Genomic DNA, 57,671 nt, shown 5'->3' with positions numbered 1-57,671 from the left:
GCCATTTTACCCTGTATAGCTTCCTGGAAAGAAGTTACTTTGCTTTTGGAGATTTCGTCGGCTTTAATGCTGGAAACAGAACCGGTCAGGTCTTTTTTATTTACAGTCCCATAGCCAATTACCACGATGTCATCTAGTGACTTTACTTCCTCCATTAGGGTCACATCTATCACTTTCTCATTGCCAACTAATAGTTCTTTTACATTATAGCCAATAGATGTAAATACCAAAATGCTTGTCGGCTCGGGTACGTCGATGGTGTATTTACCATCCATATCAGTGGAAGTTCCTTTGTTGCTACCCTTAATCCGGATACTTACTCCAGGGATGGGCGTTCCTTTTGAATCGACCACTTTTCCGGTAACCCTGGTTATCATAACAAGGTCTGGTGTATTTGGCTTCTTACGAACTACAATGGTGTTCATCGAAATGACATAGTCCAGATCAAGATCTCTCAAACATCTATTGAGCAGTGTCTCAATAGATACATCTTTTACTGTCAGGCTAAACGGTTTTGTAGCTTTTATAATTTTGGAATCATAAACGACCGTAAAACTTGTTTGCTTTTCGATCAATTGAAACACCTCTTTTAGAGAAGTACTCTGTTTATTGATGGAGATGTTTTGAGCCCTGGTACTGGCCCCGACTTGTAAAAATACGGCTGTTAGTAAAACAAACGTGAGTTTCATAGTTAAAATGAATTTGGACGGAATAGAGAAGTTCCTCCTGCACTTTAATGCAGCATAAATTTTATACATTTGGTTAGTGGTTAATTAATACTCGGTTTTTAGAAGAATTGTCGTTTTTTAACCCATAGCTTTTGAGAAAAAGCTTCGGTCGGGGGCGTGTGAGAAACGCTCCTGACTTTTTTATTGGCTCGTTGGAAGAGTAGAACTATTGTGTCACAATGATCCTCCTTCCCTCGAGCTTAAAGTGGACTGATCCTGTAAGTTCCAGTGGTTTCAGGACATCCAAAATATTTTTATAACGCGAAATTTTTCCCCCAAACTCTCCTCCGGGGATAGATTCTTTGTAAACAACTTCAACATCATACCATCGTGCTATCTTACGCATAACACTTTCAATTCCTTCATCCTGGAAAAGGAAATAACCATTTTTCCAAGCCAAATCCTCATCCGGTTTGGATTCATTAATGTCAATCGTACTTTGGTTCTTGTAAGTAACCGCTTGCTGGCCCGGTTTAATCACCTTTGTCGTCGTATGCGTATTAACCTGAACCGATCCCTCAAATAAAGTGGTTTTTAACAAAGGTTCGTCCTCATAGGCCATCACATTGAAATGTGTACCCAGTACTTTAATTTCAGTCCCGTTTGCGCTTACTTTAAACGGTTTCTTTTTGTTTTTTGCAATTTCGAAATAGGCTTCTCCTTTAAGTACTACATCTCTTTGAGTGGCTGAGAAGGCTGTTGGGAATGTGAGTGATGAGTTGGCATTTAAAAATACTTTACTACCGTCTGCCAAAATAATTTCGTACTGCCCACCTTTTGGTGTTGTAAATACATTATAAGTTGATGCCAATTTGGTATCAGTACTGTCTGCGATGACCTGGTAGATAATTTGTCCATTGCTATTCTTTTTGATCTGGATATTTCCATAATTTGTTAAGCTAGGTTCAGCAGAATTGTTCAGGTTTATAATAGAACCATTTGCGAGCCTTAAAGTAGCTTTGTTGGTTCCAGGTGTGATCTGATATTTTACAGGCTTGGCTAATGCGATAAGCTGGTTTAGAACTTGGCTACCATTGAAACTGTAAAATGCAATACCCAACAATATAACTGCAATCACTGCTGCGGCCAAGGGGCGCCAAAGCCAGTTTTTTTTCAATATAGGGGAATCTTGCGAAGCCATGATTTTCGCATAAATCTTTTCCTGATCAATAGGGGGAACTTCGTCCTGATCGTTGAGCCCGTTCCAGATATTCCGTAAACTCAGTTCAAGATCTTCGGTCGACTCATAGTGGCCAATTAAACTCATTAATTCCAGAAGTTCTTTTTTGGAACATTGGTTTAACGCATACTGGTTCAATAAGTATTCTAAGCGGGAAAAATTCATTTGGTTAGCTTGCTTATCTACATGACGAAGCAAAGTTGAAATCGTACTGCCAGTTTTTTTATTTTTTTTAATCAAGCAGGTTGATCAGCATAACCAATAATAGAAAACTTCTGCCTGATTTTGGATCTACCTGCTTTTTTAGATGTTTAAGCGTTTCGGAAAGGTGGTTTTTTATGGTGCTTTTTGAAAGCTGCATTTCCTCGGCTATCTCGTCGTAGCTGTAGCCCTCTTCTTTGCTCATTTTGAAAATCTTTCTTTTTTGATCGGAAAGTTGAGCCAGAGATTGTTCAATCAAATTTTTGAGGGCTGTCGCATCGAGTCTTTCTTCAATCTCATTATGAGATTCCTGGATTTGAGCAGTTAGTTCTGTAATCAGGTTGGTGTCTTTAGCTAGTTTTCGTAAATAATCAATGGCCTTATTTCTCGCCATTGTGAAAAGGTAGGCTTCAAAGGATTCAATATGGTTTAAGGAGGATTTGTTTTTCCAGATTTTCAGGAATACATCATTAACCATTTCTTCCGTAGCATCATTCGACTTACACAATTTGTATAGGTAAGCAGATAGCTTTTTGAAGTAAGCATCGTAAATGGTTTTGAAAGCAATTTCATTTCCATTGGCGATTGCCTCCAAAAGCTCCTTTTCATTTGGTTTTTTATTGATATGCAACTGATCCCTGATTTGATAGCTAAAGCTAACGAAAATTGATTAAAACAATCTTTTATTTATCAGCTTTTGCTTTAATATTGTACATATCCTTGATATTTCAATTTTCTTTTATTAGTTAAAATTAGATGTTTATTTCTATAATGAAACCTTCGAAAGATCAGAAGTTGGATTTACCGGTTAAAAATAGACGTTTACCGGTGTTTTGTCTAAAATTTTTGTTTGCATTGCAAACTATATTTAAATTTGAATATCAAAAGATTGAATTTATGGAAACGATTGAAAACGAAATGAATCCTTTACAAAGTCTGAAATTAATTTCAGATGTTATTTTACGGACTAAAGATCAGCTAAGAAGCTATAGTACTCTTTACCTAATATGGGGTTGGGTCATAGCCTTGGCGAGTATGTCATTCTTTGCATTGCATGCTTTTACCTCCTCTAGTCTTTTCTTCCTACCTTTTCCAGTTCTTGTATTGACAGGGATAGTTCTCACTTTTCGCTATTACCGTTCGGAAAGGGAAACTTCAGAAACTTATCTCGCCAGTTACTTGAAAAAATTATGGTTTGTATTGGGTATCTGCTTTGTACTGACAGTATTTATTAGTCTTTCCCAAAAAATGCAACCATTTACTTATACCTTGCTGATAGGGGGGATAGGTACACTCGTTTCCGGTTTGAACCTAAATTTTAAGCCTTTGATAGCCGGAGGGATATTATTTTTTATTTTTGCCCTGACTAGTATTTTAATTCCAGAACAATATCGTTCTCTGCTGCATGGTATTGCTGTGATAACGGGATATCTTATTCCGGGATACTTACTTAAATACACTAAAGTATAATTGATTTAAATGTATAACGATCTTGACCCTGTTTTAAATACTCCTGTAAGATTAGCGATTGTTTCTGTATTGATAAAAATGAAACAGGCAGGCTTTGCTTATTTAATGGAAATGACCAAGACTACGCAGGGAAACTTGAGTCACCAGATAAAGAAATTGCATGAGGCAGAGTACATTGAAGTTGTAAAAACTTTTAAGGGCAATTACCCACATACTATATGTAAACTAACTGAAAAAGGCAAAAGTGCGTTTGAAAAATATGTAAAGGACATCAAAAAATATTTACACATATGATCGGAAATTTCATGTCTAATCCTGGTCCTGATTCACTTAGGACACCTTTTTTTCGCGAAAAAGATGCTGAGGCTTTTTTTTGCTTATTTTGGTTTGTAATGCAAACTACATTAATAAGAAGAATTATAAATAGAATGCTGGTAATGATCATGATCTGCACGTCAATGAACTCTTATTGTCAAACGATTATCAAAGGGCGTATTACAGATGAACACCGCAAGCCTATCCCTTATACAAATGTTTCGGTGAGCGCTACAATGGACGGTACAAGCGCTGATAGTTTAGGCTATTTCAAGCTGTCGACAACTACTAAAGGAAAACAGCTACTGCAAGCCTCAGCATTAGGTTTCGAAACCTTACAATATCCACTAAATATGGATACGCTTTCTGGCGTCATTCATTTAAAACTAAAACAAAGCCCTGGGCATCTTTTGGCTCAAATAGAAATAACAGCCGGCAATATGGATGCTAACAATGATAGGATACTCAGCCATATCAAACCAGTTGACCTTTTATCGAATGCAAGCTCGCAGGGTGATATTATAGCTGCTATACAAAACCTACCAGGTGTACAACGAAATGGAGGAGATCAAACTGGATTGTTTGTGAGAGGGGGAGATGCCAGTGAAACCATAGTTTTAATAGATGGCATCATTGTTCAGAATCCATTTTTTAGCAATGTACCCGGAGTCGGTCAACGCAGTAGGTTTAATCCCTTCCAATTAAAAGGGACCTCATTCAGTACTGGAGGGTATTCTGCAAGATATGGGCAGGCGCTTTCATCAATATTAGATTTACAAACAACAGACTTGCCTGAAAAGACAATGCTTTCTGCTGGGATCAATCTTAGTGGTTTTATGTTAAGCGGATCCAAAAGGATGGGAGACAATGCGCTTGAGGTTTATGGTAATTATACCAATTATGGCCCATACTATTGCTTATCGAATACCAATTATGATTTTTATTCTGCGCCCGAATCCACCGGAATTTCCTCCAGATGGATATCAAGAACTGATAGAGGATTATTTAAAATCAGCCTTGGTTATAATAACAGTAACAGTGGAACAACCATTTCAAATCCAAACGATGTTAGTTCATTGTTGAGATTCGATCTACGTAATAAAAATACCATCATCAATGGATCTTACAATTATTGGTTTAGCAATCAGGTAAAGCTATTTATAGCAGCTGCGGTTAGTAACAATAATGATCATATAAAATGGGCTGATACCACTTTTACCAGAGCTGATGTTCGTGGTCAGGTGCGCGCAGAATTGAGTTGGGAAGCTGCAAGTAAGTTTAAGATTACAACAGGGACAGAATTAGCGTATTATAATTATGAACAACAATTCTATATACATCAAGGAAAATTTAGCGAAACTCAGGTGTCGGGTTACCTGGAGGCTGAATACAAACCCTTTGGATGGTTTGCCATCAAACCTGGAATAAGAACTGAATACAGCAGGCTGTCTGGAAATGAAAATGTCGCCCCTCGACTTTCTTTAGCCGGCAAAATAACTTCTCATAGTCAGTTAGGATTAGCAGGAGGGATATTTTATCAATCAGCACCAAATTTGTACCTGCTACAAGGTTACCGGCCTTCACAACAAAAGGCGGTTCATTATATTGTGAATTATGAATGGATAGCCGGTAACCGGTCCTTTCGCATAGAAGCCTTTTATAAAGATTATAGCAAATTGGTTAGGGAGAGTGGAACCATGTATCGTCCTAATCCATACCGTTATGATCTTGGAATAGTGGATAATTCAGGATACGGACATGCCAAGGGGATTGATATTTTTTGGCGTGATAAATCCTCAGTAAAGGACTTCGATTATTGGATCACCTACAGCTTTATTGATACAAAAAGGTATTACCAAAACTACCCTTCATTAACTACTCCTGATTTTGTCTCCAAACATAACCTCAACCTCATAGCCAGATATTATCCAGAAAGACTGCATACAGTCTTCTCTATAGGCTACAATTATGCCAATGGAAGAGCCTATTATAATCCATTGGCTACCTCGTTTCTGCAACAAAAATCTCCGGCATATCAAAACCTGTCTTTTAAAGTAAGCTATCTGACCAATATCAGAAAGATGTTTGCTGCCTGGTATGTCAACATCGATAATCTCACAAATTATAAAAATGTATTGGGCTACCGCTATTCAGCAGATGGGCACTTCAAAAGCCCAATACTTCCTCCGCAATACAGGTCTATTTTCTTTGGTGTATACCTGTCTATCTCTGAATTCAAAAAAGATGAACTATAAATAAACAACAGAAAATGAAAAAAAACATCAGAACTGCTCTGGGAGTTATGCTTTTCTCCCTTTCAGCATCATCATTAAAAGCACAAAACATGGAAACCTCTCTGAATATGGCTTATAAGGAGCTACAATCAGCTACAAAGGTTTCAACTATGGTCGAGGCAAGCAATAAGTTCAGCATGATTGCATTTAAATGGCCAAAAGAATGGGCCACCAACTACTATGCAGCTTATGCAAATGCTTACACAGCGATAAAAGAACCAGATATTAAACGGAAAGATCAGTTTTTGGACCAGGCAGAAAACTACCTTAATATATTGAATAGCCTTGGTTCCCCAAATGACGAAAGCCTGGTGTTGACAGCGTATGTTGGTTTCTCCAGATTCTTAGTTGACCCGGCAAATCGCTGGAAAAAGTATCTGGATGTCATGAATGCAAATCTTGAAAAAGCCAAGAAAATAAATCCTGATAATCCCAGAATTTATTACCTACAGGGCATTCCCCTATTCAACAGGCCTGTATTATATGGCGGTGGGAAGAAAAAAGCGAAACCCTATTTCGAAAAGGCCCAATTGCTTTTTGCTAAAAAGCAAAATTCGACATCCATACTCAGCCCATACTGGGGAGAGAAAGACAATCAGGACTATCTGTTAAAGTGTGACAACTAAAATGATGTTAAAATGAATGCTACAACACGTCAAACCGTTCACTGGGGTCAAAAATACCGTGGCCCTAATCCGGGCATCACTGCCCTTATATATGCCATTTTGTTTATGGCAAGCCTTATAGTTTTTCCTTTACTTTCCAATGGATCGGGATTTCCCTCGCCATTTGCCGATATCGGAAAAATCCAGCAACTACTGCGTGACTTCCCCGGGGCGCTAAAAACCAATGCTTTCCTGCAATTTGGTGCCGCAATCCCCCTGGGCTTATTTACCGCGGCAGTGGTTACCAAAATAAAAACCATGGGCGTAAATGCAGCTGGACTAAACATCGCATTATTTGGTGGAATAACAGCGTCTTTGTGGGTGAGTATTTCTAGTCTTTTCAGTTGGGTTTTATGCCAACAGGGGATTGCAGATGAGCCAGGTATTATAAATGTGCTGCGGCTACTCGGTTTTGCAACGGGGGGAATAGCACACCTATTGCCTTTAGGCTTATTAATGGCCGGAATTTCTGTTCCTTGTCTATTGTTAAAATACTGCCCGGCATGGATCGCCTGGTTGGGCTTGGTGCTTGCAGTATTGGCAGAGCTCTCCATTTTCGGATTGATATTTCAACAGGCGTTCATATTACTGCCGATTGTTCGATTCGGTTCTTATATCTGGATGATTGCGATAGGATTTGCACTCATGAAAACTAATGCCGAAAAATCATAAAAACTTCATTTTAAAATTCGTACAAATATGAAAGACAAAGTAATTATTGTTACAGGGGCGACTTCCGGATTAGGAGCCGCTGCCGCCAAAGCCTTTGCAGCTAAAGGAGCTAAGGTCATTTTCTGCGGGAGACGTGCAGAACAGGGAATTCAGGTTGAAAACGATATACGAAATAAGGGGGGCGAGGCTACCTTTATTCAGGCTGATGTGACTGTTGAAGCGCAGGTCTCACATATGGTGAAGGAAACCCTTCGTTTGTATGGGAGGCTAGACGTGGCGTTTAACAATGCCGGCGGAAATTTAGGCATATCCGCCATTGAAAACACTTCGGCCGAACAATTCTTAAATACGATTAGGTTGAACTTGACGGGTACTTTTTATGCTTTAAAGCACGAAATACAAGCAATGAAAGGATCCGGGGGAAGTATTATCAATACGGCAAGTACAGCAGGGCTAAAGGGAGTTGGGCAACATCTGGCTGCTTATGTAGCCGCTAAACATGGAGTTATTGGACTAACCAAAGCTGCTGCCTTAGAGAATGCACGTAATCAAGTCCGCGTTAATGCCATTGCACCAGGCGTTATACAAACGGAGAAATGGCTAGAGGAAGTACAAAAGACACCAGGCCAACTCGAGAAAATTGCCGCGATGATGCCTAATGGAAAGTTGGCTAATGAATCCGATATAATACCATTTGTCCTATTCCTGGCGTCAGATGATGCTAAATTCATAACAGGCACTACGTTGGCAATAGATGGAGGCCTTCTGGCGGGTTAAAATGATCGGATGATACTAACAAAAGCCGTCTTTCATTATGAAAGGCGGCTTTTGTTTTTTAAGTATGGAATTAAATATTACAAATAAGCTGATCATCTCAGAAAACGATAAGTTCCTTCAGTTCCTGTGAAATATAAGGCCCCATCATCGCTCCGGGCAGAAAGCGCAGGTTGAAATACCTTTCCGTCTTTCAACACCTGCCAGGTGCCAGCTAAAAGGTCGGTGATCACAAATTTGAATGTTCCCTTTCCAACAACAGAAAAGTTAAATGGGCGGTCGATAGTCTCGGAAGTTTTACTGAAAGTAACTATCCGATCTGCAAGCTGCACACCAACTACTTTGTCGCCGTCAATACGCTTAACATCATGTAACTTTTGTTGTGTGTTGTCGGCAATTTGCATCACATTCAGATAGTAATCTTCAGCTGCAGCCTTTTTAGGTGTGATTTCTACACGCCATGCACCACGCTCTAACGCCTCGTCGGTGCCCGGTTTAGGATCATTGGCGTAATTGGTACCAAATACCCAGAAATCCTTACCCTTGCCACCCACAGACTTGATATCTGAATTAGCTAGATCAGGTAGTAATGCCGTGTTAACCAACATTCCGCTGTCACCATTTTTTGTACGTTTTATAGTAATCTGATTGCCCTTAATTTCGGGTTGCTCGATACTATGCAACAGCCAGAATTTTTTAAAATCAGGGTTAGAAGAAACCACCTTGTCAAAAACAATCATCGCTGCCGGAACTTTAGCATCTTTAAGATTCAAGAATAGAAATGAACGTTTTACTTGTTTTACCTTAGTTGAGTAAGCTGCGGTAATGTCACCTTTCAGGTAAGTGTAATCTGGAGCCTGAATCTCAGGTCCAAAGCCTTGAGCAAGAATTTGGCCCGTTTTGAAATCGCCTGCCAACATTTCTTTAAGATCGCGTGGCGCAGTCCAACCTTTTCCAGGCAAACGCTGACCACCATCATTGGCGGCAAATTCTGAATGGTCACGCCCACCATATCCCGCTGAATTGAAAATCTCTTTGGGATCATAAATCAACAAGCTGTTGTGTGCGATAGTTCGTTTAAAAAAGTTTTTATTGTGTGGACTGTTGTAGCCTCCCGAAGAGCCAGTATACGAGCCTGCATCAATTGCAAGCGGACCTTTATAGTAAATCTGGAATGCACCTGCGTCCTGATGCTGATGGTTCAGGAAGGAATATTCGTTGATCTTCATCTCCGCAATCACACTTTCCGGACCCCATCCCGTACGGGCAATCATCCATCCGAAAGGAGAGCCAGAATATCTTGAAAGCGGCAAATCATCTGGTTTACGGCTACCTAGTTTAGTGTCGCGCCATAAAAATTCGAATAATTTGCAATGGGGTTCAACCCTGGGGTCTTTCAGGAATTCATAATTCAGGTATTCATCTTTATAATAACTACCTGCAAGGAATGTCGGTAGTGAATAATATTTGGGCTTTTTTCTAGAGTAATCTACATCACCACTTGCCATAATCTGTCCATCCGGGCGGCGTTTATAAATCATGTCATAAAGAACAAACTGCTGTCCCGGATTGAATACATTGCCAGCACCCATTCTATCTAATATCCAAAGGGCAAAAAGATCATTGGTGAACCTTACATTCAGGTATGACATGCCTTGATGATAGGCATGCGAAGGATAAAACCAGTTGCGGGCAACCAGATGCTCGCTGAAAAAACGGCCAGCAGCCAGGTTATACATTTCAGGAAACTCATCATAAATAGCAATCCCTACCGAGAGTAGGTCACGCATAATCATCCACTCTGAAGCATGTCCTACAATAGACTTGTCCTTTACCGGCGGATAACCACATTCGAGCATTTTGGCCAACCTAACAAAGGCTTTAACAAAACGCGTTTTCTCTTCAGGTTTCAATTGGTCGTAGCACCAATCATACACAATGGCCCCTGTTACCATAAACAAGCCAATCCCTCTCGAAATATCACCAGCCTCTTTAAAGGTTGCCGTTTCCAGGGTATCGATAATCATAGTAATGGCTTCTCGGCCTGCTTTTGGATTTTTGGTCATCAAGTAGTTCAAAGCCTTTAATTCCGCTCTTACAGTAAGACCTTTCTGGTTGAAAAAGAAACGAAAATCTTTGACTTCCGGAATCTCCTCTGGTTTCCAGTCTTCCTGCATTTTGATCATGTCGTTCCAAACTTTTTTCAGTTCAGGATCGTTTAATCTGTTTTTTAGGTCAGGAACTTGTTGTTCACGAATATACAAGCGGGGATGAACCTTAGGAGGCACTGGCATCGACACGCCATCCACATCTTTCCAAATCACATCCGCCTGGATTTGGGAATAGCCTTTTGTTGTAAACATGCATAGTTCAACAACAAATAAAATCACACACAGGTAAAGTTGCTTTTTCATATTATGGTTAATTGTCTGGTCGATCAATTTATCCGACCTTGATGGATTCAAGGTATAAATATTTTTGCTCAGCAATAAGACCGATTGCCCTTTTTAAACAGAATTGAAATGAATTTAATTGTTTTTAAAAGTGTTGCACTTGTGATATCGAGATAAGTGAATCAAATTAAGGGCTTAAATTTGAGTTCCATTGTATATAGTGTGTAAATATACATCAATCATTATTCCTTTTTAGCGTCATTCTTATTTTAGGAATTATTCTAACCTGGTGGCCCGGTAGAAGGCAATGTTCCAGAGAGTGGTTGAGTTTATTTTTTTAAATTATTTATAATAAGTCTAAATAATTATCTTTGTGACAAATCAAACATTATGCTGAATACTAATGGTGCAAATTTAGATGCCTGCACTTTTATTGATGAGCGGATACTTAATGAACTATTTCAAAAATATTGGAATAGTGTGTATCATATTTGTTTGAAGTATACGGGTTCTGAAATCGATTCGGAGGAATTGGCTCAGGATATTTTCTTTTCTATTTGGAAACGCAGAGAAACCATAAATGTACAGGACATTTCTAAGTACCTGCATGGTGCCGCCAAGTTAAAGGCTTTCAATTTCATGCGCAATAAAAGCAGAGCCAAGTTGGAAATCACAGATCTGTCTACAGAGCCAGTGAACAACGAGCATCCGGCTATACAAATGGAATTTAAAGAACTTAATGCTTATTTTTCTAAATTTTGCAACACCCTACCCGAACCACGTAGAGAGATATTTTTACTGAGTCGAAATCACGCCATGAGCCACAAGGAAATCTCTGAAAAAATGAACATCTCTTTGGGTATGGTTGAATATCACATTGGAACTGCGTTAAGGAGCATCAGAAAAAAGCTCCATACTTTTTTATAATTCCTTTCTTTTTTTTTTTTTTTTTTGTCTGATTTACAGTTGTTTAAAGTAATAATTCTAGGAACTTATTTTTTTGTTTAGTGCTGCGTTCCATTTTGGTAACTATAGTGGTATGAATCATGACCTACTGGAAAAGTACTTTAATGGAACCTGTACCGAGCGGGAACGAACTGCTGTTGAGCAGTGGCTGGAGCAGTCCGAAGACCTCCCAATTACACCTCCAACCCAAGCAGACAGGATCATCAAGGAAAGGGCATCAGCCGCGCTCAACGAAAAAGTTGAATCGCACAAGAAAATGCAAGCCAATCGGAAATGGCAGTTAGGTATAGCTGCCTCTGTGCTAATTGCTTGTGTCTTTACTTTGTTTTTTAAGTATTACCAACCCAAGGTTAATTCTGAGGTTGAAAGTCATATCATATGGAAAACAACCGCTACCGCTATGGGACAAAAAGCAAAATTGATACTTCCGGATGGCAGTACAATTGAACTCAATGGAGGATCCGTAGTTAGTTATCCGGAGCACTTTACCTCCGAAAGAACCATAAAACTGCTGCAAGGAGATGCTTTTTTTATGGTTACAAAAGACGCTAAACATCCTTTTGTGGTAAAAACAGGAAATAACAGCCAAATAAAAGTCCTTGGTACGCATTTCAACGTTAAACAAAACCGACATAAATCTAGAATAGAAATTACCTTAAATAGTGGAAAGATTTCTTTTGAGCGTAAAGGGAAACTAATGCAATTGCTTTTGCCCGGTCAGCAGCTATGCTATTTCCCTGCATCAGATGCCATCAGCCAGCCGGTGGATATTGATACAACAGAAACTGACGCATGGAGAAAGAATATTCTCCTGTTTAAAGAAACACCTGTAGCACAGGTATTGAATGAGCTTGAGCAATTTTATGGAGTTACATTCAAGAACAGAGCGAATGATACACAGCAGCTCATCACTGCACAATTTGAAAATGAACCGCTTTCCAGGGTATTAACGCTCCTAAAAAAAGCTGGGAAACTGACTTTTACTCAAAAAGGAAAAACAATTTACATCAATAAATAACTCAAACAAAAAAGGAGAAATGAACACTACTTAAATAAAAACCGGGCCTGCGCTAACAGAACCCGGTGTTTAAAACAGATTTAATTAATTATTCGACGATCAATCAATCCAATTTTAAAACAATCAAAAATATGAAATTTAGTTTCCTTTCAGCCAAAGGATATTTAACATTACTCGTAACGTTATTATGTGCCATTGGACAGCTTTATGCCCAGAATAGTGATTCAGAAATAACGCTCTCATCAAAAACCATTACGCTTGCTGCTATTGTTGAGCAGGTGCAGGCACAAACCCCATTTCGTTTTGTTTACAGTAAAAAATTTGTAGCAGCCGAACAACAGGTAAGCTTGCAGTCGCCGCGAATGAAAATAGACCAGCTTCTTTTTGCCCTAAATGCCAAAACGGGTTTACGGTTTGAACGTTCCGGGAATCAGATTGTGATCACTCAGTCTGATCGTGGCAGTATCCGCGGCACTGTCCGCACATCTGATAACCAGCCGGCATCCAATGTAACAGTAGCTGTAAAGGGACTAAGAACAGCCCATACCGATGAAGACGGAACTTTCATCATCAAAAATATCCCCGCAGGAAATTACATGGTTGGCGTAAGTTATGTGGGTTACGCTACTGGAAGCCAGAAAGTTCAAGTCAAGATTAATGAACAGGCTATAGTGGATTTCGTGATTTCCAGTAGTTCCAAAGAGCTGAGCGAAGTTATTGTAAGTAGCAACAAAAAGAACAAATTCGCTTCAAAAGAGTCCGAGTACGTTGCACGTATGCAGCTTAAAAACCTGGAAAACCCGCAGGTGTATAACGTGGTGACCTCTGATTTGATGAAAGAACAGGTGGTTGTTACTCCCGTTGAAGCCATACGCAATGCAACTGGTGCAGTGCCGGTAATCTATCCTTCAGGAGGTTTCGGGGTTAGATTCAGAGGATTCTCCATAGGTGCCAATGCCCGCAATGGTATGGAAACCACTACGGAGAGATCAGGTATTGATGTTGCCAATATCGAACGCATAGAAGTGTTAAAAGGTCCATCCGGCACATTGTTCGGTGCTTCAGCATCTTCTTTTGGTGGTGTGGTTAACGTCGTCACTAAAAAGCCATTTGAAACAGGCAAATCTGAACTTTCCTATACTGTCGGAAGCTTCGGCCTGAATAGAATCACTGTGGATGTAAATACACCACTTAATTCCGAAAAAACTGTTTTATTCAGGGTTAATGCCGCAGTAAATAGAGAAAAAAGTTTTTTAGACTATGGGTTTAATAATACAACCCTGGTTGCTCCCAGTCTGAGCTATCGTGCAAATGAGCGCTTAACTTTCAACTTTGATGCTGAGTTGTTAAAATTCAACAATACACAGCCATTGAATCATATTGTATACCCTGCAGCAAATTTTAAAAGTGCTGCAGATGTTCCTTTGGCTTACCGCTCTACTTTGTACCATGATGATGCCGATGCTAAAGGTTATACAACCAAGTTTTTCGCAGTAGCCGATTACCAGTTAGCTGATAAATGGACGTCGAAAACCTTATTCTCCTTCACCGGCGAAAATGTGGACTATAGCTATCAGCGCCCCGTTCTGTGGAGGTCGCCAACGGTAGCGACAAGAGCCTTTTCTGTATACGGTCCGCTCTATAACAATTACACTAACATTCAGGAAAACGTAACCGGTGAATTGGCCACAGGTACCATTAAGCATAAGATATTGATCGGACTAAACTATCGGTACTATAAAGGTAAATTCCTTACCTCTAATGTAGATGTTATCGACCAGGTAGATGTTACCGGTAAATTTGCACCTGTAACCAAAGGAACCATCGACAAGTTAACGAAAATGGAGACTTATCCGACTGCGGACCAGCAAACGGCGAGCGCCTATGTAAGTGACGTGGTGAATTTTACCAGTAAATTTTCGGCCTTACTGAGCCTGAGGGTGGATCATTTTGACCGAAAAGCTATTGATGACACTGATAAAGGGTATAAACAAACTTCAGTGGCGCCAAAACTCGGCTTAGTATATCAGCTGATCGATGATAAAGTGTCGGTATTCTCGAATTATATGAGTGGTTTCCAGAATTCGGCTCCGGTAAACCAGCCAGATGGTTCACTAAAGGTTCTGGATCCTATTTTCGCCAGACAATTTGAAGGAGGGATCAAAACAGAACTGTTCGACAAAAAACTGAGCGCTACATTAAGCTATTATAATATAGAGATTAATAATGCAACCAGGACTACCGCAGAATTATTGACAGTACAGGATGGAAAACAGCGTAGCAAAGGTGCTGATTTTGAATTGATAGCCAATCCGGTTGAAGGATTGAATATAGCTTTAGGATACGCCTATAATAACAACCGCATTTTGAAAACTGATGATCCAGCCTTGGATGGTAATAAAGCGGAGAATTCGCCGAACAACGTGGCGAATTTCTGGGTGTCGTATCTTTTTCAGAATCAGTTAAAGGGATTTGGACTTGGATTTGGTGGTAATTACGTAGATCGTTCTTTCCGCTTAGCAGATAACTTGGCTTATACTCCAGAGTATACCTTGCTTAACTCGACTGTATTTTATGACCACGAGCAATGGAGAATTGGTGCAAAATTTAATAATATGACCAATGAAAAATATTGGGACTCACAATGGAATGCACAGAGACCTTCCAATTTTGCTGTTAACCTGACCGTTAGGTTCTAAATAAAGACATAAAGCTGTATCATAAACCTTTTGAAATTTATGATACAGCTTATACTGATTTCCCCCTGATGCTAAAAAAACAGATTAGAAAACTTCATTTATGGCTTGGCTTACTATCCGGAGTCATCGTATTTATTTTGGGCGTAACTGGTTGTATCTATGCATTTGCCGATGAATTGAAGCCGATTGTTTATCGCCAAAAACTAAGTGTAAAAGAAAACGGAACTACACTAAAACCACTGAGTGAATTATGGGCAAAAGCTCAACTATCCCTGGGAAAGGATAAAACAATCGGACGTTTCAGTACCGGGTCTAAGCCGGGTGATACTTATCAGTTCAGGGCATATAAGGATAAAACGGGCGGTATATGGGAATGGGATAATATTGTCTATCATCAGACTGCTTATCTTAATCCTTACACTGCTGAAGTGATTGCGGTAGAAGATAACACTTTTGAGTTTTTTAATGTAGTACTGATGCTCCACTGTAATTTACTGCTTGCTGGTGGCGTAGGAAAAATGATTACCGGAATTGCCACTATGGTATTTGTGGTCCTGTTGATTACTGGCATTGTCCTTTGGTGGCCTAAAAATAAAAACGTAGCCAAGAAAAGATATTGGTTCCGCTGGAAAAATTCTACAAAATGGAAGCGGAAAAATTATGATCTGCATAGTATCAGCGGCTTTTACGCCACGATTTTGGCTTTATTAATTGCGCTTACAGGTTTAGCCATGGCCTTTGAATGGTTCGACCGAAGCCTACAGTGGGTAGCCAATGGGGGGGTAACCTATGAAAGCCCAAAACAGGTGTTATCTGATACCACACTTGTGACAGATCAGCCTCCGCTGGACAAAATATTTAATCAAGTGAGAAAAAACCAGCCTAATGCCAGAGCTTATTACATCTATCCCCCTGGCGGTAATCCTCAGGGAGTATTAAATGTTTATATCGACAATGGGCGGAGTTATCGTTCATTAATTCGGCAATACGACAGACACACTGGCCGGATTCTTAAAACTGCTACGTTTGATGAGCAGCACAACGGAGAGAAACTAAGTCTGCTAAACTATGATATTCATACTGGCAATGCATTGGGGCTAACCGGGAAATTCCTGGCATTTTTTGCCAGCCTGATTTCTGCAAGTTTGCCTGTTACGGGGTTTTTCATCTGGCTGGGAAGGAGGAAACTTAAACCTTGATTTTTCACCGAATTAGGTAACGTGGAAATGGCCTGTCGAAGTTATTTTTATGTGGTGTTTTGCTGGGAAAACGATTTAATATTAACTTTAATGCATCTACATGACTGAATACAAATGAAAAACACTGTTACTTTAAGCGCTCTGCTGTTAATATTCGGGCTAGCAAAAGCGCAATCTAATAGGGAAGATATAGATCTCCGCTGGCCGAAAGCTGAGGGCTGGGAACTTGACAGGAAATTATCAGTCCAAACTGATTTTTCTCGTCGTCATCAAAAGTGGGATCTTAAAGATGATAAGAAAGAAAGCTGGCGAAAAATGGTGATGATATTAAATGATGACATCACCGAAAATACTAAGCCACTGGACAGCATTAATATATCCCATGACTTATCAAAAGACAAAGGCATTCGTTTTACGCTCCTGGCAGAAAATAAAAGCAAGCCCCTTCCTTATAGACTGATCAGTCTGGAAAACCGAACGCTTAAATCAGAGGAAATACCCATTTCTACCCTTATTTACATTATAGATGGCAAAACCTGCAGGCATACTGTTCTTGTTTCAATGAAAACAACAAAATTTCCAGCTGATTTTTTGAAACAATGGTCTGAAATTTTGTTAAACAGCCGGATTATTCCATCAAAAGATGGAGATTTTGAACTCACGGATGATGCCTATCTTAATGTCAGAGAAATTAATGGGGTTGAAGACTTTTATATTACTGCCAATTTCAAATCAAATCAGGTGCAACATCTGCTTAAGGGGCAATCTGTTAAAATTATTATGGATGATATACCTGAAATTAGTCTTTCGGGGAAAGTATTAGAGATTGGCAAATTAAAAAATGGATCTCCTTTTAACTCAACTAACAACCAGAGCGGGAATTATGTGAAAATGGTTGAAAGATTTCCAGTTACCATTAAAGTCGAAATACGGCCGGTGGATAAGGATAAGTTAAAAAGTAGAATGAGTTGTACTGTCAGTGTGGCAACAGTGCCATAAAATGATGAAAATATTCCATTGACTGATGACGAAACAAAGCAAACGGAAATGGATCAAAAAGCATTCATTAGAGGCGCTGTAATTACGCTCGTTATTGGCAAAATTAACCTCGCTTTTCCCAAGAACCTTTTTCGTCAAGAATTTTTAAATAGCTGTTATATGGTTCCTTAACATGATAAAGTTGATACAGCCGATCAGTTAGCGCTGTGAGAAAGTTAAAGAAAATTGAAAAGTCTTCTTTTGAGTTATAAAGCCCACCCCACTCATTCAATATCCACTTTAACATTTTCCCATCCTGAGTGGTGATCGAAAACTCTAGGTAAGGAAAATCAGCATCTGTTTTTTTGTAATAGTCGAACGGTGTTCCCCCCAATAGCCCTATTTCCCTTACAGGAATCCGAATGGTGTGTATTTCCGAAAATAAAGCGGAACCGAAATTGAGGCTGGTAAAGCCTTCTTTACTTAGTGAAACAATTTCTGTGGACTGCCTTTCGGAGACCACTTTAAACAGCCTGTAAATGGCGACTAACATTAAAGGTAAGGAGATCAGCAATAGCCAGGCCGGGAAAGGTGGGTGTGAACGTGCCAGTAAAATGGCGGCTGTTAATGGAATAGTTAACAACGTGGTAAAAAACCAAAATAGAATAGTTGAGGTTTTTTTGCTATTATTAAAACTGAAGCGATAGGTATTCATAAATGGCTACTTTGGATAAATATCAAAACACAATTTCGGAAATTCTTGCCGTAACGAAAGAGGAATCAATTGATAAAATTTTTAATTTAGCATCCCCCTAAATAACCCGTAAAAACCAATGCAAATACTAGCTTTAGAATATGAGGATTTAAATTTAATATCAGACTTACGACCTGAGGGCTGGAATGATATTAAAGTGAATTTTGATTTTTATGTACAATCCCCTTTTTGCTTTCCAATTAAAGTTGTGATTGATGACGTAATTGTTGGATTAGGAGCAACAATTATTCACAATGATGTAGCCTGGCTGGGGCACATTATAGTTCATCCTGATCAAAGAGGCCATGGAATTGGAAGACGTATTACAGAATCCTTAGTTGATACGGCGAAGCAAAATAACTGTGAAACTATCTATTTAATCGCTACTAATCTCGGTGCTCCCGTATATGAAAAAGTGGGATTTATTACTGATACCGAATACCTGTTTTTTAAAGACATAAACTTTGATAAAGAATTGCTGATCTCAGATCAGGTAATACCTTATAAGGAGGATTTCAAAGAAGAGATTTCAATCATTGATAAAATGGCGACGGGAGAAGAAAGAATGATGCATCTTGAAAATTCTCTCGAAAATGGCTTTGTATATATGAATAATCATAAAATTGAAGGTTTCTATATACCTGCTCTTGGCGACGGATTAATTGTTGCAAACAATCCATTAGCCGGACTTGAACTTTTAAAACTGCGATTAAAATCTAATGACAAAGCAGCCTTTCCTATAGATAACTTATTCGCCACAGAGTTTTTGCATGATCATGGCTTTAAGGAATATGATGTTGTAAAACATATGCGATTAGGAAAAATCAGACCCTACAAACTCGAAAACATATACAATAGAATAGGAGGGAATGTAGGCTAATAACCCGGGTTTTGCGTCATATTCATGTTTAACGTCATCTCCATTTGAGGTATTGGCATGAGCTTTTGATAAGATTGAATACCTAAACTTGATTCTGCTAAGCTATTACGCTTCAAGAAGGCAAAAAATACTCCTTCATTATTCAGGTCATCCTTTACTTCTTCTTGTAACAACGGTAAAACATTGCTTTCATTTAAAGAAAGAGGTAATTTCCCATTTCTAACACGTACCAGGTTCAATAAAGAAATCGCTTCATCTTTATTGTTTAATTTCAGATTTACTTCTGAGGCGAGGAGAATAACATCCGTGTACCTGGTCAAACTACGATAGTTTCCCTTACCATATAAATTATAGTCATTCGGCTTCGTAACACCAGTAGGTTGGTCGTAATCAAGTCCAAAAATACTTTCGTTAGCGCCAGTATGAATTTGAGATTTGCTGGCTAACTGATACTTTTTACTATCTATAATTTGACTTAGGTAATTTTTAGCAAGGGAATAACTTCCATTATCAGCAGCTATTCTTGCTGCAATAGCTTTAGCCATATCCGCATCCTTTCCAATATTTCCCAGGTTTTGAATAGCTTCATCCAGGCCAGCCATCAACGTTTCGGATATTTCCTTTGCATTAGTTCTTGGACGAGGAGTATAGTCTTTATAATTCTCACTATTCACAAATGGTACATTCCCCCAAAAATTGATCAAAACCCAATAGTTGTAAGCAAAATGTGGGTAGGATTTGTATTTAAATGATTTAAAAGAAGATGACTTCCCTGCATAATCAATTATCGTATTTGCCCTGAGGATACTATTATACAGGCCTGAAAACAAACTGGCAATATTAGCATGATTAGGCGTAACTCTATGTAGATAAAAATCATTTTGTGGCAGTCCAGAAATAGTTTTGCTATATAATCCTTCCAATTTGAAATATTCTTCCGTGGCCTTTGTGCTTGCTATTAATAAGGCATTATAAGCAGCTTGATATTCCTGTTCTGTTTTGAAATAGTTCGCACCGATTATCACATCACTTCCCTTCAGCTCAACAGAAAAAACCTTCCCCATAGAGAAGTCAGGTAAAGTGATATTAAGTGATTGATATCTATTTTTCAGATGATCAGAGATAGCTTTAGAATTTAAACCTTCTAACCCTTGTTTTAACCCCTGCTTTAAAGACTCTTCTACTAAACCATCATTCTCCAGATCCGTAGATAAGACACTCAAAAGCTCTGTTAATTTTGCATTATCTGATTGAGAGATACTCAACAACGCGGCAGAAATACCCAATAGAATGTTAGAATTGTCATCATTCTTTGTTAATGAAACTAATTCGCTGCTCGTTGTTGGTGATGTTTTAACAAAGAAGGATGCGTAAATCTCAGTTAACGCTTGTTTCTTTGCTTCGCTGAAACTTTTCTTCTCTTTCTTCATTAAAGACTTAACCCTTTTTTCTTCAAGATGGCTCAGTACATTTACATTTATAGACTTATTGTTGCTTATATCTGCAATAGCATTTAATGTGATCTGCGATGAAGAAAGGTTTCCGTTTACCTCGTTGAAGTAATAACCGCTTACCGACAATTGAACATAATTAGAGGCCAGTTCAATATCAGCTAAAGAAAAGCTGCCCTTATCATCTAGTATTTCGGACTTGAAAGTCTTTCCTGTTGGATTCAGTTCCGAATTAAGTTCATAGACTGTTACCACAGATCCCCGAACAAAAGGTCCTTTCTCTACTGCTCCCTGAATAGTCGTTTTTTGTTTGGATTCATCTACAGGTGCATTCTTTTTGGAGCAAGCCAGGAAGAAGGTAATCGTAAATAATAGAACAAAAGGTCTGATGTATGGGTTGGTAAAAAAAGTCATCATAATTTTTATCAAAATGTTTGCGTTAACTCGTTGTCTATAAATATGAAATTTAAGGAAACTAATATACTATAAACAAATTAAAAAATAATTTTTATGATAAGATCAATTTTTTTTGTCTATTGTTATCAATACGCTCTAAATAACTTCTCCAGCCCATCATCGTAAACGCTAAAATCCCAAATATCACGGTTAGCCAAGGTGTATAGCTTACCCCCCTAGTCGCTATTATCCAACCGCCAGCTGTTGTCCCTAAAGTAACACCTAAGTTGCCAAAGGATGTAGCCAAACTATTGGCAAACTCTAATGATTTAGGAACTGACGAAATCATATATGTAGATGCATTTAAAAAACTTGGAGCGTATAAAAAGCCCCAAATTCCAATAACAATAATGGTTGCCATTGTATTGCCTCCAGAAAAATGCAGTAACACAGGTATGATAATTGTCCCCGAAAGGAAGAATGCCGTGGTTTTTGTTACGCTCTTATTTAACATTTTCCCTGAAATCCAATTGGCAAGCAGACCTATCAATCCAAATAAAAAGAGCATGTAGCTAACCATAGTGTTGTCCATATACTTTGCTTTGTTTAAGTAATCTGCGAAATAACTATAGGTAGAAAACCAGGCCGAGATCATGAAAAAATTCATTGCAGTGCTGATGATAAAAGTAGGTTTCGTTAATATTTTCAGCTGGCTTCCATATGATTTTTTTTCTCTTACAGGCATTGTTGGGAGTACAAAATAAATACCCAAAAAAGCCACTGCACTAACAACCGCCTGCATAACGAAAGAGTATTCCCAGGAAAATAAACTTGCCAGATAGGTCGCTAAAGGAACTGTGGTAACCATAGCAATAGCCACACCGCTGAAAACAATACTCATCAACTCATTTTTGTTCTCTTTACTGCCTTGTGAAACGGCAACAGATAAAGCCGTGGCAATATAGACGGGTTGTAGAAAAGCCGGTAAAATCCTGACTAAAATCAACAACCAAAATGGAGGGGAAAACGCGGACACAATTCCTGTTATCAGAAAAATTGAAATGGCTGCAAGCATAACTTTCTTACGATCAAAGCCAGACATAAGCAGAGTCATAAAAGGCCCTGTTAGCGCAATTACTAATGCAAAGGCGCTTAATAAGATACCTGCTTTATCAATACTGATCTGATAGTGATCAGCTATCTGTGGTAAAATCCCTATTACTCCAAATTCGGTCGTGATCACTCCAATAAAGCCGAGACAGCCGATGTATGCAAATTTCTTCATCCTATAATCCATCGTTCACTTGTTCTGATAAGTACATAGTCATAAATATTTTAATTATGCCGCAAAGTTATTTGGTAGCTTTACTTTTGCATAGAATACATGCATTTGTATGGTACTAACAAATTTGTAAGTAATGGCAATAAGAAAAGAAAATTCCACGAATATGCAGAACGAAAAATGCATAACTGAAGGCTGCGATTTAACATATGCTGTCTGTAAAATCGGGGGCAGATGGAAGTTATTAATTCTATGTAAACTAGAAGATGGTAAGCTAAGATTTGGTGAAATAAAAAAATTGATACCAGGAGTTACAGAACGGATGTTAACGTTGCAATTACGAGAATTGGAAAAAGACGGATTAGTAAAACGTACTGTTTATGCCGAAGTTCCGCCAAGAGTTGATTATGAGTTAACTGACGTAGCAAAAGAGCTAATTCCCATTTGGTTACAATTAAGTATTTGGGGTAAAAACCATAAGATTCTAATGAAGCAAGGGGTTATTTAGATTTGTTATTAAATAATATTGTTTAGGATTGTTTTAAATAGATTGAAGTATTTTAAATAGCTCGATTCTTTTTTTAGGTGAATTATTTGGCGTAAATGAAAGAAATACTGTCTTTAACAATGAGTCCGCTCATGTTTTGGCCCACGTAAGTAATGGTATACTTAGCGGGTTTGTTGATGTCATATCCTTTTAAAAGATCTACGGTAGTAGAAAGACTGTCTTTAGGATTTACAGCCATATAACTGTCAGCCGGGGGTGGCATCATTCGTTTCGCCATCGCGCCTTTGTAGTTCACTTCCTCACCAGACGCTGATTTTACATCCAGGTATTTGCTTATTAATGGCTCAAAAGGGGTGTGCCATTTGCAAAAATGTTGTATAGTGTCGGCATTGTTGTATACCGTAAATTTCAGTTCTATCAATTCACCTACCTTAACGGTGTCTTTCACTGACATCTTTGCAAATAAACGTTTTTCAGTGGTGCTGTCTACAACTGCAGTAGCCGCAGAATTCGCTGCACCAGTACTGTTTTGTGCACCATTGTTGCTCATCCCGCAAGATGAAAGTGCCAGTACCGCGGCAGTGGCTAGTAGTATGCTATAGTTTTTCATGATTTAGTTTTAGGCTTGGATAACATCGTAAACGATGACTTTCTCCCATAAATGACTATGATTCTTTATAAATTCGAGGTGAATGGGGTGTGTTTGATAAGTTTCCTGGCCCTCCATATCACTGAAAAACATTAACTCTGATACATCCCAACTGTTATCTACAACATCACGTTTTTCTGTACTGGCAACAATGCCAACATGTATTTCGCGTACCGTTGGTATTTTTTCAAGTGTTTTTACGCCTGTAATCAATTGATCGCGATCTTCTTTTGAACTTGGATTTTTCAACCAGAAAAATACGTGATGCACTACCGGATAGCTCTTATTCATATTTGTAAATTTATGAAAAATATAAATCTGCTAAGGGCTTTTCATCATAATTATGTTTGGAAGGTGTACTGAGTAAAAAACATTCTCTTTATGTGCTTGTTTTACAAAAAATATGAGTCTCTATGACAGAAAATAAGGATAAGATTAAAGAGATTGGCTTAGTATACGTTACTGATGCTATGCCGGGAATCTATAGGAGAGGGGCGGCAGGGAGATTTTATTATCAAGATAAAGATGGGAATAAAATAACAGATGCAAACCATTTGCAACGTATAAAATCCCTTGTTTTACCCCCTGCATGGAAAAATGTATGGATAGCACTGAAACCGAATGCTTATTTACAGGCGACAGGAATTGACGCCGCTAATCGAAAACAATATCGGTATCATGAGAAATGGGTAAGTAGGCGATCTGACTATAAATATTTCCGATTATTAGAGTTTGGAAAAGCATTGCCCGCAGCTAGAAGAAGGATAGTGAAAGATTTAAAACGTAAGGATTTCGACGAGCAAAAAGTGTTGGCTATTTGTGTTGATCTTTTGCAGAAGACCTTGCTTCGGGTAGGCGGAAAAATTTATATGGAACAGTATGGCTCCATTGGCCTAAGCACACTGAAGAATAAGCATGCTAAAATCAACGGGGATTCAATGCGTTTATCTTTTGTGGGTAAAAAAGGCGTTCAGCATGAAGTAACATTAACGGACCGACGCTTAGTGCCCCTTGTAAAAAAATGTAAGGATATTCCCGGCCAACAGCTTTTTCAATTTTATACAGATGGAGGAACGCATAAAAGCATAGATTCTGGGCAAATCAATGGCTACATTAAAGAAATAACAGGAAGTGATTTTACAGCAAAAGATTTTAGAACCTGGGGTGGTACATTAGAAGCTTTAAGGCAATTTGCAATCTGTGAAAAACAGTCTGATGAGATTTCTAAAACGAAAGTCGAGATTCAGGTGTTGGATTGCGTGGCTAAAAAATTGGGAAATACCAGAGCGGTCTGCAAAAGTGCATACGTGTACCCATTACTCTTGGAGGCTTATAAAAATGACGTGCTTAATAAATGGTTGAAAAAGGTGAGTACGTCCAGTAAGCCAGTAAAAAGTGCGTTAGAAAGCGATGAGAAGGTTCTGTTATCTTTTCTTAAAACTACACAAAAGTAATGTTTTCAACTATTAAATGATTTGTATTATAATCCATCGCTAAGGGCAAGCCCTTAGCGATGCTGGCATTTTCTAAACACAGGTCAATTGCCCTAAGTAGGTGCTATTCCCCTGCAGCTTCCCATCTTTCGAAGCAAAGCTCATATAGCAGTGGACAGTGTCCCCTGCAAACTCTTTGGGTAGATCGAGTAGATAGCCTTGTGCATAACGATCGGTTGCCAGTGGCTTACTAATCGCATATCCTTTTTCCGGATTGTAGACCAGGAAAGTAGCCATATCGGTATACTGGCAATACATCGATTGTCGCTGCGGTAGCCAGTTAAACTCGATTTGCTTAGGTAAAGGCAGTATCGCAGGACTTTCGGCTGGTAGAATATAACCTCTGCTGTATACCAATTGAGGATAATTTAACGTAAAACCTGTTTCAGTGGCTAAAAAGGCATGGTCATAGTTATATGCGCTCGCCACATTCATAGGGTCTTTTCCTTTAGAAAACTGCTTAAATCCGATCTTGATCAGATCATCGATATTACTCAAAAAACTACTCAGCAGGCTAAATTTATCCTGAGCTCCCAATTGCGATGTTGTTGGCGGTTTAGTGCTTGCCCGGTAAGCGGCGGTAACAACATTAGTGCTTCTGTGCATACGGCCTACTAAGGGGCCTGTTTTATTGCGAACGGGACCTATGATCCCAGATTTTAGGATCCCCATATTAAGAATTTAATAGCGATTTATCCGTTGCTTCTGGTTTGTTAAAACTACCGGTGTACACACTGTCAGCCACTTGCTTTCTGTCTGCAGCAATAAAAGATAAATAGGTCTCCATATATTTTCCTTGTAAGCTCGGCGGAAGTTCCAATGTTGCGCTTCCAGAAATTCTGTCATTACCAAACAACAGGTATTCTGCCCGCTTTTCATCAGGGAAATAAGCCAGTATCATCACCTGTTCAGCGGCTTCTGGCCAGGCCATTTTAGGATCGGTGTGCCAGGTGAATTGTAGTCCAGCAGGAAATTGTGTAACCTTCCAGTTTTCTGCAGGTTTTAAGAGTCCTTTGCTTAATAAAATTTGAGAATAGGCAATCTTAAGTGCTGGATAAGTTCCCTCAATCATCCGACTTTTGTTGTACTTTATAGTTTGATTATAAGCGTTATCGTTCCTTAACTTGGCCTCAATGCTAAAACCTGTTTCGATAAAATCTCTTATCACTAATGTAAACTCACCGGATAGTTTGGTTGCCATTCTGTTTCTTAATTGTAATTCCGAAGGTGGTTTGTTATTCACTCCGATTTCTCGGCATACATTTTTTCCATTTAACATGTAACAAACCATGTTGCCCATTCTTCCGATGAATGGTCCATTCGGACCATTGTTGATAATTGCCATAGCGTTAATATTTGGTTAGATAATGTGCCTCATTAGCTGAGGCTTACACAAATATAATACACGAATGATCAAAATGCAATAGGAAGAGAAAAAAATAAATAGCTAATAAATTGGGAATAAGTAGGGATTAAGTAGGGGGTTGCTTTACCCTTGGTTTAGGGTTGCTTTAGGGTTGGCTTACCCTTGGTTTACCCTAGGGGTAAGCCAACCCTAAGCCAAGGGTAAGGCAACCCTAAAGCAACCCCCTACTTATTCCCTATTTTATCCCTAGTCATTCCCTTGTGATAATAAAGGCTTGTTTAGGTTTGGCTGATGACAATCATTTATATTTTTGATTGCCATCATGCTTTGGCCGGGACAATCTTGGTAGGTTTGTATTGCGTTATCCAGTTTATTAATAGATAATTTGCTATGAAACCATTATTGTTATTGACCGATTTTTCTGAAACTGGTAACCGCGCAGTTGAACACGGATATCAGCTCGCTAAAAATTTAAAGACCAATGTGACCTTGTGCAATGCCATTGATATGGTGGAAACTGCAAACATGTTATGGCCCGCTGATGCTTTCGATACACTGATTGCTGATAGTGCGAAAGAGTTGAAAAAGCTAATTAAATATTTAGAAGAAACGGATAGCAATGAGGACTTTCATCCGCAGATCAGTTATCAGAGCAAGCTAGGTCGATTGGTCGACGTAGTGGAAAGTTTAAGAAAAAAGGAAGATTTTTACATGATCATTATAGGGGTCCATCGTAAGAGTTTCGCTAGATTTTTATTGGAAAACCACTGCAAAAGTATGATGGATAATTTAACTTGCCCACTGCTGATTGTACCGCCTGATGCGGCGCTAGAAAACTAAATAGTTTTTATCTAAATTTGCTCCAATGAATTGGAGTCGCGTTATTTTAATAGCCTGTTTGTTTTTTGCAATAAGCTTTAGCCAGGCCGAAGCGCAGGTGGTAAGCCCCTTGCCTTTGGTAGATACCGCTGCAGCTGTAAAAAAAAGCTATACAAGGCGCGTTGTGAAGGATTCTGCTTTCTATGCAAGGCAAAAATTTGTGACCGATTCTATCATTTCCCATACCTGGATTCTATCACCGTCGTTAGTCGATAAAAACATCATTATCGATAGTATTTTAAAAGCACAGGTATATGGGCGCTCTGGCTTATATACACGTTATAAAGATTATAAAACTTCTGAAAAAGTTAGCCAATACCGTACCGGCACTCCAGTGCCAAAGGGAAACCTCTGGGTACTTGGTGTAATCGCCCTGTTGATGGTCTTGTTTGCTTCATTAAAGATCTCTTTTTCAAAGCAGTTACAAACTATTGTCCAATCTTTTTTTAGCAACAGAATTTTAAATAACCTCAATAAAGAAGATAACCTTTTTACGTCCTGGCCCTTTTTACTGCTCTTTGTACAATTTGGCTTTACCATAGGGATGTTTTTCTACCTGGTTACCCAATATTATCACATGTCTTTTGCGGATAGCGGCTTCCGTTTCTATCTCAGTATTTCTGTTTTAATCGTGGTATTGTACGTGTTGAAAATCGTTTTATTGCGATTATTGGGCTACCTTTTTGATGTTCAAAAAGCCGTTAGTGAATATGTGTCGATATTATATTTAAGTTATTTTAACATCGCCCTTATGTTCATCCCCTTGGTGATCGCTTTTGCCCTATCTCCTTTAAAGTATGGACCTTATTACATTGCCATTTCATTTATTCTACTAACTATTGTGTTTGTATTTCAATTTATTAGAGCAGGAGTTAATATTTTATCTCATTATCGGTTTTCAAAAGTCTATTTGTTTTTGTACTTTTGTGCCCTCGAAATCTGCCCTATATTAATATTAATCAAGGCAATAGGATTATAACGCGGTAATTAGGTAAAATGCAAGAAAAGACAGAAGATAGGCTACGTAAGGTGAAAAGTATATTGGTAACCTTACCAAAACCGGAAACAGAGAAGTCTCCTTATTTTGATTTGGCTAAGAAGTACAACTTGAAAATTGATTTTAGATCATTTATTCACGTTGAAGGTGTTCCAGCCAGGGATTTCAGAAAAGATAAAATCACTTTGGGTGATTTTACAGCAGTGGTTTTTACAAGCAGAAATGCAGTAGATCACTTCTTTAGAATTTGTGAAGAAATGAGATACGATGTGCCTGCAGATTTGAAATACTTCTGTATTTCAGAATCTACAGCATTATATCTGCAGAAATACATCCAATACAGAAAGCGAAAAATCTTTTTTGGTAAGCAAACGGCAGCCGATTTGGCTGAAATACTGAAGAAACATGCAGATGAGAAATTCTTATACCCATGTTCTGATGTAGCTACCGAAGATACCATGAACTTTTTGCAAAAGAACGGATATAACGTTACTCCGGCAGTTTTGTTTAGAACTGTAGTGTCCGACCTTTCCGATCTGGCCGAAGTTTTTTATGATATTATCGCTTTCTTTAGCCCATCAAGTATTCAATCTTTATTTACCAATTTCCCTGACTTCAAACAGAACAATACACGTATTGCTGCCTTCGGTGTAAATACGCATAAAGCTGTTAAAGATGCAGACTTGATTGTAGATATAGCAGCACCTTCACCAGAGGCTCCGTCTATGATTATGGCAATTGAGAATTATATAAAGAAATCAAATAAATAGGTCTTTGGCATTTACTTTTACTTCAATAAGTTTCTCTTGAGCTATAATGGTGACGGTATAAATAGCAAACCTCTTGTCTTTTTTACAATAGGTCACATTTTTATGACCTAATAATTGTTTATATCAATCATTATTGATAAAATTGTTATAAAATTGCTTAGCGCTATTATGAGAAACTTATACTTCGTTGCTTTTATTGTGATCACTGCGTTATTTTCTAGTTGTGGAAAAGGAGGACAGGGAGAACTGGTAGGAGTTTATAATAGGAAATTCAGAAACAATAAAATTCCATTGGGGATGGTTTACATCCCACCTGGGAGGACATTAATCGGAATGTCTGACGAGGACATCAACAACTCGCAAAGTTCTCCAAGTAGGATGACTTCATTCAGTGCCTTTTTCATGGATCAAACCGAGATCTCAAACGCCGAATACCGACAGTTTGTAGCTTGGGTTAGAGATTCAGTTGCAGTAACCTCTTTAGGCCCCACTGTTGCACCAGCTTTCTTTAAACCTGCACCAAAAGGGGCAGACGGAGCAGGAGCTTTAGGCGCAAATAGAGATATTGACTGGAAAAAAGTTGGAAACGGAGGTTTGCTTTGGAGTAAAAAGAACGGTGGTATGGGCAACAAGTTAACCGATATGTATTATAGCGGTGCTGATGCTTTACCGGGTAAAAATGAAATCGATATCAGGAAACTTAAATATGCTTATAGCTATGTGAGCTCTGATTTAGCTGTTGAAGGTAGAAAAGACCCATCGAAAAAAAGACAGGATTTCATCATCACTTATACCGATAATCCTGATCCTTCAAACCCAAATCATCACCCATCGGTGCCTGTTTATCCAGATACATTGGTATGGAAAGTAGATTATTCTTATTCTCAGAATGATCCGATGGTGAAAACTTATTTTAATCACCCTTCTTACGATGAGTACCCTGTCGTAGGGGTAACATGGGAGCAAGCCAGTGCTTTTTGTGTGTGGCGTACCCGTTTCTATGAATCAGCTGCTGCTTCAAGAAAATTACCTGCAAACTCCAGACCTGAATACCAATTGCCAAGTGATGCACAGTTTGAATATGCTGCCAGAGGTGGTAATGTGAAGACTAAATATCCATGGGGCGGTCCTTATGTGCGCAATACAAAAGGTTGTATGCAAGCAAACTTTAAGGTAGGTCGTGGTAATTATTCTGATGATGGTGGATTATACACCGTAAACGTAAGATCTTATTTCCCTAATGATTACGGACTATACAATATGGCCGGTAACGTAGCGGAATGGACTATAACTGCTTATAACCAATCGGCAGCCCCAATGTTGCTTGACTTTAACCCTAACTTCACTTACGTGGCTAAAACTGGCGACAGTAAATACATGAAACGTAAAGTAGTAAGAGGTGGATCATGGAAAGATATTGGCTTCTTCCTTCAAAATTCTGTGGGTACATACGAGTACCAGGATCAGGCTAGATCATATATTGGTTTCAGGTGCGTAACCGCATACCCTGGTACCGATATCAACTATAGAAACTAATAAAAAACCAACAAACACAAAAATCACAAACATCCTTATTAACGAAGAAAATGGCAACAAAAAAGAAATTCGATTGGTTACACGTTGCAATATCATGGGGAGCCAGTATTGTAATTATAGGCGCCCTGTTTAAAATATTACATATTGGAGGAGCCTTTGGTAATTACGCGATAGGTATTGGTTTGGGTGTTGAAGCTTGTTTATTTTTCTTAACAGGTTTTAGACAGCCAGAACAAGAACTTCCCTGGGAAAGAGTATACCCTGAATTAAGCGCGGATTATAATGGCGAAACTCGTAAAGTTCCAGTTGCTCAGGTTGCTGTTGCTGGTTCTTCTTCGACCGCTGCCTTAGATAACATGATTAACGCTAAAATCGGTCCTGAATTGATCGAAAGCCTTGGTAATGGCTTACGTACTTTTGGCGATAAAGTTGCTGCAATCTCAAACGTTGCTGATACGTCAGCTGCGACAACAGAATTTACAGCTAAAATAAAAACTGCTACTGCAAGTTTCGATTCATTGAATGGTGCTTTCCAAAAAGCAACTAGTCAATTGGCCGAATTGGGCGAAAGCAATACTTCAGCTACTGCGTACCATGATCAGGTGAACGCGCTAGCTAAGAATCTATCTGCTTTAAACGCGGTTTACGAACTGGAATTACAAGATTCAAGTGCACACCTTAAATCGATGAATAAATTCTATCAGAACTTATCATTAACGATGGGCAACTTTAACGAGTCTATGGAAGATTCTAAACAATTTAAAGACGAGGTTGGTAAATTGGCCAAAAACTTATCTTCATTAAATGCCATCTATGGCAATATGCTGTCTGCTATGAATCAGCCACGTGTATAATTAGCAATCAATTAGTTATTATTTAACCAAACAGACCTAATTATAAAATGGCCGGAGGAAAAGAAACAACGAGGCAGAAGATGATCAATATCATGTATTTGGTATTGTTAGCGATGCTCGCTTTAAACGTATCAGATACCATACTAAATGCCTTTAAAAATATAAACGACAGTTTGGTTTCTTCTAAAACCAACGTAAGTACAAGTATTGATCAGTTATTTACATCGTTTGAAAATACAAAATTAAAGGACGAACCAGCTAGAGCACAGCCTATTTGGGAAAAGGCCAATAAGGCTAAGGCGCTTGCTGATGATTTGAATAATTATGTTCAGCAATTAAAAGACGAGTTCCTTAAAGCCGGTGAGGGTATCAATGAAGAAACTGGCGATATTAAGCTTAGGGATAACATGGATATTGCTCAAGGCATCATGGTTAACCGTAAAGAAGGCTTTAAGTTAAAAGCTAAGATTAACGAGACCCGCGAGAAATTGATTGAGCTGTTAGACGAGAAAGACCGTGCAAATGTGACTTTTTCTTTGGAAGCTAAAGATGCAAAGAAAGGCATAAATGGTAAGAAAGAATGGGTAGACATTAATTTTGGTGAGGGTACGCCACTTACGGCTGCCAATACCATTTTAAGCAAAATCCAATCAGACGTGAAAAACGCGGAAGTTGATGTCGTGAAAAGATTATTCGGTAACATGGATAAAGCATTGGTTAATCTGGATCATTTTGAGGCTGTGGCTGTAGCGCCAAGTTCTTATGTGGTTCAAGGTCAACCTTACACTGCTGAGGTATTTTTAACCGCTAGTGATAGCCGTTCTACGCCACAAATATCTGTAAACGGAAATAGCCTTTCTGTAAAAGACGGTAAAGGAACTTATACTGGTGGAACTGGAGCTGTGGGTATGTTTAAGTGGAAAGGCGTAATTCGCGTGAAACAAACAGACGGTACAGTAAAAGAATATCCAACTGCAGAACAAAGCTATCAGGTAGCCAAGCCTTCGGCGACAGTTTCTCCTGATAAAATGAACGTGATTTATGCGGGTATTCCAAATCCATTCTCAGTTTCGGCTGCTGGTTTCCCATTAGAAAGTGTAAACGCGACCATTTCTGGCGGATCGATTAGAAAAGAAGGAAGCGGAAAATATGCTGTAAGCGTTGGTGGTGATCAGGTTGGGAAAACGGTAAATATCAATGTTTCTGCAAGTCAGGGAGGTAAAACATTGAACCTGGGTGCTCAGCAATTCAGAGTTAAAGCTTTGCCTACGCCAAAAGCATACATTAAAGGTAAATCTGGAGGTAATGTGCCTTTGGAATGGATGGAAGGTGCGGGATCGATTGATACCCAACTGGAAGATTTTGTTTTTGATGTTAAATTTAGAGTAGTTAGGTTTGCTGCTACTTTTATCAACCCACGTTCTGACGCGGTTACCATTACAAATCCTGGTGGCGGTTTTGGTGGTCAAATAAAAGGTGCTTTGAACTCTATTAAACCTGGTGCAACGATTATTTTTAAAGACATTGTTTGTGAAGGACCTGATGGTAGACAAAAGGTTTTAGATGGAATAACATTTATTGCTAAATAGAAGAGATGATGAAAAAGGTTTTGTATACAGTCTTATTCCTGTTTATTTGCTCGGCTTCTTTTGCGCAAAGCAACAAGAAACGAACCACTAAACCAGCGGTAAAACCTGCTGCAGTGGCGGCGCCTGTGGTAACAGCTCCGGCTGTATCTATCGATACTGTGCCGAAGGTGAAGAAAAAGATAAAAACACCTCCTAAGGATGGCTACTCTGTTAGAGTAGACGTTGACAGTAACGTAATGGTTCCGTATGCTGATGTAAGGGAAGAAGATGTATTTTATGCAAAACGTATCTGGCGTGAAATTGACTTAAGAGATACCATTAACTCTGTATTGAAAGCGGAAAGTGCAAAACTGATTGATATCTTGCTTGAAGCTGTAGGTAACGAAGAGCTGACGGTGTATTCTTCTAAGGATACAACGGCAGGAAAGATTTTGGAAGACAATGACTCGTTTAAAATTGCATTGACTGCTCAGCAGGCTTTACAAAGTGCGAGGGGGGTAACTGAAGGTGTTGCTGATTCGACAACTGGTAAAATTGCTGAACCGACATTGAGAAGGCTAAGATCTGACGAGTTTCTGAAATTCAGAATTAAGGAAGATTGGATTCTGGATATCAAGCGTTCTATTTTTGAACCAAGAATTATAGGTCTTGCACCGATGAAAATGGTTGAAGGAAACTGGCAACCAGTATTCTGGATCTATTATGATGATGCAAGAGAGTTACTAAGCAAAAAGCGTATGACTAATCCGCTTAACGATGCATCACAACTTACTTTTGACGATTTCTTCGTGAGACGTTTGTTCTCAAGTTATGTAGTCAAGGAAACAAATCCGGCAAATAAAAACATTATCGATATATTAGGTCAGACTGACCCTAAGGACACAAGAAAATTGCATGAGTCGGAGAGGATTAAGAAATCTATTTCTGATTACGAGCAAAGCTTGTGGGAGTATTAATTTAAACTCCGGAATAACGGCAAGTGAAAAAGCCCGAATACAGTTTTAATACTTGTATTCGGGCTTTTTATTTTTTATTTTCTTTTTGTTCTTTAATCTTTACTCCCCGCGCCTAATTTCATTACATATAAGGTGTTTAGAAAATAATTACAGATATTGTTCTCCGATATAAATTATAGATGGAGTCAATAGACAAAAAGGATGAAACGTATTGGATGAATACATTTAGGGATGGCGAAAGTCAGGCTCTTGAACACTTCTATAAATTACATTACAAGACTTTATGTTATTTTGCCCTTCGGCTAACACAGGACGAGTCGGAAACGGAGGACATTGTTTCTGAGTGCTTTGTGAAAGTTTGGGAAAAACGGGCTGATTTTAAAACAGCAGAAAATATTAAAGCCTATTTATACATACGTTGTCGTAATGTATGTCTTACCTATCTTAGAGATTTGAAGCGTAAAACAGCTGCCCAACAGCTTTACTTCAATCAACTTGAACAAAGTGGAAGTACCATTTTGCACGAAATTATTGAAGCTGAATTTCTGAACGTATTAGATCAGGAACTTAATGCTTTACCTGAAAGATGCAGGGAAGTGTTCAACCTTATTTATTTTGAAGGCAAAAAAACTGATGAAATTGCATTTCAACTTAATTTATCTGTAAAGACTGTTCGAAATCATAAGGCCAGGGCGGTTGATCAGCTTAAGACAGCTTTCTTGAAAAAGCATATCTCCGGGCCATTTTATCTGGCTTTTTTACTCTTTATTGATGGTTTGGGAAAATAATTGAAATTCTTTTGGGCGTTTTTACTTTTTTGGAGCTTCTATATTAAACCAATGTTAAATTATTAATTGTGCTCCATATGTTTGAAACCGAATTTCATATCTCAAAGCTTCTTGTAGGCTACTTTAGAGATCAGCTGACTGCTGAACAACTGGACGAGTTAAATGTGTGGAAAAATTCTTCGGAGGACAATGAGGTCTATTTTAATCAGTTGATGGATGAGCACGTTGTTCAAAATAAGCTGCAAAGATTTCAGGAGCTTTCGAAAAATATTGAACAAAAGGTTTGGAATAAAACTTTGGAAAAACTTGGTGATTCTTTTCCGGTAGTAGGTGCCAGTGATAAAGGTAGTGCGATGTTGAGTCTTTGGTCGAGAATTGCAGTTGCGGCAGCTGTATTTTTGGTAATTGCAGGTGGTCTCTGGTTTTATAAGCATAATACTAACCAGAGATTATTAATGGCTACCCATATCAATGATATCCCGGCAGGGAAAACTACCGCTACTCTAACATTGGCAAATGGTAAGAAAATTGTGTTATCGGAGGCAATGAATGGTCAGTTGGCCGAAGAAACAGGTGTGTCGATTACCAAAACGGCCGATGGGAAGTTGGTTTATAAAATGAGGGGTAAGGACAATGGCGAAACCAGGTACAATACGCTTACCACCAGAAACGGAGAACAGTATCAGGTAATTTTACCAGATGGAACTTTTGCGTATTTAAATGCAGCTTCGTCAATTACCTTTCCAACAACCTTTACGCATGCTAAAAAAAGGGAAGTTACTTTGGATGGCGAAGCTTATTTTGAGGTGGCTAAAGACAAAAAACATCCCTTTATTGTAAAAACGAACACGCAGCAAGTGGAGGTTCTTGGAACACATTTTAATGTGAAAAGTTACGCCGATGAATCCACTGTGAAAACGACTTTGCTGGAAGGAAGTGTTAAAGTAGTTTTCAAAAATCAACGGGCTATATTAAAACCTGGGCAGCAATCGCTGGTTAATCCCGGATCAAATAATGAAAATATCAGTATTGATTACGATGCGGACGTTACTGAAGCAATTGCCTGGAAAAATGGGGTATTTGAATTTAAAAATGCGAGTATAGAAGAGCTGATGTTGAGTGCCGCACGCTGGTACGATTTAAATGTGATTTATGAAAAGAACTTACCTGATCTTAAAATTTCAGGAAGAATATCCCGAAATGTAAATTTCTCAGGCTTTATTAATCTATTGAAATTTGGCGGTGTGAAATTTAAAATTGAAGGAAAAAATATAACTGTACTAAACGAATAAATTGAAGATCCACAGGTTAATAAAACCTGAAAAACTACCAATTAACCAAATATTAAACCTAAAGCAGTAATCATGAAAAAAAGATACCTGGAATAAGCTGGGATTTTGGGAAACAAATAGCCGGTAAGTGTTGGTCCACTTAACCGGCCGTATTTGGGTTCCCAACTATCAGACTCGACTAATTGAACTAAAAGCGTTTAACCCAAACAATACGAAAGTATGAAATTTAAATTGAAGCCCGGGGCTATGTGGTCCGGCATGCCTAAAATTTTTTTGGTTATGAAATTAATAGCTATTATTTTATTTATAGCACTTACAGAGCTGCATGCCAGTAGTTTTGCCCAAAAAATATCTATTAAGGAAAGGAATATATCTGTTGAAAAAATACTCTCGCTTATTGAAAAGAAGAGTAATTATCATTTTGTATATTTTAGCAAACTGGATATGCTTAAATCCAAAAAACTAAATGTTGATTTTAATGAGGCTCCCATTAATGATATATTAGACAAATGTCTGTCAGATTTGCCTGTAAGCTATACCATTATACAGCAGACCATTGCATTAAAAGAGAATACCCCTGTTATTAAAAACCCGTCTGAAATTGTTCAGCAACTCAGAATAACCGGTATAGTTGCCGATGAAAACGGGAAGCCACTTCCTGGTGTTACCATTCGGCTTAAAGGCACTACTATTGGTGTAACCAGTAATAATTTAGGTGTATTCACTTTAAATGTTCCGGGAAATAAGGCTACACTTGAATTTAGCTCCATCGGATATGAATCGCAATCAATAGATGTTAATGGACAAACTGAAATTAAAGTAAAGTTAAAGCCTGCATATTCAAAGCTTAATGAGATTGTGGTTGTGGGATATGGTACCCAATCGCGTAAACTAGTCAGCTCTTCCATTTCACAAGTTGATGGGGCAAGCTTGGCCAATCAGCCTGTGGGTACCCCTGGTGAGGCTCTAGCTGGTTTAGCCGCTGGTATTCAGGTTCAAAGTGATCAGGGCGCAAAACCCGGAGAGGCACCGACGATACGTGTTCGGGGGATTAGTTCATTAAGTTCATCTAATGATCCGCTGTACGTAGTTGATGGATATCCATTAGAGTCTTCCGCTAATTTTACATTGCTGAACCCGAGTGATATTGAGTCCATAGAAATATTAAAAGATGCGGCTTCTGCGTCGATTTATGGATCCAGGGCTGCAAATGGGGTAATTCTGGTTACCACTAAGCGTGGTAAAGTAGGTAAAACCGTATTTGCACTTTCCAGTCATACTGGGGTGCAAACCGTAACTAGTCTGGTTGATGTTTTGAACCGGGATGAGTTTATCTCCAATATGAAAGATATTTATCGGATTAACAAAGGAGCTTACCCCAGTATTTTTAATACAAGTCCTACTACGCTGCCTGATGTTAACTGGCAGGAGCAGATATTCAGGAATGCTGCAATCAGTAACATAGAGTTTAATGCTTCGGGGGGTAGCGATAAGATCAGATTCAATGCTTCTGCAGGATATTTTAAGCAGAAGGGGGTGTTAATTGGCACTGAATATAGCCGGACTACTGTACGGGTAAATTTGGATGCTGATATCATCAAGAATCTAAAATTCGGATTCTCCGTATCACCATCATACACTGAACAATATAGGCAACCTGCTTCAGGACAGTTTAGTGGTGCGGGGGTTTCTGATCAACTCATAGGTGTACCAGGTCTGCTCTCCAATTATAATCTTCCGGGTCCGTTAAATCAAGCCCTTACTATGCCTCCGGTAGTACCTGTTTATCGTGACAATGGAGATTTTGCAGAGGCTTATGATCCAGCTTTAAATTATATCTTGCCACCGGCCTCACCTTTCTTTCCTACAAATTATTTTAATCCGCTTAATATTATTACTCAGGCTATTAACAGGGGAAGGTCTTTTAAAACACTCAGTAATGCCTTTTTAACTTATACCCCAATTAAAGGATTAACCTTGAAAACTTTCATTGGTGCCACATTGGAGAATACATTGGTTCATGCTTATATTCCTGCAACAATGGCTTCAAGCCAGTCTCCGATGGCCTCATTTTCCAACCCATCACTTGTCGGAATCTATGCTTCTGATAATGCACGTAATAGCTTTGGATGGGTATGGGAGAATACAGCAACATTTGATAAAACTTATGGCAAGCATCATTTCAATTTATTGGGACTATTCTCGGCACAAAAATACACTTCGCAGATTAATTATACAGCTGGCTTACCGGGAACTTTTGTGACAACTGCTGTAGAGAGTCCATTGGCTTCTACAAATACCATTGGTACAGAAGGGTTTGATGCCAACGATTTTGTCTCCTATGCTGGAAGGCTGACTTATGACTATAATAAAAAGTATTTGCTTACTGCAGCCATTAGGCAGGATGGATCTTCCAAATTTGGCCCAGGTAACCGTTACGCAGTATTTCCATCATTTTCTTTGGGTTGGAGATTAGGTGAAGAACGTTTTCTTAAGCCAATATTGGAAAAGGTTAGTGTTAATGAGCTAAAATTAAGAGGGGGCTATGGTAAAACTGGTAATGCCAATATTGGAAGCTTCACTTATGCCAATTCAATTGCACTCAACAAGAATTATGCATCAGGGAGTGCCAAAATTTACGGGGCACAACAAGTAGGTTTTGCCAATCCATATCTGACTTGGGAAAAGAACACTCAAACCAATTTTGGTGTTGATTTGGGCTTGTTAAATAATCGGGTTACCCTTACTGTAGATTATTTTAACCGCATTTCTGATGGAATGTTGTTGAACAAGGCATTGCCTGCAATTGTAGGCTATGCTTCTTCTTATAAGGCTAATCTGGGAAGGCTAAATAACAAAGGACTAGAATTTAGCGCCAACACAAATTTTAGTATTGGTAGTGTCAAATGGAAAGTAAATGCCAACCTCTCTAGTTACAGAACTAAGGTCCTTGACCTTGGAGGACCATCTGCTTTACCGGCTGTTGCTGCTATTTTTGGATGGAATAATGCTTATCAGGTAAAAGTTGGGCAGCCACTTGGCATTATGTATGGCTATACTGTACTTGGTGTTTTTAAAAATGCTACCGATCTCAGCAGTTATCCTCATGTGCCTGGTGGAAATAAAGTTGGAGATTGGATTGTAAAAGATCAGGACGGAGATGGAAAGGTTAATGCAAATGATATAACCGAGATAGGTCATGGCTTACCTGATTTTACTTACGGGTTAACCAATACCTTTCAATATAAAAGGTTTGATCTGAGTGTGTTAATACAAGGAGTTCAGGGTGTAAATATAATTAATGGTAATTTAAGACAGCTTTTAGGGGGTAATGGAAACCTGAATACTTCTAAACGCTATTATCAGAATTATTTTGATCCTGCGCAGCCGGACCGTGATGTAGAATTTCCAAAACCAGCTAATGGGAGTAGTATTGGTACTACCAATGCACTTGTCAAAAATGCCGTGGAAAATGGATCTTACCTGCGGGTAAGGAATATTACCCTTGGTTATCAGCTGAATGAAGCGCTGATCCGTAAAATTTCACTTAAAACCCTGCGGGTTTACGTAACAGGTCAAAACCCATTTCTTATTACTAAGTACAGCGGCTATAATCCCGAAGCGAGTGTAAACGGTTCAGACCCAACTACACCAGGTGTAGATCAGGGTACTTATCCAACTGCAAGGACTTTTATTGTAGGTATAAATGTCGGATTCTAACCATTAATCAGATTGAAAATGAAAAATATAAAATATAAGTTGGGCATACTTATAGTTGCCTTAATGCTCTTCTCGATCCTATCGTGTAAGAAATCATTTGTTGACATCATTCCACAAGGCTTAGTTCCGGTATCGACTTATTACGCATCGGAAATAGACATAAAAAATGCCTTAACTGGTGCCTATAACAGTTTAAGACCTGTTTATAACAATCAATGGGCATTTGCCGAATTGCCATCGGATAATACCCAGACTGTTGGGGAAACTGAAGCCGCCTGGGGAGAGCAGGATAAATTAAGCTGGATAGCTTCTTCGACCAATATACAAGCTGCATGGGCCAGATACTACACCAGTATCGCTTATTGTAACCTGGTATTGGATCATATCGGTCCAGTACCTATGACGGAAGCTAACCGGAATAGCTATATAGGTCAGGCAAAATTTTTACGTGCACTAATGTATTTTAATCTGGTCCGCATGTTTGGTGGGGTCCCATTGGTACTTAATGAAATTACTTCCGAAAGTCAGGCATATAGTTACGATCGTGCCCCGGTGGCCGAAGTGTATGCTCAGATAGAAGCAGATCTGACTGTGGCTGGGTCGGTATTACCTTCAAGCTATACAGGTGTTAATGTTGGAAGGGTCACGAGTATTGCTGCTAAGGCGCTTCTTGGAAAGGTCTATCTATTTGAAAACAAGTTTCCGGAAGCTGAATCAAAATTGGCAGAGATTATTCCTTCGGCACCTAGCCCCCTCATTAGTTATGATCAGGTATTTGGTTTGGGACGTGATAATAATGCTGAAATTATTTTTTCAATTCAATATTTGACTGGTGGTTTTAGTGAAGGAAATACCTTTGCAAGTGGGTTTGTACCACAATTGTCTGGTACTACCATTATTGGTGTTACAGCTACGAGTTTGAACCTGGGATCAAAGGATCTTTACAATTCGTTTGAACCTGGAGATCTTCGCTTTAACGTGTCTATAGGTGCATTTTCTTCTGGATCAACAGTTTATTATTATGCTAAAAAACTAATTTATTCAACAGTTCCCTCAGGAAGTGAAGGTGATAATGACTGGCCTGTATTGCGTTGGGGCGATGTGATTTTGATGTATGCGGAAGCATTAAATGAAAATAATCGTACTCCTGAAGCTTTAATTCAATTGAATAAAGTAAGGACGAGGGCCGGATTAACCCCAAAATTAAATCTGACTAAGGTTGATGCAAGAATCGCAATACAGAAAGATAGGCGCATAGAATTGTGTTTTGAGGGCGAAAGATGGTTTGACCTTATTCGTTGGAATATTTTCATCCCAGTAATGGAGGCTTTTAAGACAAATTATCCACCAACAAGCGGTGCTTTTGCCAATATTGTTCCTGAGATGAGCCTCTTTCCCATTCCAACAAGAGAGCGAAGTTTAAATCCAAATTTAAGCCAGAATCCGGGGTATTAGACGCTGGTTGAGGAATTATTGATACTTAATAACCTAATAGATGTATAAAATATTTTTATATACTGCTTTCGCCTGCCTGTGTTTTATTTTCATAAGCACACTATCGTTGAGTCAAACTAAAAGGCAGATCGCACCTCAAAATAAATCGGCAATAACAATTACTCCGATTGCTAAAGGCTGGGCAAACAACTCTATTAATGTAGTCCCATACCGTAAAAACTCATTGGTTACTTTTAAAGATAGACAGTATGCCGCTTATTACGATAGTGCCCATTATGTTGTTTTAGCAAAACGAAAGTTGAACACTTCGGTATGGGAAATTGTGAGAACTCAATACAAGGGAGATGTAAACGATGCACATAACTCTATCAGTATTATGGTTGATGGGGATGGATATTTACATCTTTCCTGGGATCACCATAGTTACGGAAAACATCTTACCGCGCTAAATTATTGCAAAAGTGTAGCACCAGGCGCGCTTAAGCTATCTAATAAAATCAGTATGACCGGCATACATGAAGATAAGGTTACTTACCCGGAGTTTTACAAACTTCCTAATGGCGATTTGTTGTTTTTCTTTCGGGATGGAGAATCGGGAAATGGAAATGTAATCATGAATCGCTATGCGTTAAAAACAAAAAAATGGACTCAAGTGCAGCATGCATTTATTGACGGTGAGAATTTAAGAAATCCATATTGGCAAATTGCAATAAGTAAGTCGGGGGTTATTCATTTATCCTGGACCTGGCGGGAAACACCAAACGCGTCGTCTAATCATGATATCTGCTATGCCAAATCTTCAGATGGAGGCGTAACATGGACTAAATCAAACAATGAAAAGTATGTGCTCCCTATTAAGCAATCAACTGCCGAGTATATTAAACGTATTCCGCAAAATAGCGAATTGATCAATCAGACTTCAATGAGTATAGATGATGCAGGTACACCATACATTTCAACTTACTGGAAAGAAAATGGAGATATAGCGCCCCAATATCACCTGATATATCTTAAAAATCATCAGTGGGTAAGTCTGGATCTTGGCTTTAGACGGCGTAATTTCTCGCTTAATGGTGGCGGGACAAAAGGGATTCCTATTTCCAGACCTCAGGTAATTACCTGGAAAGACAAACAGCATGTTTCTGTGGGGGTTGTGTTTAGGGATGAAGAAAGGGATAATAAGGTGTCAATTGCTATTTGCCAGGACATCGAAAACCCGCGATGGGACTGCTTGGATTTGACCACTAAAGGAGTGGGCTTGTGGGAGCCGACTTATGATTCGGAACTTTTGGAAAGTAAGGGGATTCTCAATCTGTTCTTGCAAAAGGTTGAACAGAAGGATAATGACGGGAAAGTTTCGGTGGCATCCCAAATTATTTCTGTTCTGGAATGGAAGCCTTCAAATAAAATAATCCCACAGTTTTCAGCTGGATATGATCCGCTTAGTGTTGGCCATAAAGTGACCGATAGGTTTATTGAATCCGCTCATGTGTTATATGGTCCGACCATCGCCTACTCGGAAGTTTGTACCTGGTATGGGGCATTGAAATTTGCTGAGGTTAGTAAGAACCCTCAAAAAACAACCAAACTGGTTCAACGTTATGCTTCTTTTTTTGGAGCAGATAAAAAACTAATGCCTTTGCACGACAATGTGGATCATTCTGTATTTGGTGCTTTGCCATTAGAAGTATACCGTCAGACAAAGGATGATAGGTATCTTAATACAGGTAAACTTTATGCTGATAACCAATGGACTGTGCCGTTAGGGGCAAAGTTGACCGATTCGCTTAAAAACTTCGTGGAACAAGGACATTCCTGGCATACCAGGTTATGGATTGATGATATGTATATGATTACCCTGCTGCAGGTTCAGGCCTATAGAGCTACAGGAAATGTGGTATACATTAATCGTGCTGCAAAGGAGATGGTGTTTTATTTGAAAGAGCTTCAAAAGCCTAATGGCTTATTTTATCATGCTCCAGATGTGCCTTTTTATTGGGGAAGAGGCAATGGCTGGATGGCTGCAGGTATGACAGAGATGTTAAAATCATTGCCGCTGAATAATCCTGACCGACCTTTTATTTTAAAAGGTTATCTAACCATGATGAAATCTTTACTTAAATACCAGTCTGATGGTGGTATGTGGAGACAGCTGATCGACGATAGTGGTTCGTGGGTGGAGTCTTCCAGTACTGGGATGTTTACTTATGCGATGATTGTTGGTGCAAAAAACGGATGGTTAAAAGATCCAAAATACTTAGTCGCGGCAAAAAAAGGATGGAGAGGCCTCGTTGATCAAATCAATGAAAAGGGCGATGTTAAGGAGGTATGTGAAGGGACAAATAAGGAAAATAACCGGCAGTACTATCTGGATCGCAAAAGGATAACAGGTGATTTTCATGGCCAGGCCCCTGTTTTATGGTGTGCTTTTGCCTGGTTAGAAAAATAAGTTAAATATTATTAATAACATTATTAACCCGTTGACTTTAAGTAGTCAACATAAATTATTTAGACATGAAAATAAAATTCAAATGGCAACTTGGGTTGCTTCCTATCTTGTTTGTACTTGTGTTTGGTGTTTTTTTCTCTTGTAGTGCTGCCAAAGCTACGGGAGATTTGGTTACAAAATACAAAAATGTGTTAATTCTGGGTAACAGTATTACCAGGCATGGACCTAAACGCGATATAGGCTGGTCCGGTGATTGGGGAATGGCTGCTTCGGTCAGAGATAGTGATTATGTGCATCTATTGATTAAGAAATTTCAGGCTATTGAGCCTAATGCCGTTGTTCGTTTTAGAAATATAAACGATTTTGAAAAGGGATACTGGAATTATAATCTATCGCAATTGGATGATCTAAAACAATCAAAGCCGGACCTAATTATCCTTAGACTTGGCGAGAACGTAGAACCTGGCACGATGAAGGCGAATGACTTTAAAAAGTACTATGCTGGTCTCATCTCTTATCTTATTGCGGATAATCCAAAGGCTAAAATCCTTAATGCCTGTTCTTTTTGGAAAAAGGAGGCTGTTGCAAGTGAAATTAAATCAGTAAGCGAAGCACGAGGTGATCAATTTGTGGATCTGAGCGCGCTATCAAAAGATTCGACTAATATGGCATTTGGTAAATTTGAACATAAAGGAGTTGCCATGCACCCTTCAGATAAAGGAATGAAAGCAATCGCTCAAAAAATTTGGGAGGCATTATATAAGGAAAATCGAAGCTCTTCAGTTATTCTTGGCGCTTACTATTTTGATGGATGGGCAGGTTTAACACCGCATCTTACCCCCGAATTGGCTAATGACTTTCCAGAACGTAAACCAATTTGGGGCTGGGTAACCAGCAAGCAAGATGTTATTGAAGATCAGATAGACCTTGCCGCTAATTCTGGACTTTCATTTTTTAGCTTTTGCTGGTACTTCACCACGATCGGAGAGTTTAAGGATAATCCCAGAAACAGGGCATTATCTTTCTACCTAAATGCAAAAAATAAGGAGAAGTTAAAGTTTAATCTCCTTGTTGCAAATCATGACAATTACATTATTGGTCCGCAAAATTGGAACTACCTGTGTAAATACTGGATAAACCTTTTCAAAAACCCTCAATATGTTAAAGTTGAGGGTTCACCATTGTTAACTTTTTTCAGTGCTCCAAGCTTGATTAAAAGTTTTGGATCGGGTGAAAAGGTTAGTGCTGCATTGAAAGAACTAAGAGCGATGGCAAAAGAAAATGGATTGCCAGGAGTTACCGTTGCTATTTGTCAGAATCCTGACAGTAAGGCCTTTCAGATGGTTGCCGAATGTGGTTTTGATATTGCTACAGGTTATAATTATCATGAATTTGGTTACGAGAAGAATCAGCCTAGTGTGCCCATAGAAAGACTGGAAAGTGGGAGTGTATGGGTTTGGAATGCACTTAGGAAATCTCCATTACCTATCATACCTACAATTACTACGAACTGGGACCCAAGACCATGGCCAATTCAATATAAAAACTCTCCGGGTTATACGGGGTATTCGGAAAAGTCTGTTGAATCGTCAATTAAAGCAGTTAGGAAATTTATGGACGATAATCCTGATGAAATAACAAAAGAAAGGTTTGCATTGGTGTATGCCTGGAATGAATATGGTGAAGGTGCCTGGTTGACTCCCTCAAAGCCATTGAAAAAGTCTTTGTTAACAGGAGTTAAAAACGGTTTAAAGTAATAAACTGGTGGATCATTGGTTGGTTGAGCAAGTAGTTGACAACTATAAAAGGGTATTTTATGATAAACAGAAACATAGTGTTGGTTACGCTATTGTCTTTTACCATGGCGTATGGTAAATTATTAGCGCAAAATAAAGGTAGAGTGTCGGTATCTGATGTGCTTGAACCTTCATCGGGGATGCATTTAACCGGATATTTAGGTGGTAAATTGGAAGAGTCTATTGCCAATCGTATTCTGGTTCAGGATGTGGACAAGCTTATCGAGCCATTTAAAGTTGAAAATAGGAAGGAAACCCAGATGTGGCAAAGTGAGTTTTGGGGCAAGTGGTTTACATCGGCTGTGCTTGCGTATAAGTATCATCCTTCAGTTCAACTTAAGCAGGTATTGGAGAAAGCCGTCAGGGGGTTACTTGCTACGCAAACACCTGACGGCTATATTGGCAACTATGCAATGTCTCATCGTTTGGAGCAATGGGATATTTGGGGCAGGAAGTATTGCATGCTGGGTTTACTTTCCTACTATGACCTTACCAAGGATGAAAAAAGTCTTAATGGGGCAAGCCACATTGCTGATAATTTAATAAGTGATCTGAATAAAAAAGACGGTATTATTGTGACTAAAGGTAACTACAAAGGGATGGCGGCCTCATCTGTGCTTGAGCCTATTTGTTTGCTATATCGATATACCAATAATGTGAAATATCTTAATTTTGCAAAAGAAATTGTCAGACAATGGGAAAGGCCTGATGGCCCACAGTTGTTAAGCAAGTCTAATATAAACGTAAGTGAACGTTTCCCCAAACCCAAAAACTGGTATAGTGCAGAACAAGGACAAAAAGCTTATGAGATGATGTCTTGCTATGAGGGCTTACTTGAGCTTTATCGGTTAACGGGTAATGATAGTTACAAGCAGGCGGTTGTAAACAGCTGGGAAAATATTAGAAATACAGAAATCAATATTGCTGGTTCAGGTGCTTCAACAGAAATGTGGTTTGGCGGAAAAGAAGTACAGGATTTTCCGGTACATCATTATCAGGAGACTTGTGTGTCTGTTACCTGGCTTAAACTAAATAACCAATTGTTACGGTTGACGGGTGAAAGTCGATATGCTGATGAAGCAGAAAGGACTTATTACAATGCTATTTTAGGTTCTATGAGTGTTAATGGATCGACTTGGGCAAAGTATACACCATTGAACGGACAGCGTTTGCCTGGGAGTGGACAGTGCGGTATGAATTTGAATTGCTGTGAGGCCAGTGGGCCAAGGGGACTGTTTAATTTTCCATTTCATATCGTAATGGGTAGAAGAGAGGGTTTACAAATTAACTTTTTTGTTCGGGGGACTTATCAGCTGGAAAGCCCCTTGGGCCAAAGACTTAAAGTTATTCAGTCTACCGATTATCCAAAGTCGGGAAGTATGAATGCAGAGCTGGATATCAATAAACCCGAAGCATTTGAAATTAGCATTAGAATCCCAGAATGGAGTAACGTCAATAAGTTAACTGTAAATGGTGAGACTGTTGCTGATGTTAAGAATGGGGGGCTGACCAGGATAAAACGCATTTGGAAAAGAGGCGATAAAATTTCACTGGAATTGGATATGCGTGGCCGGCTTATTGAAAGTGGAAACGGAGTTCGGAGTTTTGCAATTATGCGCGGACCGATTGTGTTGGCTCGGGATTCCAGATTTGAAGGTATTGGGCTTGCAGCTGTTTTAAAACCCGTAACTGATCAGCAAGGGTATGTCCTGCTTAAGAAATTACCGGATAATCCGACTGAATATTTTATGCATTTTGAGGCTGAATTTATTCCTGAATCCTATACGGAAACTCCGGCAGGACCGGTGGCAATATCTCTGTGCGATTATGCTTCGGCCGGGAATGGGCATAAAAGCTCATTTTATGAAGTATGGATGCCTCAATTAATTAACCCAAAAAACAACGGATCATTTCATCAATAAATACCAATTCAAATTGTTACTCAATGAAAAGAAATATAAATGAAGAGATTGTTTAACACAGGAGGACTTCCGGCATCCTCTTTTAGATCTGGTGATTGGACAATAGAATAGCGCGTTTCCCCTTTACGATAAATTCGGGACAACAATCGCGTTATGATATGCTGTCTTAATCTTTATTTGTTATACTTTTAACAAAGTAATCCTGCAAGGCTTTAAGCTGCGCTTTATTCAGCACCTTTTCCAATTCTGCTTCTTTTGCCTCTTTGATCTTTTTTACAGACTTGAAATGCTGTAGTAATCTATCCGCTGTAGTTTTTCCAATACCTGGGATTTGCTCCAGTTCTGTTTTGAGTGTACCCTGATCTCTCTTCTTTCTGTGGAAGGTAATACCGAAGCGGTGGGCCTCATCACGCAATTGCTGAATGACTTTTAAGGTCTCAGATTTCTTATCCAGATAGAGCGGATATGGATCTCCCGGGAAGAATAATTCTTCCAGTCGTTTGGCAATTCCTATTACAGTTACCTTTTTATCTATGCCTAGTTTTTTTAAACTCGTCATAGCAGACGAAAGCTGGCCCTTACCACCGTCAATGATGATCAATTGAGGTAGCGGGTCCTCTTCTTCTAACATGCGCTTATATCGTCTGTAAACGGCTTCCTCCATTGTAGCGAAATCGTTGGGGCCTTCAACCGTTTTTACATTAAAGTGTCTGTAATCTTTTTTAGAGGGTTTAGCATCTTTAAACACTACAATCGCAGATACTGGATAAGCGCCCTGGAAGTTGGAGTTATCAAAGCATTCGATATGTTTAGGCAGTTTAGTCAGCCCAAGATCTTTTTGCATTTGCGTAAGGATCCTGTCTGTCCGCAAATCTGGGTTTAACTTCTCGTACTGGTTCAATTTCTCCTTTTTGAAGAAGAGTACATTTTTCTGCGAAAGTTCGAGTAGCTTTTTCTTTTCGCCCAATTTTGGAACCGTAAACTTAAGATTCTCATCGATCAAGGTAATATCGAAAGGAACGATGATTTCTTTTGAGGTACTGTTAAATCGGCTACGGAATTCGGTAATGGCAATGGTCAATAGTTCTTCATCAGTCTCGTCCAAACGCTTCTTGATCTCGATGGTTTGGGTTTGAATGATGCTACCGTTCATTACTTTCAGGTAATTTACAAAAGCATAACGCTCATCCGAAGCAATACTCACCACATCAATATTGGTAATGGCGCTATTTACAACGGTCGACTTACTTTGATATTTTTCCAGTACCAGCAATTTGCGCTGGTATTGATGGGCAAGTTCAAAGTTTAAATCGGCAACGGCCTTTTTAATGATTTGATTTACATCCTTGATGACATTACCTATTTTTCCATTGAGGATATCTTTGATCTCCTCAATATTAGAATCATAGTCTGCCGCACTTTGGTAAGCCTGGCAAGGTCCCTTACAGTTTCCTATTTGATATTCCAGACATACTTTAAACTTCCCATCATCGATGTTTTTAGCATTCAGAGGCAAGTTGCAAGTCCGCAGGGGATAAGTTTCCTTAATTAAGTCAAGAATGGTGTGCATCATCCCTACAGAGGCGTATGGGCCAAAATATGTGGATCCATCCTTAATCATTTTTCGGGTCCAGTACAAACGCGGAAAAGGCTCTTTTTTGATGATGATCCAGGGATAGGTCTTGTCATCTTTGAGCATGATGTTGTACCGTGGTTGATGCTTTTTAATTAGGCTGTTCTCTAAAAGCCAGGCATCAATTTCGGTGTCGACAATGGTAAAAGTGATTTTACGGATTTTAGAAACCAGAACCCTGGTTTTGCCATTCATTTGGTTGTCCTTATTAAAATAAGAGCCAACCCTGTTTCTTAAATCCTTGGCCTTACCAATATAAATCAGCATACCATCCACATCCCAATACTGATATACACCAGGATTATGTGGAATGTCGGACAGGGCCTTTTTATAATCGAAAGCACTCATGGAAATATAATAAGCTATGGGTTATTAAAAACCTAATTTTTCTTCTGCTTCAGGCTTTTGTTCCTGTTCTTGATATTTGTCACAATCAAAAGTAATAGATACTCCATCTTTAGGAGCAACAAAGTCTGCCTGTGAAATTTTCAATTTAGGATTTGCGTAAACACGTTTCATGAAGCCTGCAAAGATTGGCAATGCCGTTGTTGCACCATCACCACCAGCAGTACTGGTAAAGTGGAATGCACGGTCCTCACAACCAGTCCAAACGCCGGCAACCAATTGCGGACTGATACCCATAAACCAACCATCGGAGTTGTTTTGTGTCGTTCCTGTTTTACCACCAATTGCAGCTTTAACACCATATTTGGACGCTAAGCGCCAGCCTGTGCCGTTAGTGATTACACCTCTCAGCATTCGGGTCATAACATAAGCTACCTCTTCATTCATTGCTGGTTTAGGGATTGGTTTTTCGCTGTAAAGTACAACACCATTCTTGTCTTCGATCCTGACAATGTAACTAGGCTTGGTCCAAACGCCTTTATTGGCAAAAACACTATAGGCGCCAACCATATCGTAAACAGAAGCATCAAATGAGCCCAGTGCGATAGATGGGTAAGCGGGTACATCAGAGGTAATACCCATCTTTTTAGCCAATGTGGCTACTGCAGTTGGCCCAACTTGTTTCATTAAATAGGCTGCAATATAGTTTTGTGATAGGGCTAATGCTTTTTGTAGCGTGATGTAACCTGGAACTGTACCAGAAGATTTTGGGGTCCATGCTGGACTACCCGGAATTTCGATAGTTACTGGTTCATTTAATACCTTATAGCATGGTGAATAGCCATTTTCTATAGCCACAGCATAGGTGAAAGGCTTCGCGGTAGAGCCCACTTGCCTGGTTCCCATTTTTACCTGGTCGTATTTGAAATGCTCATAACTAATGCCGCCAACCCATGCTTTAACAAATCCTGTTTGAGGATCCATCGCCATCATGGCATTTCTAAGTAACATTTTATAATATTTTACCGAATCGATTGGTTTCATGAGTGTATCGATATCTCCTTTCCAGGTAAAAATGTTCAATCTGGTTGGGGTATTGAAATCTTTCATGATCTCTTCTTCCGATTTTCCTTCCGTTTGAAGGGCTTTATAACGGTCTGATCTTTTAATACCTTGATCGATCTGCAACTCTTTACCTTTAAAAGGGTTTCTACCCTTCCAACTTTTGTCAAATGAAGCTTGCAAGATTTTCATGTATTCTCGCTGTGCCTCCTCGGCATAGGTCTGCATGTCGTAGTTTAAGGTAGTATAGATCTTTAGACCATCTCTGTCCAAATCATAAGGCACACCATTATTGGTGATGTTACGCTCCTGGAAAATTCTTTTGATATCTGTTTTTAGTACAGCCCTGAAGTAAGGAGCGATACCGTCATTTACTGTTGCGGCAGTAAAATGTAGACCAAGCGGTTTTTCTTTTTCAGTTTCGTACTTCTGCTCATCTAATAAGTCGGCCTTTACCATTAAGCCCATAATGGTGTTTCTTCGCGCTAACGAACGATCAGGGTTACGAGTAGGAGAATATCTGCTGATACCTTTAAGGATACCAATTAGGGTAGCCGATTGTGCAACGGTTAATTTATCTGGAGTAGTATCAAAATAAACTCTTGCTGCCGATTTGATACCGTATGCCTGATTACCAAAATCAACTGTATTCAGGTACATCACCAGAATCTCTTCTTTGGTATAATTGCGCTCTAACTTTACTGCAATTACCCATTCCTGGAATTTCTGAAGGATACGCTTGGCAAAGTTTTTTTGTCTGCCTTCTTCAGAGAAAAGGTTTAAGGCAAGCTGTTGGGTAATGGTACTCCCGCCTTGTTTTTTTCCGACAAGGGCATAGAGAAATATGGTAAATGTACGTTTGAAATCGATACCTGAATGTTCTTTGAAACGAATGTCTTCTGTAGCAATTAAGGCATTGATGACATTCGGAGAAATTTCCTGATAGCTGATGTTGGAACGGTTTTGTATAAAATAAGTACCCAATACTTTGTTTTCATCATCCAGGACTTCTGATGCCTGATTACTTTTAGGGTGTTCTATATCTCTGAAAGAGGGAAGGGTACCAAATACGCCAAATCCAATAGCCATAATGAACAGTGCAAACACTACGATTCCACCTATTAATAGCTTCCATAAACCAAAATTGTACTTCCTGATATCTTCTTTCGAAAGTTGTTTGTTCATTTTAATAATTGTTTTTATAAAATACCAGGTACTTGTTTATTAAGTCTTTACTGGTTAATTTATCAAAGTTTTCTTTGCTGATGATGAAGCTGCTGTAGATGTTAGCAGGTACTTTCATGATCTGTTTTAATTGAGGCGTAATCCCCGAAGCATAAGCTTTCGCGTCGTCAAAATTACTAAAGTTCCCTACATATACCAGCTGATCATTGTCAAATTCTTTCAGTTGGTGCTTTAAGTTAGATCCGGCATAGTTCCCTCTATTGAATTGTCCGATGCCAAATCGCGATGAACTGAGGGTTAAAGAAGCATCCGCCACATCAATCACAAAATAGTATTCCTTAGAGACAGCTGTGCTGAAAATGCTTTCAACTTTAACCGGATCGGGTGTGGTTGGCTTCTCTGCGTTTGCAGGGGCAATCACTTTTTCTGTAGGTTTAACTGCTATAATTTCTTCAGTTTTGGTTGCCGGTAAAGATGGCTGAACTACTGCGGGTGTCGGCACAACAGTCGGAACAGTCGTGGAAACGGGTTGCTGTACTGGAGCAGGCGTGTAGGCCTGTGCTGTTTTGAATGGAGATTCTGCGGGATCAAAATCAGGCAATGCAATTCTTCTTTTTTGGAAGTCGGCCATATGCGTATTGATATAAGCAATATGGTCTTTTATCAGTGGGGTGATCAGCCTGTCATCTGGGAACGCTGTCGTGATTCCATTCAAAGCGGTTAAAAGTGGGTCTATAGGGTTTGTTCGTCCTATGGAGATGGCTTTTAAATAGGCGTACTGTGGAGATAAGTAGTTTTCACCGTTCGTCTTTTGCGCTTCGTCGACATGCTGAATAACACCGTTGAAATCTTTCTTTTGGTATTGGTCAAAGATGTCGTTGTATTGCTTGTTGATCGTCGTTTCCATTTCTGTCTGCTTGATAGAGAAAGAAGGATCAAGGATTGTTTTTGCGTATACGGAGTTAGGATAATCCTTTAAAATCTTGTTTTTGTATTTTTCGGCTTTGGCCTCATCTTTATTTTTAGAAATGAGGAATAGGCTATAATAGGTGGCTGACAAATGATTGTTTGCTGGATACCGGGCTAAAAGAATTTGATAGACTTCTTCAGCCTCTTCCTGGTCATTGAGCTCTTGTAGATAGAAATTAGCGATGTCGTAATAGGCATCAATGATTTTCTGATCTGATTTGGCTAGTAGCTCAGGAGTGGTAGGTAAGGCATCCGTATAGGCCTTGATCTCTGCTTCTTTACCAGCTAATGCCAATGCATTTTGTCCTGGATCCGTAACTGCAGGGTTGTTAATGACATTTGTAATCTCCTGAATCGTGGTTTGTGCTGAAGAACGGATACTTTGGCGCCAGTTGTTCTCTAGCTTTCTGTTTCCCCATTTCTTTTTGAAATCTGAATAACCAGTGCTTAAGGCCGCTGGGTTATTAAAATAGAAGGTGCTGGAGGCTGGTGCTTTCTTGCTGCCAGGTTCAAAAGCTCCAAATGGAGGAATAGCTGCGTTGTTTTGAGCAGGAGCCAAAGGTTTATCTACTACAGGAACCAATATGGCTTGTATTTTAACCAGGCGATCTTGTTCTGGTAGTTTAGCGATGGCCTGTAGCGTGTCTTCTTTTGAAATGGTCTGGTAACGACTGGTTAAGTATTCCAGATTTTGGGTCTTTTTAAGAATGATGTCGTAGCCAGGGTAGTTTTTAGGAAGCGTATTTACAGCACTATCATAATACAGTTTTGCATTTAGATAGTTATGCAGCTGTTTAAAGTTAAGATCGGCGATCCTTAAATAAGAAAGACCTTTTTGATATTGGTTTTTTGTACTCTTTTGAATAGACTTTCTATAATGTTTTATGGCCTTTTCATAATCCCCATCTGCGGAAAGGCTTTCGCCAATCTGGTAATAGACCTGGTCGTTGTAATCTGTATTTTTATCGTCCTTTAAAAGCGCTAGCAGTTCATCCTGACGATTAGTTTTTTTAGTACTCAGTAAAGCATTTAACTTAATCTGGTTTAGGTTGGCATTAAAATACATTTCGAAGGGCGCATTGCTTCTTTCGACTTTTCTGTAGTTTAAAGATGCCTCTTTATAGTTTTTCTGTTGCTCCGATAATTGAGCCAGAATATAAGTCCACCTGATTTTGTTTTGGCTATTGTTGCTTTCCTTAATGGCCTCCTTTAAATAGGAGATAGCCTCTGGATATTTATGTTGATAAATAGCCATTTGCGCTAGGGTTGCTAAAGGTTCAGATGTATTTTTCTTTAAGCCGGCAATGGCATAAGCTAGGGTATCGAGTTCATGTTTAGCTTCACTAAGCCTTCTTACCTGCATTAAACTTCTGGCTTTCCAGCTTAAAGCTTCGATATAACTTTTTTCGCTTTTTTTAAAGTTCTTGGTGGTATAGTCGAAATATTCTGTTGCATTAAAGTAGTTCCCTTTATAAAATTGAGCCTTACCCATCAGGTTATAGGCATCATCAAGATAATTGCTGTAGGTTTTTTCAAGAATGATGACTTGCGCTTTTTTAATTATCTCATCCATTGATTTGCCACCTGCACCATCTTTTGCCATGAAATTGCTATCGATCTCTGGTCCGAGGTAAACAGGTAAAATCTGGTCGTAATTTTCTGGAAAGGTTTCGGAGAGCTCTTGCTGATGGGCAGCAAGTATGACATTTGAGTTGTATATATAATTATATCGAGCAGTTAAGTTTTGCATACTCCTGGTGGTCGCATTTTCTTTTTGTGACCCGCAGGCGTATATTATACAAACGCAAATACTAAATAGTATTACCTTTATATTGTGAATAGCGTAGTTTTTCAATTATAGGATGATTTAATGCTTATAAAACAACAAAATATATGCAAAAGTATTTTATTCATCATTAACTTGTTAACAAAACCTATTTTATTTATAAATCATCTGGTATGATAGATCCTAATGAGAAGAAAAAGGAGGTGAATAATTTTGCCCGATACTCATCGATTAGTTTTCAAATGATCGCTGTGATTGGCGTGTTTGCTTTTGCGGGATATAAAATTGATGCGCATAGAAATAGCAAGACACCAATTTTTACAGCCCTATTGAGCTTGTTAGGGGTGGTGCTCTCCTTGTATCAGGTTGTTAAACAATTAAATAAAGAGAAATGATTATTTAATCGAGGCTAAATATATACTTTTGTGAAAATTTACTGATTTGAGTTTAGCACGATTTACATTTTCTTATTTGTTGTTTACGGTGGTGCTTGGTACCATCGCTTATCTATTGCCTTCTGCTTTTCCTGAGGTTACAATTCTGGCTAAAAAGTTTTGGGTGGTTTTCGGATTCCTGGCAGGGATTACTTTTATTGCCTATGTAGTAGCGGATTTGGGGATGAAACGCAATCCTGAGGCGGGTGTAATGGCTATTATGGCATCAATTGCATTGAAGATGATCTTCTCTATGGCTTTTGTACTGATTTACAGTATGAACAGTAAAGAAAAGGGCATGGTTTTCGTCCTGAATTTTTTTTCTTTATATTTATTGTTCAGCTTCTTTGAAATATACTCTTTGTTACGTAACTTGCGCCACCAAAATAAATAGTAAAAATCTGCGACTAAATGGATTGTAGCCACGTTTTTGAATTTAAAGTTAATAGGTTAATTGTTGTTTTTGCGCTTTTTTTAGCGTTTTTTTCTGTAACACCGGCAGCTTTTGCTCAGGTTGACAGTTTAGCAACAGATAGTACTCATGCCGAGACTAAGGCTGAGAAAAAGTTTGATATCGGTAAATTTGCTTTGCATCACATTGCCGATTCTCATAGCTGGCATGTTATAGGACATACCTATATCAACCTACCAGTGATTTTGTATACCCCAAATGGTTTGGTGACCTTCAGTTCTGGAGAATTTAATCATGATGATGAAGCTACTGTTGTAGTGGAGCGAAACGGGCAGCGTTTTGTTAAAATGCACGAAAAGATTTACTATGCATCTGAAGTTGCGAATGCACACGGACAGTATGTAGAGTTAGATGAAAAACATCATGCATTAAATAAGCGCCCACTTGATTTATCGATCACCAAAAACGTTTGTACGTTATTATTGTCTGTTCTCGTATTGTTAGCTGTGTTTTTCAATGTAGCTAGTGGTTATAGAAAACGTAAAGGTAAATCTCCAAAAGGATTGCAATCATGGATGGAGCCGATTATTCTATTTGTACGTGATGATATTGCCAAGCCAAATCTTGGTCATAAATACGAGCGTTTCATGCCTTATTTGTTAACCGTGTTTTTCTTTATCTGGTTTAACAATATGTTGGGTCTGGTTCCATTTTTACCGGGAGGTGCAAACTTAACTGGTAATATCGCGGTAACTATGATTCTTGCGATTGCAACATTCGGTATTACTGTTTTTAACGGTAACAAATACTACTGGAAGCACATCTTTATGCCTGATGTACCATGGTGGATGTATATCGTTATGGTTCCGGTTGAGTTGTTCGGTATCTTTACTAAGCCTATTGCCTTAATGATTCGTTTGTTTGCTAACATTACTGCAGGACACATCTTGGTGTTGTCGTTAATCTGCCTTGTGTTTGTCTTCAACAGTCTATATATAGCTCCAATCTCTATTGCTTTTGCAGTATTCATTGGCGCGATCGAACTACTGGTTGCATTTATCCAGGCGTTTATATTTACGATCTTGTCGGCCCTGTTTATCGGAATGGCAATTGAAGAACACCATTAATAAGAATTATTTTTTAACAACAATTAATATATAAAATCATGATTACAGGAAGTATTGCTGCAATTGGTGCAGGATTAGCTGCGATTGGCGCTGGTCTAGGTATCGGACGCATTGGTGGTTCAGCTATGGACGGTATTGCTCGTCAACCAGAAGCTGCATCTAAAATCCAAACTGCAATGTTAATCGCTGCTGCCTTCGTTGAAGCTGTTGCGCTTTTCGCAGTGGTTGTTGCCCTAATGGGTAATGGCTAGAAATTAAACGGTGCCAGGTTTGTACCTGGTACCATTTATTGTTAAAAAAGAACAAAATATTTTATACATATACAGATGGAATTATTATTACCTGAATTCGGCCTAGTTATCTTTCAATCCATTGCTTTCTTATTGCTAATGTTTTTATTGGCAAAATTTGCATGGAAACCAATTTTAGCAGCAATTAAAGAGCGTGAGCAATCAATTGATGAAGCATTAAACAAAGCTGAATTAGCAAAACAAGAAATGGCTCGTTTGACTTCTCAAAATGAGGAGTTGATGAAGGAAGCACGTGCTGAGCGTGATTCAATCTTGAAAGAAGCTAAAACTTTAAAGGATAATATCCTTACAGAGGCAAAAACTCAGGCGCATAGTGAAGGTGCTAAACTGATTGAGAAAGCTAAGATTGAAATTGAGAATCAAAAGAAAGCTGCTTTGGCTGAATTGAAAAATCAGGTTTCAACTTTATCTCTTGATATTGCTGAGCGTGTATTGCGTAACCAGCTTCAGGACAAAGCTAAGCAAGAGGATTTAGTGGCTAACCTTTTAAAAGATGTTGAATTAAACTAGTCTATAGTTTATTTAACTAGATATAACGGAAAAAATGTCAGAAAATACAGCAGCATCGAGATACGCTAAATCATTAATTGATCTTTCTACAGAGCGCAATACTTTGGAGGAGATTAAGAATGATATGATGCTTTTAGCGGAGGTGGTTGATCAAAACCCTGAACTGGAAGCTATTCTTAAAAACCCTATTGTTCCTTTGGATAAGAAATCAGGAATTTTGGATGGTTTATTTGTAGGTAAGGTAAATGAGGTTACCAGCACTTTTTTTAAGCTGATGGTAAACAAAGGCCGTTCTGCAATTCTATTTGATACAGCAAAAGCTTTTATTGTACAGTACAATGCTATTAAAGGTATTGTTACTGCAGATGTAACTTCAGCTACTGAACTTACGGCTGAAAGTCGCGCTGAGATTGAAGCGATAGTGAAAAAGGAAATTGGCGCCAATGTGGTTGTGATTAAAGAAAAAGTTAATGACAAGCTAATCGGTGGTTTTATTTTAAAGGTAGGTGATAAGCAGTTTGATGCGAGTATTGCCAGCAGTTTAAATAAACTTAAAAAAGAAT

48 protein-coding genes (2 of these 48 cut by a window edge) are annotated in these 57,671 nt (G+C 38.9%); 34 read left to right on the top strand and 14 right to left on the bottom strand.

Going from position 1 to position 57,671, the window contains the following annotated elements:
* From BLS35_RS21810 to BLS35_RS21800, 3 genes are all read right to left on the bottom strand, one after another.
* Nucleotides 1-758, bottom strand: partial view of a TonB-dependent receptor gene (locus BLS35_RS21810; protein ID WP_090785547.1) — the 5' portion only. 2,701 nt of this gene lie to the left of the window's left edge; only the first 758 of its 3,459 coding nucleotides appear in the window; the start codon lies at nucleotides 756-758; the stop codon falls past the left edge of the window.
* A 136-nt stretch (nucleotides 759-894) separates the two neighbouring features.
* Complete coding sequence (locus tag BLS35_RS21805) at nucleotides 895-2,073, bottom strand: FecR family protein (RefSeq protein ID WP_132226040.1); 1,179 nt, start codon at nucleotides 2,071-2,073, stop codon at nucleotides 895-897.
* Nucleotides 2,074-2,140: 67 nt separating this feature from the next.
* On the bottom strand, nucleotides 2,141-2,740 hold the full coding sequence (locus BLS35_RS21800) for an RNA polymerase sigma factor (protein ID WP_165973372.1): 600 nt from the start codon (nucleotides 2,738-2,740) through the stop codon (nucleotides 2,141-2,143).
* 266 nt (nucleotides 2,741-3,006) lie between these two features.
* Between BLS35_RS21800 and BLS35_RS21795 the strand changes: the two genes are divergently transcribed.
* The 6 genes from BLS35_RS21795 to BLS35_RS21770 all read left to right on the top strand — a co-directional run bounded on the left by BLS35_RS21795 (nucleotide 3,007) and on the right by BLS35_RS21770 (nucleotide 8,302).
* Nucleotides 3,007-3,579, top strand: coding sequence for a hypothetical protein (locus tag BLS35_RS21795; RefSeq protein WP_090785565.1), 573 nt, complete (start codon nucleotides 3,007-3,009; stop codon nucleotides 3,577-3,579).
* A 9-nt stretch (nucleotides 3,580-3,588) separates the two neighbouring features.
* A complete protein-coding gene (locus BLS35_RS21790; RefSeq protein WP_090785542.1) occupies nucleotides 3,589-3,873 on the top strand; it encodes a winged helix-turn-helix domain-containing protein in 285 nt (94 codons plus the stop codon).
* A 164-nt stretch (nucleotides 3,874-4,037) separates the two neighbouring features.
* Nucleotides 4,038-6,149, top strand: coding sequence for a TonB-dependent receptor (locus tag BLS35_RS21785; protein ID WP_165973371.1), 2,112 nt, complete (start codon nucleotides 4,038-4,040; stop codon nucleotides 6,147-6,149).
* Nucleotides 6,150-6,163: 14 nt separating this feature from the next.
* On the top strand, nucleotides 6,164-6,814 hold the full coding sequence (locus tag BLS35_RS21780; RefSeq protein WP_090785538.1) for a hypothetical protein: 651 nt from the start codon (nucleotides 6,164-6,166) through the stop codon (nucleotides 6,812-6,814).
* 12 nt (nucleotides 6,815-6,826) lie between these two features.
* Nucleotides 6,827-7,525: a hypothetical protein gene (locus tag BLS35_RS21775; RefSeq protein WP_090785536.1), complete on the top strand. Its 699-nt coding sequence runs from the start codon at nucleotides 6,827-6,829 to the stop codon at nucleotides 7,523-7,525.
* A 27-nt stretch (nucleotides 7,526-7,552) separates the two neighbouring features.
* Nucleotides 7,553-8,302: an SDR family NAD(P)-dependent oxidoreductase gene (locus BLS35_RS21770; protein ID WP_090785534.1), complete on the top strand. Its 750-nt coding sequence runs from the start codon at nucleotides 7,553-7,555 to the stop codon at nucleotides 8,300-8,302.
* Nucleotides 8,303-8,394: 92 nt separating this feature from the next.
* Here BLS35_RS21770 and hepB read toward each other — a convergent pair whose 3' ends face one another.
* A complete protein-coding gene (gene hepB / locus BLS35_RS21765) occupies nucleotides 8,395-10,713 on the bottom strand; it encodes a heparin/heparin-sulfate lyase HepB (RefSeq protein WP_090785532.1) in 2,319 nt (772 codons plus the stop codon).
* Nucleotides 10,714-11,082: 369 nt separating this feature from the next.
* Between hepB and BLS35_RS21760 the strand changes: the two genes are divergently transcribed.
* The 5 genes from BLS35_RS21760 (at nucleotide 11,083) to BLS35_RS21740 (ending at nucleotide 17,573) form a co-directional block, all read left to right on the top strand.
* Nucleotides 11,083-11,619, top strand: a complete 537-nt coding sequence (locus tag BLS35_RS21760; RefSeq protein WP_090785530.1) for a sigma-70 family RNA polymerase sigma factor — start codon at nucleotides 11,083-11,085, stop codon at nucleotides 11,617-11,619.
* A 112-nt stretch (nucleotides 11,620-11,731) separates the two neighbouring features.
* Nucleotides 11,732-12,676, top strand: a complete 945-nt coding sequence (locus BLS35_RS21755) for a FecR family protein (RefSeq protein WP_090785528.1) — start codon at nucleotides 11,732-11,734, stop codon at nucleotides 12,674-12,676.
* A gap of 131 nt (nucleotides 12,677-12,807) precedes the next feature.
* On the top strand, nucleotides 12,808-15,375 hold the full coding sequence (locus BLS35_RS21750; protein WP_090785526.1) for a TonB-dependent receptor: 2,568 nt from the start codon (nucleotides 12,808-12,810) through the stop codon (nucleotides 15,373-15,375).
* 68 nt (nucleotides 15,376-15,443) lie between these two features.
* Nucleotides 15,444-16,574, top strand: a complete 1,131-nt coding sequence (locus BLS35_RS21745; RefSeq protein WP_090785524.1) for a PepSY-associated TM helix domain-containing protein — start codon at nucleotides 15,444-15,446, stop codon at nucleotides 16,572-16,574.
* Nucleotides 16,575-16,688: 114 nt separating this feature from the next.
* Entirely contained in the window at nucleotides 16,689-17,573 is an 885-nt protein-coding gene (locus BLS35_RS21740; RefSeq protein ID WP_090785522.1) for an HlyD family secretion protein, read from the top strand.
* A 103-nt stretch (nucleotides 17,574-17,676) separates the two neighbouring features.
* Here BLS35_RS21740 and BLS35_RS21735 read toward each other — a convergent pair whose 3' ends face one another.
* On the bottom strand, nucleotides 17,677-18,267 hold the full coding sequence (locus BLS35_RS21735) for a hypothetical protein (protein WP_090785519.1): 591 nt from the start codon (nucleotides 18,265-18,267) through the stop codon (nucleotides 17,677-17,679).
* 118 nt (nucleotides 18,268-18,385) lie between these two features.
* Between BLS35_RS21735 and BLS35_RS21730 the strand changes: the two genes are divergently transcribed.
* The gene (locus BLS35_RS21730; protein WP_090785517.1) at nucleotides 18,386-19,186 is read left to right on the top strand and encodes a GNAT family N-acetyltransferase; all 801 of its coding nucleotides are present in this window, start codon (nucleotides 18,386-18,388) and stop codon (nucleotides 19,184-19,186) included.
* On the opposite strand, the gene BLS35_RS21725 is transcribed toward BLS35_RS21730, so the two are convergent.
* Both BLS35_RS21725 and BLS35_RS21720 read right to left on the bottom strand, forming a co-directional pair.
* Nucleotides 19,183-21,054 carry a RagB/SusD family nutrient uptake outer membrane protein gene (locus tag BLS35_RS21725; protein WP_090785515.1) on the bottom strand — a complete coding sequence of 624 codons (1,872 nt, stop codon included), beginning with the start codon at nucleotides 21,052-21,054 and terminating at the stop codon, nucleotides 19,183-19,185. The genes BLS35_RS21730 and BLS35_RS21725 overlap by 4 nt on opposite strands.
* A gap of 91 nt (nucleotides 21,055-21,145) precedes the next feature.
* Nucleotides 21,146-22,318, bottom strand: coding sequence for an MFS transporter (locus tag BLS35_RS21720; protein WP_090785564.1), 1,173 nt, complete (start codon nucleotides 22,316-22,318; stop codon nucleotides 21,146-21,148).
* 133 nt (nucleotides 22,319-22,451) lie between these two features.
* On the opposite strand from BLS35_RS21720, the gene BLS35_RS21715 reads away from it, so the two are divergent.
* Nucleotides 22,452-22,823 (top strand): winged helix-turn-helix transcriptional regulator, encoded by a 372-nt coding sequence (locus BLS35_RS21715; RefSeq protein WP_090785513.1) that lies wholly within the window; start codon nucleotides 22,452-22,454, stop codon nucleotides 22,821-22,823.
* Between the two features lie 82 nt (nucleotides 22,824-22,905).
* On the opposite strand, the gene BLS35_RS21710 is transcribed toward BLS35_RS21715, so the two are convergent.
* Together BLS35_RS21710 and BLS35_RS21705 are read right to left on the bottom strand one after the other, a co-directional pair.
* Entirely contained in the window at nucleotides 22,906-23,433 is a 528-nt protein-coding gene (locus BLS35_RS21710; RefSeq protein ID WP_090785511.1) for a protease, read from the bottom strand.
* Between the two features lie 9 nt (nucleotides 23,434-23,442).
* Nucleotides 23,443-23,763 carry a Dabb family protein gene (locus tag BLS35_RS21705; RefSeq protein WP_090785506.1) on the bottom strand — a complete coding sequence of 107 codons (321 nt, stop codon included), beginning with the start codon at nucleotides 23,761-23,763 and terminating at the stop codon, nucleotides 23,443-23,445.
* Nucleotides 23,764-23,885: 122 nt separating this feature from the next.
* On the opposite strand from BLS35_RS21705, the gene BLS35_RS21700 reads away from it, so the two are divergent.
* Nucleotides 23,886-24,926 carry a DNA topoisomerase IB gene (locus tag BLS35_RS21700; protein ID WP_090785503.1) on the top strand — a complete coding sequence of 347 codons (1,041 nt, stop codon included), beginning with the start codon at nucleotides 23,886-23,888 and terminating at the stop codon, nucleotides 24,924-24,926.
* 72 nt (nucleotides 24,927-24,998) lie between these two features.
* Here BLS35_RS21700 and BLS35_RS21695 read toward each other — a convergent pair whose 3' ends face one another.
* Together BLS35_RS21695 and BLS35_RS21690 are read right to left on the bottom strand one after the other, a co-directional pair.
* Nucleotides 24,999-25,637 (bottom strand): DUF6266 family protein, encoded by a 639-nt coding sequence (locus BLS35_RS21695; RefSeq protein WP_090785500.1) that lies wholly within the window; start codon nucleotides 25,635-25,637, stop codon nucleotides 24,999-25,001.
* A gap of 1 nt (nucleotide 25,638) precedes the next feature.
* Nucleotides 25,639-26,310 (bottom strand): DUF6266 family protein, encoded by a 672-nt coding sequence (locus BLS35_RS21690; protein ID WP_090785498.1) that lies wholly within the window; start codon nucleotides 26,308-26,310, stop codon nucleotides 25,639-25,641.
* Between the two features lie 411 nt (nucleotides 26,311-26,721).
* Here BLS35_RS21690 and BLS35_RS21685 point away from each other — a divergent pair, with 411 nt between their 5' ends.
* The 14 genes from BLS35_RS21685 to BLS35_RS21615 all read left to right on the top strand — a co-directional run bounded on the left by BLS35_RS21685 (nucleotide 26,722) and on the right by BLS35_RS21615 (nucleotide 47,334).
* Nucleotides 26,722-27,171 (top strand): universal stress protein, encoded by a 450-nt coding sequence (locus BLS35_RS21685; RefSeq protein ID WP_090785496.1) that lies wholly within the window; start codon nucleotides 26,722-26,724, stop codon nucleotides 27,169-27,171.
* A 25-nt stretch (nucleotides 27,172-27,196) separates the two neighbouring features.
* Complete coding sequence (locus BLS35_RS21680) at nucleotides 27,197-28,189, top strand: DUF4271 domain-containing protein (RefSeq protein WP_090785494.1); 993 nt, start codon at nucleotides 27,197-27,199, stop codon at nucleotides 28,187-28,189.
* Between the two features lie 17 nt (nucleotides 28,190-28,206).
* Nucleotides 28,207-28,977 carry a uroporphyrinogen-III synthase gene (locus BLS35_RS21675; RefSeq protein WP_090785493.1) on the top strand — a complete coding sequence of 257 codons (771 nt, stop codon included), beginning with the start codon at nucleotides 28,207-28,209 and terminating at the stop codon, nucleotides 28,975-28,977.
* A 168-nt stretch (nucleotides 28,978-29,145) separates the two neighbouring features.
* Entirely contained in the window at nucleotides 29,146-30,513 is a 1,368-nt protein-coding gene (locus tag BLS35_RS21670) for a T9SS ring complex lipoprotein PorK/GldK (protein ID WP_090785491.1), read from the top strand.
* A gap of 50 nt (nucleotides 30,514-30,563) precedes the next feature.
* Entirely contained in the window at nucleotides 30,564-31,367 is an 804-nt protein-coding gene (gldL, locus tag BLS35_RS21665) for a type IX secretion system motor protein PorL/GldL (RefSeq protein ID WP_090785488.1), read from the top strand.
* Between the two features lie 47 nt (nucleotides 31,368-31,414).
* On the top strand, nucleotides 31,415-32,956 hold the full coding sequence (gldM, locus tag BLS35_RS21660; protein ID WP_090785486.1) for a type IX secretion system motor protein PorM/GldM: 1,542 nt from the start codon (nucleotides 31,415-31,417) through the stop codon (nucleotides 32,954-32,956).
* Between the two features lie 5 nt (nucleotides 32,957-32,961).
* Nucleotides 32,962-33,912, top strand: a complete 951-nt coding sequence (gene gldN / locus BLS35_RS21655; RefSeq protein ID WP_254779035.1) for a type IX secretion system ring subunit PorN/GldN — start codon at nucleotides 32,962-32,964, stop codon at nucleotides 33,910-33,912.
* A 179-nt stretch (nucleotides 33,913-34,091) separates the two neighbouring features.
* On the top strand, nucleotides 34,092-34,700 hold the full coding sequence (locus BLS35_RS21650; protein WP_090785481.1) for an RNA polymerase sigma factor: 609 nt from the start codon (nucleotides 34,092-34,094) through the stop codon (nucleotides 34,698-34,700).
* A 77-nt stretch (nucleotides 34,701-34,777) separates the two neighbouring features.
* Nucleotides 34,778-35,992 (top strand): FecR family protein, encoded by a 1,215-nt coding sequence (locus BLS35_RS21645; protein ID WP_090785478.1) that lies wholly within the window; start codon nucleotides 34,778-34,780, stop codon nucleotides 35,990-35,992.
* A 279-nt stretch (nucleotides 35,993-36,271) separates the two neighbouring features.
* Entirely contained in the window at nucleotides 36,272-39,712 is a 3,441-nt protein-coding gene (locus tag BLS35_RS21640) for a SusC/RagA family TonB-linked outer membrane protein (protein ID WP_165973370.1), read from the top strand.
* A gap of 18 nt (nucleotides 39,713-39,730) precedes the next feature.
* Nucleotides 39,731-41,167, top strand: coding sequence for a RagB/SusD family nutrient uptake outer membrane protein (locus tag BLS35_RS21635; RefSeq protein WP_090785471.1), 1,437 nt, complete (start codon nucleotides 39,731-39,733; stop codon nucleotides 41,165-41,167).
* Nucleotides 41,168-41,207: 40 nt separating this feature from the next.
* Entirely contained in the window at nucleotides 41,208-43,616 is a 2,409-nt protein-coding gene (locus tag BLS35_RS28220; protein ID WP_254779032.1) for a BNR-4 repeat-containing protein, read from the top strand.
* Nucleotides 43,617-43,681: 65 nt separating this feature from the next.
* Nucleotides 43,682-45,373 (top strand): glycoside hydrolase family 99-like domain-containing protein, encoded by a 1,692-nt coding sequence (locus BLS35_RS21620; protein WP_090785468.1) that lies wholly within the window; start codon nucleotides 43,682-43,684, stop codon nucleotides 45,371-45,373.
* Between the two features lie 59 nt (nucleotides 45,374-45,432).
* Complete coding sequence (locus tag BLS35_RS21615; RefSeq protein WP_090785465.1) at nucleotides 45,433-47,334, top strand: glycoside hydrolase family 127 protein; 1,902 nt, start codon at nucleotides 45,433-45,435, stop codon at nucleotides 47,332-47,334.
* A 166-nt stretch (nucleotides 47,335-47,500) separates the two neighbouring features.
* On the opposite strand, the gene uvrC is transcribed toward BLS35_RS21615, so the two are convergent.
* Genes uvrC through BLS35_RS21600 form a run of 3 tightly spaced genes read right to left on the bottom strand, consistent with a single transcriptional unit; the run spans nucleotide 47,501 to nucleotide 54,278 of the window.
* Nucleotides 47,501-49,315: an excinuclease ABC subunit UvrC gene (uvrC, locus tag BLS35_RS21610; RefSeq protein WP_090785463.1), complete on the bottom strand. Its 1,815-nt coding sequence runs from the start codon at nucleotides 49,313-49,315 to the stop codon at nucleotides 47,501-47,503.
* A gap of 24 nt (nucleotides 49,316-49,339) precedes the next feature.
* Nucleotides 49,340-51,559, bottom strand: coding sequence for a penicillin-binding protein 1A (locus BLS35_RS21605; protein WP_090785461.1), 2,220 nt, complete (start codon nucleotides 51,557-51,559; stop codon nucleotides 49,340-49,342).
* A 1-nt stretch (nucleotide 51,560) separates the two neighbouring features.
* Nucleotides 51,561-54,278: a type IX secretion system periplasmic lipoprotein PorW/SprE gene (locus BLS35_RS21600; protein WP_254779030.1), complete on the bottom strand. Its 2,718-nt coding sequence runs from the start codon at nucleotides 54,276-54,278 to the stop codon at nucleotides 51,561-51,563.
* Nucleotides 54,279-54,487: 209 nt separating this feature from the next.
* Between BLS35_RS21600 and BLS35_RS21595 the strand changes: the two genes are divergently transcribed.
* The 6 genes from BLS35_RS21595 to atpH all read left to right on the top strand — a co-directional run.
* Nucleotides 54,488-54,709, top strand: a complete 222-nt coding sequence (locus BLS35_RS21595; RefSeq protein WP_090785456.1) for an AtpZ/AtpI family protein — start codon at nucleotides 54,488-54,490, stop codon at nucleotides 54,707-54,709.
* 46 nt (nucleotides 54,710-54,755) lie between these two features.
* Nucleotides 54,756-55,142 carry a hypothetical protein gene (locus BLS35_RS21590; protein WP_254779028.1) on the top strand — a complete coding sequence of 129 codons (387 nt, stop codon included), beginning with the start codon at nucleotides 54,756-54,758 and terminating at the stop codon, nucleotides 55,140-55,142.
* Nucleotides 55,143-55,159: 17 nt separating this feature from the next.
* Complete coding sequence (gene atpB, locus BLS35_RS21585; protein WP_090785455.1) at nucleotides 55,160-56,287, top strand: F0F1 ATP synthase subunit A; 1,128 nt, start codon at nucleotides 55,160-55,162, stop codon at nucleotides 56,285-56,287.
* Between the two features lie 41 nt (nucleotides 56,288-56,328).
* Complete coding sequence (gene atpE, locus BLS35_RS21580) at nucleotides 56,329-56,538, top strand: ATP synthase F0 subunit C (protein ID WP_062551197.1); 210 nt, start codon at nucleotides 56,329-56,331, stop codon at nucleotides 56,536-56,538.
* 75 nt (nucleotides 56,539-56,613) lie between these two features.
* The gene (locus tag BLS35_RS21575) at nucleotides 56,614-57,108 is read left to right on the top strand and encodes a F0F1 ATP synthase subunit B (protein ID WP_090785453.1); all 495 of its coding nucleotides are present in this window, start codon (nucleotides 56,614-56,616) and stop codon (nucleotides 57,106-57,108) included.
* Between the two features lie 34 nt (nucleotides 57,109-57,142).
* Nucleotides 57,143-57,671, top strand: the 5' portion of a protein-coding gene (gene atpH, locus BLS35_RS21570) for an ATP synthase F1 subunit delta (RefSeq protein ID WP_090785452.1). It continues 20 nt past the right edge of the window; 529 of the gene's 549 nt are visible here — the first part of the coding sequence; its start codon is at nucleotides 57,143-57,145; the stop codon falls past the right edge of the window.

It is taken from the genome of Pedobacter sp. ok626 (genome assembly GCF_900100435.1).
GTDB lineage: Bacteria > Bacteroidota > Bacteroidia > Sphingobacteriales > Sphingobacteriaceae > Pedobacter.
Note: the sequence above shows the minus strand (reverse complement) of the source record. Positions and strands in the feature narration are given on the sequence as shown.

What these genes read in the sequence shown, in the direction of transcription:
- BLS35_RS21805 (WP_132226040.1), bottom strand. Translation starts at nt 2,073, where the DNA reads ATGAATTTTTCCCGCTTAGAATACTTATTGAACCAGTATGCGTTAAAC.
- BLS35_RS21795 (WP_090785565.1), top strand. Translation starts at nt 3,007, where the DNA reads ATGGAAACGATTGAAAACGAAATGAATCCTTTACAAAGTCTGAAATTA.
- BLS35_RS21790 (WP_090785542.1), top strand. Translation starts at nt 3,589, where the DNA reads ATGTATAACGATCTTGACCCTGTTTTAAATACTCCTGTAAGATTAGCG.
- BLS35_RS21785 (WP_165973371.1), top strand. Translation starts at nt 4,038, where the DNA reads ATGAACTCTTATTGTCAAACGATTATCAAAGGGCGTATTACAGATGAA.
- BLS35_RS21780 (WP_090785538.1), top strand. Translation starts at nt 6,164, where the DNA reads ATGAAAAAAAACATCAGAACTGCTCTGGGAGTTATGCTTTTCTCCCTT.
- BLS35_RS21775 (WP_090785536.1), top strand. Translation starts at nt 6,827, where the DNA reads ATGAATGCTACAACACGTCAAACCGTTCACTGGGGTCAAAAATACCGT.
- BLS35_RS21770 (WP_090785534.1), top strand. Translation starts at nt 7,553, where the DNA reads ATGAAAGACAAAGTAATTATTGTTACAGGGGCGACTTCCGGATTAGGA.
- hepB (WP_090785532.1), bottom strand. Translation starts at nt 10,713, where the DNA reads ATGAAAAAGCAACTTTACCTGTGTGTGATTTTATTTGTTGTTGAACTA.
- BLS35_RS21760 (WP_090785530.1), top strand. Translation starts at nt 11,083, where the DNA reads ATGCTGAATACTAATGGTGCAAATTTAGATGCCTGCACTTTTATTGAT.
- BLS35_RS21755 (WP_090785528.1), top strand. Translation starts at nt 11,732, where the DNA reads ATGAATCATGACCTACTGGAAAAGTACTTTAATGGAACCTGTACCGAG.
- BLS35_RS21750 (WP_090785526.1), top strand. Translation starts at nt 12,808, where the DNA reads ATGAAATTTAGTTTCCTTTCAGCCAAAGGATATTTAACATTACTCGTA.
- BLS35_RS21745 (WP_090785524.1), top strand. Translation starts at nt 15,444, where the DNA reads ATGCTAAAAAAACAGATTAGAAAACTTCATTTATGGCTTGGCTTACTA.
- BLS35_RS21740 (WP_090785522.1), top strand. Translation starts at nt 16,689, where the DNA reads ATGAAAAACACTGTTACTTTAAGCGCTCTGCTGTTAATATTCGGGCTA.
- BLS35_RS21735 (WP_090785519.1), bottom strand. Translation starts at nt 18,267, where the DNA reads ATGAATACCTATCGCTTCAGTTTTAATAATAGCAAAAAAACCTCAACT.
- BLS35_RS21730 (WP_090785517.1), top strand. Translation starts at nt 18,386, where the DNA reads ATGCAAATACTAGCTTTAGAATATGAGGATTTAAATTTAATATCAGAC.
- BLS35_RS21725 (WP_090785515.1), bottom strand. Translation starts at nt 21,054, where the DNA reads ATGATGACTTTTTTTACCAACCCATACATCAGACCTTTTGTTCTATTA.
- BLS35_RS21720 (WP_090785564.1), bottom strand. Translation starts at nt 22,318, where the DNA reads ATGAAGAAATTTGCATACATCGGCTGTCTCGGCTTTATTGGAGTGATC.
- BLS35_RS21715 (WP_090785513.1), top strand. Translation starts at nt 22,452, where the DNA reads ATGGCAATAAGAAAAGAAAATTCCACGAATATGCAGAACGAAAAATGC.
- BLS35_RS21710 (WP_090785511.1), bottom strand. Translation starts at nt 23,433, where the DNA reads ATGAAAAACTATAGCATACTACTAGCCACTGCCGCGGTACTGGCACTT.
- BLS35_RS21705 (WP_090785506.1), bottom strand. Translation starts at nt 23,763, where the DNA reads ATGAATAAGAGCTATCCGGTAGTGCATCACGTATTTTTCTGGTTGAAA.
- BLS35_RS21700 (WP_090785503.1), top strand. Translation starts at nt 23,886, where the DNA reads ATGACAGAAAATAAGGATAAGATTAAAGAGATTGGCTTAGTATACGTT.
- BLS35_RS21695 (WP_090785500.1), bottom strand. Translation starts at nt 25,637, where the DNA reads ATGGGGATCCTAAAATCTGGGATCATAGGTCCCGTTCGCAATAAAACA.
- BLS35_RS21690 (WP_090785498.1), bottom strand. Translation starts at nt 26,310, where the DNA reads ATGGCAATTATCAACAATGGTCCGAATGGACCATTCATCGGAAGAATG.
- BLS35_RS21685 (WP_090785496.1), top strand. Translation starts at nt 26,722, where the DNA reads ATGAAACCATTATTGTTATTGACCGATTTTTCTGAAACTGGTAACCGC.
- BLS35_RS21680 (WP_090785494.1), top strand. Translation starts at nt 27,197, where the DNA reads ATGAATTGGAGTCGCGTTATTTTAATAGCCTGTTTGTTTTTTGCAATA.
- BLS35_RS21675 (WP_090785493.1), top strand. Translation starts at nt 28,207, where the DNA reads ATGCAAGAAAAGACAGAAGATAGGCTACGTAAGGTGAAAAGTATATTG.
- BLS35_RS21670 (WP_090785491.1), top strand. Translation starts at nt 29,146, where the DNA reads ATGAGAAACTTATACTTCGTTGCTTTTATTGTGATCACTGCGTTATTT.
- gldL (WP_090785488.1), top strand. Translation starts at nt 30,564, where the DNA reads ATGGCAACAAAAAAGAAATTCGATTGGTTACACGTTGCAATATCATGG.
- gldM (WP_090785486.1), top strand. Translation starts at nt 31,415, where the DNA reads ATGGCCGGAGGAAAAGAAACAACGAGGCAGAAGATGATCAATATCATG.
- gldN (WP_254779035.1), top strand. Translation starts at nt 32,962, where the DNA reads ATGATGAAAAAGGTTTTGTATACAGTCTTATTCCTGTTTATTTGCTCG.
- BLS35_RS21650 (WP_090785481.1), top strand. Translation starts at nt 34,092, where the DNA reads ATGGAGTCAATAGACAAAAAGGATGAAACGTATTGGATGAATACATTT.
- BLS35_RS21645 (WP_090785478.1), top strand. Translation starts at nt 34,778, where the DNA reads ATGTTTGAAACCGAATTTCATATCTCAAAGCTTCTTGTAGGCTACTTT.
- BLS35_RS21640 (WP_165973370.1), top strand. Translation starts at nt 36,272, where the DNA reads ATGAAATTAATAGCTATTATTTTATTTATAGCACTTACAGAGCTGCAT.
- BLS35_RS21635 (WP_090785471.1), top strand. Translation starts at nt 39,731, where the DNA reads ATGAAAAATATAAAATATAAGTTGGGCATACTTATAGTTGCCTTAATG.
- BLS35_RS28220 (WP_254779032.1), top strand. Translation starts at nt 41,208, where the DNA reads ATGTATAAAATATTTTTATATACTGCTTTCGCCTGCCTGTGTTTTATT.
- BLS35_RS21620 (WP_090785468.1), top strand. Translation starts at nt 43,682, where the DNA reads ATGAAAATAAAATTCAAATGGCAACTTGGGTTGCTTCCTATCTTGTTT.
- BLS35_RS21615 (WP_090785465.1), top strand. Translation starts at nt 45,433, where the DNA reads ATGATAAACAGAAACATAGTGTTGGTTACGCTATTGTCTTTTACCATG.
- uvrC (WP_090785463.1), bottom strand. Translation starts at nt 49,315, where the DNA reads ATGAGTGCTTTCGATTATAAAAAGGCCCTGTCCGACATTCCACATAAT.
- BLS35_RS21605 (WP_090785461.1), bottom strand. Translation starts at nt 51,559, where the DNA reads ATGAACAAACAACTTTCGAAAGAAGATATCAGGAAGTACAATTTTGGT.
- BLS35_RS21600 (WP_254779030.1), bottom strand. Translation starts at nt 54,278, where the DNA reads ATGCAAAACTTAACTGCTCGATATAATTATATATACAACTCAAATGTC.
- BLS35_RS21595 (WP_090785456.1), top strand. Translation starts at nt 54,488, where the DNA reads ATGATAGATCCTAATGAGAAGAAAAAGGAGGTGAATAATTTTGCCCGA.
- atpB (WP_090785455.1), top strand. Translation starts at nt 55,160, where the DNA reads ATGGATTGTAGCCACGTTTTTGAATTTAAAGTTAATAGGTTAATTGTT.
- BLS35_RS21575 (WP_090785453.1), top strand. Translation starts at nt 56,614, where the DNA reads ATGGAATTATTATTACCTGAATTCGGCCTAGTTATCTTTCAATCCATT.